This is a genomic window from Halalkalibacter akibai JCM 9157, from assembly GCF_000513135.1.
GTDB lineage: Bacteria > Bacillota > Bacilli > Bacillales > Bacillaceae_D > Halalkalibacter > Halalkalibacter akibai.
Window position 1 is genome coordinate 1 of record NZ_BAUV01000007.1, and the last position, 57,671, is coordinate 57,671.

Annotated in this window: 55 protein-coding genes, 1 pseudogene and 2 riboswitches (1 of these 58 running past the window's edge); of the genes and pseudogenes, 42 read left to right on the forward strand and 14 right to left on the reverse strand. The window is 35.8% G+C overall.

Features of this window, described 5'->3' with window-relative positions:
- Positions 1 to 125: 125 nt before the first annotated feature.
- Positions 126 to 1,547, reverse strand: coding sequence for a hypothetical protein (locus JCM9157_RS05980; protein WP_035663053.1), 1,422 nt, complete (start codon positions 1,545 to 1,547; stop codon positions 126 to 128).
- A 181-nt stretch (positions 1,548 to 1,728) separates the two neighbouring features.
- Between JCM9157_RS05980 and JCM9157_RS05985 the strand changes: the two genes are divergently transcribed.
- The 16 genes and pseudogenes from JCM9157_RS05985 to JCM9157_RS25035 all read left to right on the forward strand — a co-directional run bounded on the left by JCM9157_RS05985 (position 1,729) and on the right by JCM9157_RS25035 (position 18,937).
- A complete protein-coding gene (locus JCM9157_RS05985; protein WP_035663054.1) occupies positions 1,729 to 2,157 on the forward strand; it encodes a MarR family winged helix-turn-helix transcriptional regulator in 429 nt (142 codons plus the stop codon).
- A gap of 16 nt (positions 2,158 to 2,173) precedes the next feature.
- A complete protein-coding gene (locus tag JCM9157_RS05990) occupies positions 2,174 to 3,568 on the forward strand; it encodes an MATE family efflux transporter (RefSeq protein WP_035663056.1) in 1,395 nt (464 codons plus the stop codon).
- 98 nt (positions 3,569 to 3,666) lie between these two features.
- Positions 3,667 to 4,785, forward strand: a pseudogene (locus tag JCM9157_RS05995) (DEAD/DEAH box helicase); the annotation flags it as partial.
- A gap of 64 nt (positions 4,786 to 4,849) precedes the next feature.
- Positions 4,850 to 4,950: riboswitch (purine riboswitch) on the forward strand.
- A gap of 50 nt (positions 4,951 to 5,000) precedes the next feature.
- Positions 5,001 to 6,338 (forward strand): 5'-deoxyadenosine deaminase, encoded by a 1,338-nt coding sequence (locus JCM9157_RS06000; protein ID WP_035663057.1) that lies wholly within the window; start codon positions 5,001 to 5,003, stop codon positions 6,336 to 6,338.
- Positions 6,331 to 6,720: a gamma-glutamylcyclotransferase family protein gene (locus JCM9157_RS06005; RefSeq protein ID WP_035663058.1), complete on the forward strand. Its 390-nt coding sequence runs from the start codon at positions 6,331 to 6,333 to the stop codon at positions 6,718 to 6,720. The genes JCM9157_RS06000 and JCM9157_RS06005 overlap by 8 nt, the downstream gene beginning before the upstream one ends.
- Positions 6,721 to 6,870: 150 nt before the next feature.
- Entirely contained in the window at positions 6,871 to 8,370 is a 1,500-nt protein-coding gene (locus JCM9157_RS06010; protein WP_052012971.1) for a spore germination protein, read from the forward strand.
- A 6-nt stretch (positions 8,371 to 8,376) separates the two neighbouring features.
- Positions 8,377 to 8,679 carry a GerAB/ArcD/ProY family transporter gene (locus JCM9157_RS25655; RefSeq protein WP_052012972.1) on the forward strand — a complete coding sequence of 101 codons (303 nt, stop codon included), beginning with the start codon at positions 8,377 to 8,379 and terminating at the stop codon, positions 8,677 to 8,679.
- A 23-nt stretch (positions 8,680 to 8,702) separates the two neighbouring features.
- On the forward strand, positions 8,703 to 9,491 hold the full coding sequence (locus tag JCM9157_RS06015) for a GerAB/ArcD/ProY family transporter (protein WP_052012973.1): 789 nt from the start codon (positions 8,703 to 8,705) through the stop codon (positions 9,489 to 9,491).
- Entirely contained in the window at positions 9,488 to 10,597 is a 1,110-nt protein-coding gene (locus JCM9157_RS06020; protein WP_052012974.1) for a Ger(x)C family spore germination protein, read from the forward strand. Before JCM9157_RS06015 ends, JCM9157_RS06020 begins: the two co-directional genes overlap by 4 nt.
- 142 nt (positions 10,598 to 10,739) lie before the next feature.
- On the forward strand, positions 10,740 to 10,976 hold the full coding sequence (locus JCM9157_RS06025; RefSeq protein WP_035663060.1) for a hypothetical protein: 237 nt from the start codon (positions 10,740 to 10,742) through the stop codon (positions 10,974 to 10,976).
- A 4-nt stretch (positions 10,977 to 10,980) separates the two neighbouring features.
- Positions 10,981 to 12,114: a GerAB/ArcD/ProY family transporter gene (locus tag JCM9157_RS06030; RefSeq protein ID WP_035663062.1), complete on the forward strand. Its 1,134-nt coding sequence runs from the start codon at positions 10,981 to 10,983 to the stop codon at positions 12,112 to 12,114.
- The gene (locus tag JCM9157_RS06035) at positions 12,111 to 13,706 is read left to right on the forward strand and encodes a spore germination protein (RefSeq protein WP_148296816.1); all 1,596 of its coding nucleotides are present in this window, start codon (positions 12,111 to 12,113) and stop codon (positions 13,704 to 13,706) included. Before JCM9157_RS06030 ends, JCM9157_RS06035 begins: the two co-directional genes overlap by 4 nt.
- Positions 13,703 to 14,884, forward strand: a complete 1,182-nt coding sequence (locus JCM9157_RS06040; protein WP_035663064.1) for a Ger(x)C family spore germination protein — start codon at positions 13,703 to 13,705, stop codon at positions 14,882 to 14,884. The genes JCM9157_RS06035 and JCM9157_RS06040 overlap by 4 nt, the downstream gene beginning before the upstream one ends.
- Positions 14,885 to 14,933: 49 nt before the next feature.
- Positions 14,934 to 15,023, forward strand: a riboswitch (cyclic di-GMP riboswitch).
- 43 nt (positions 15,024 to 15,066) lie between these two features.
- Positions 15,067 to 15,948 (forward strand): hypothetical protein, encoded by an 882-nt coding sequence (locus JCM9157_RS06045; protein WP_035663067.1) that lies wholly within the window; start codon positions 15,067 to 15,069, stop codon positions 15,946 to 15,948.
- A gap of 390 nt (positions 15,949 to 16,338) precedes the next feature.
- On the forward strand, positions 16,339 to 16,671 hold the full coding sequence (locus tag JCM9157_RS06050; RefSeq protein ID WP_035663069.1) for an STAS domain-containing protein: 333 nt from the start codon (positions 16,339 to 16,341) through the stop codon (positions 16,669 to 16,671).
- 241 nt (positions 16,672 to 16,912) lie between these two features.
- Positions 16,913 to 18,937, forward strand: a complete 2,025-nt coding sequence (locus JCM9157_RS25035; RefSeq protein ID WP_201768893.1) for a response regulator transcription factor — start codon at positions 16,913 to 16,915, stop codon at positions 18,935 to 18,937.
- Between the two features lie 87 nt (positions 18,938 to 19,024).
- On the opposite strand, the gene JCM9157_RS06060 is transcribed toward JCM9157_RS25035, so the two are convergent.
- Positions 19,025 to 19,744, reverse strand: coding sequence for a 3-ketoacyl-ACP reductase (locus JCM9157_RS06060; protein ID WP_035663071.1), 720 nt, complete (start codon positions 19,742 to 19,744; stop codon positions 19,025 to 19,027).
- Between the two features lie 377 nt (positions 19,745 to 20,121).
- Here JCM9157_RS06060 and JCM9157_RS06065 point away from each other — a divergent pair, with 377 nt between their 5' ends.
- Both JCM9157_RS06065 and JCM9157_RS06070 read left to right on the forward strand, forming a co-directional pair.
- The gene (locus JCM9157_RS06065; protein ID WP_035663073.1) at positions 20,122 to 20,613 is read left to right on the forward strand and encodes a hypothetical protein; all 492 of its coding nucleotides are present in this window, start codon (positions 20,122 to 20,124) and stop codon (positions 20,611 to 20,613) included.
- Positions 20,614 to 20,757: 144 nt separating this feature from the next.
- The gene (locus JCM9157_RS06070; RefSeq protein ID WP_035663075.1) at positions 20,758 to 21,831 is read left to right on the forward strand and encodes a branched-chain amino acid aminotransferase; all 1,074 of its coding nucleotides are present in this window, start codon (positions 20,758 to 20,760) and stop codon (positions 21,829 to 21,831) included.
- Positions 21,832 to 21,928: 97 nt separating this feature from the next.
- Here the strand turns inward: JCM9157_RS06070 and JCM9157_RS06075 are convergent, their stop codons facing one another.
- From JCM9157_RS06075 to JCM9157_RS06090, 4 genes are all read right to left on the reverse strand, one after another.
- Positions 21,929 to 23,023: an acyltransferase family protein gene (locus tag JCM9157_RS06075; protein ID WP_035663077.1), complete on the reverse strand. Its 1,095-nt coding sequence runs from the start codon at positions 23,021 to 23,023 to the stop codon at positions 21,929 to 21,931.
- Positions 23,020 to 23,991, reverse strand: a complete 972-nt coding sequence (locus JCM9157_RS06080; RefSeq protein ID WP_035663078.1) for a phosphatase PAP2 family protein — start codon at positions 23,989 to 23,991, stop codon at positions 23,020 to 23,022. The genes JCM9157_RS06075 and JCM9157_RS06080 overlap by 4 nt, the downstream gene beginning before the upstream one ends.
- 196 nt (positions 23,992 to 24,187) lie before the next feature.
- A complete protein-coding gene (locus tag JCM9157_RS06085; RefSeq protein WP_052012976.1) occupies positions 24,188 to 25,648 on the reverse strand; it encodes a sensor histidine kinase in 1,461 nt (486 codons plus the stop codon).
- On the reverse strand, positions 25,641 to 26,327 hold the full coding sequence (locus tag JCM9157_RS06090; protein WP_035663080.1) for a response regulator transcription factor: 687 nt from the start codon (positions 26,325 to 26,327) through the stop codon (positions 25,641 to 25,643). Before JCM9157_RS06090 ends, JCM9157_RS06085 begins: the two co-directional genes overlap by 8 nt.
- Before the next feature lie 272 nt (positions 26,328 to 26,599).
- Here JCM9157_RS06090 and JCM9157_RS06095 point away from each other — a divergent pair, with 272 nt between their 5' ends.
- The 12 genes from JCM9157_RS06095 (at position 26,600) to JCM9157_RS25885 (ending at position 39,943) form a co-directional block, all read left to right on the forward strand.
- Positions 26,600 to 27,967, forward strand: coding sequence for an MFS transporter (locus JCM9157_RS06095; protein ID WP_035663081.1), 1,368 nt, complete (start codon positions 26,600 to 26,602; stop codon positions 27,965 to 27,967).
- Positions 27,968 to 28,056: 89 nt separating this feature from the next.
- Positions 28,057 to 28,311, forward strand: coding sequence for a sigma-G-dependent sporulation-specific acid-soluble spore protein CsgA (locus JCM9157_RS06100; RefSeq protein ID WP_035663082.1), 255 nt, complete (start codon positions 28,057 to 28,059; stop codon positions 28,309 to 28,311).
- 167 nt (positions 28,312 to 28,478) lie between these two features.
- On the forward strand, positions 28,479 to 28,895 hold the full coding sequence (locus JCM9157_RS06105) for a CBS domain-containing protein (protein ID WP_035663084.1): 417 nt from the start codon (positions 28,479 to 28,481) through the stop codon (positions 28,893 to 28,895).
- Between the two features lie 14 nt (positions 28,896 to 28,909).
- A complete protein-coding gene (locus tag JCM9157_RS06110; protein ID WP_035663086.1) occupies positions 28,910 to 29,167 on the forward strand; it encodes a YciI family protein in 258 nt (85 codons plus the stop codon).
- Positions 29,168 to 29,278: 111 nt separating this feature from the next.
- Positions 29,279 to 31,225 (forward strand): ATP-dependent DNA helicase, encoded by a 1,947-nt coding sequence (locus JCM9157_RS06115; RefSeq protein ID WP_035663088.1) that lies wholly within the window; start codon positions 29,279 to 29,281, stop codon positions 31,223 to 31,225.
- Positions 31,226 to 31,302: 77 nt separating this feature from the next.
- Complete coding sequence (locus JCM9157_RS06120; protein ID WP_035663089.1) at positions 31,303 to 32,091, forward strand: HAD family hydrolase; 789 nt, start codon at positions 31,303 to 31,305, stop codon at positions 32,089 to 32,091.
- A 181-nt stretch (positions 32,092 to 32,272) separates the two neighbouring features.
- A complete protein-coding gene (locus JCM9157_RS06125) occupies positions 32,273 to 32,686 on the forward strand; it encodes a MarR family winged helix-turn-helix transcriptional regulator (protein ID WP_035663091.1) in 414 nt (137 codons plus the stop codon).
- Positions 32,687 to 32,707: 21 nt separating this feature from the next.
- Positions 32,708 to 33,679: a ring-cleaving dioxygenase gene (locus JCM9157_RS06130; RefSeq protein ID WP_035663092.1), complete on the forward strand. Its 972-nt coding sequence runs from the start codon at positions 32,708 to 32,710 to the stop codon at positions 33,677 to 33,679.
- A 2-nt stretch (positions 33,680 to 33,681) separates the two neighbouring features.
- Positions 33,682 to 34,296: an alpha/beta hydrolase gene (locus JCM9157_RS06135; protein ID WP_035663094.1), complete on the forward strand. Its 615-nt coding sequence runs from the start codon at positions 33,682 to 33,684 to the stop codon at positions 34,294 to 34,296.
- A gap of 475 nt (positions 34,297 to 34,771) precedes the next feature.
- A complete protein-coding gene (locus tag JCM9157_RS06140) occupies positions 34,772 to 35,170 on the forward strand; it encodes an ArsR/SmtB family transcription factor (RefSeq protein ID WP_035663095.1) in 399 nt (132 codons plus the stop codon).
- Positions 35,148 to 37,307, forward strand: coding sequence for a heavy metal translocating P-type ATPase (locus JCM9157_RS06145; protein WP_035663097.1), 2,160 nt, complete (start codon positions 35,148 to 35,150; stop codon positions 37,305 to 37,307). Before JCM9157_RS06140 ends, JCM9157_RS06145 begins: the two co-directional genes overlap by 23 nt.
- A gap of 356 nt (positions 37,308 to 37,663) precedes the next feature.
- Complete coding sequence (locus JCM9157_RS25885) at positions 37,664 to 39,943, forward strand: M14 family zinc carboxypeptidase (RefSeq protein WP_052012977.1); 2,280 nt, start codon at positions 37,664 to 37,666, stop codon at positions 39,941 to 39,943.
- Positions 39,944 to 40,003: 60 nt separating this feature from the next.
- Here the strand turns inward: JCM9157_RS25885 and JCM9157_RS06155 are convergent, their stop codons facing one another.
- Positions 40,004 to 40,267, reverse strand: a complete 264-nt coding sequence (locus JCM9157_RS06155; RefSeq protein WP_035663099.1) for a DUF2524 family protein — start codon at positions 40,265 to 40,267, stop codon at positions 40,004 to 40,006.
- Between the two features lie 152 nt (positions 40,268 to 40,419).
- Between JCM9157_RS06155 and helD the strand changes: the two genes are divergently transcribed.
- From helD to JCM9157_RS06170, 3 genes are all read left to right on the forward strand, one after another.
- Entirely contained in the window at positions 40,420 to 42,738 is a 2,319-nt protein-coding gene (gene helD / locus JCM9157_RS06160) for an RNA polymerase recycling motor HelD (RefSeq protein ID WP_035663101.1), read from the forward strand.
- Between the two features lie 169 nt (positions 42,739 to 42,907).
- Positions 42,908 to 43,543, forward strand: a complete 636-nt coding sequence (locus tag JCM9157_RS06165) for a CAP domain-containing protein (protein ID WP_035663103.1) — start codon at positions 42,908 to 42,910, stop codon at positions 43,541 to 43,543.
- A 129-nt stretch (positions 43,544 to 43,672) separates the two neighbouring features.
- On the forward strand, positions 43,673 to 44,368 hold the full coding sequence (locus tag JCM9157_RS06170) for an MgtC/SapB family protein (protein WP_035663104.1): 696 nt from the start codon (positions 43,673 to 43,675) through the stop codon (positions 44,366 to 44,368).
- A gap of 35 nt (positions 44,369 to 44,403) precedes the next feature.
- Here JCM9157_RS06170 and JCM9157_RS06175 read toward each other — a convergent pair whose 3' ends face one another.
- Positions 44,404 to 44,679, reverse strand: coding sequence for a Clp protease/crotonase-like domain-containing protein (locus JCM9157_RS06175; RefSeq protein ID WP_035663105.1), 276 nt, complete (start codon positions 44,677 to 44,679; stop codon positions 44,404 to 44,406).
- 198 nt (positions 44,680 to 44,877) lie between these two features.
- Between JCM9157_RS06175 and JCM9157_RS23860 the strand changes: the two genes are divergently transcribed.
- Positions 44,878 to 45,021 (forward strand): YjcZ family sporulation protein, encoded by a 144-nt coding sequence (locus tag JCM9157_RS23860; RefSeq protein ID WP_081734071.1) that lies wholly within the window; start codon positions 44,878 to 44,880, stop codon positions 45,019 to 45,021.
- Between the two features lie 75 nt (positions 45,022 to 45,096).
- Here the strand turns inward: JCM9157_RS23860 and JCM9157_RS06180 are convergent, their stop codons facing one another.
- The gene (locus JCM9157_RS06180) at positions 45,097 to 45,357 is read right to left on the reverse strand and encodes a hypothetical protein (RefSeq protein WP_035663107.1); all 261 of its coding nucleotides are present in this window, start codon (positions 45,355 to 45,357) and stop codon (positions 45,097 to 45,099) included.
- Between the two features lie 168 nt (positions 45,358 to 45,525).
- Here JCM9157_RS06180 and JCM9157_RS06185 point away from each other — a divergent pair, with 168 nt between their 5' ends.
- Positions 45,526 to 46,230 (forward strand): class I SAM-dependent methyltransferase, encoded by a 705-nt coding sequence (locus tag JCM9157_RS06185; RefSeq protein ID WP_035663108.1) that lies wholly within the window; start codon positions 45,526 to 45,528, stop codon positions 46,228 to 46,230.
- 60 nt (positions 46,231 to 46,290) lie between these two features.
- On the opposite strand, the gene JCM9157_RS06190 is transcribed toward JCM9157_RS06185, so the two are convergent.
- A complete protein-coding gene (locus JCM9157_RS06190) occupies positions 46,291 to 47,730 on the reverse strand; it encodes an LVIVD repeat-containing protein (protein WP_035663109.1) in 1,440 nt (479 codons plus the stop codon).
- A 786-nt stretch (positions 47,731 to 48,516) separates the two neighbouring features.
- Between JCM9157_RS06190 and zwf the strand changes: the two genes are divergently transcribed.
- The 3 genes from zwf (at position 48,517) to JCM9157_RS06205 (ending at position 51,201) form a co-directional block, all read left to right on the forward strand.
- Entirely contained in the window at positions 48,517 to 50,001 is a 1,485-nt protein-coding gene (gene zwf / locus JCM9157_RS06195) for a glucose-6-phosphate dehydrogenase (protein ID WP_035663111.1), read from the forward strand.
- Between the two features lie 65 nt (positions 50,002 to 50,066).
- Positions 50,067 to 50,933: a 5'-3' exonuclease gene (locus tag JCM9157_RS06200; protein WP_035663112.1), complete on the forward strand. Its 867-nt coding sequence runs from the start codon at positions 50,067 to 50,069 to the stop codon at positions 50,931 to 50,933.
- Positions 50,934 to 51,000: 67 nt separating this feature from the next.
- The gene (locus JCM9157_RS06205; RefSeq protein ID WP_035663114.1) at positions 51,001 to 51,201 is read left to right on the forward strand and encodes an alpha/beta-type small acid-soluble spore protein; all 201 of its coding nucleotides are present in this window, start codon (positions 51,001 to 51,003) and stop codon (positions 51,199 to 51,201) included.
- Between the two features lie 52 nt (positions 51,202 to 51,253).
- On the opposite strand, the gene JCM9157_RS06210 is transcribed toward JCM9157_RS06205, so the two are convergent.
- Complete coding sequence (locus JCM9157_RS06210; RefSeq protein ID WP_035663115.1) at positions 51,254 to 52,480, reverse strand: MFS transporter; 1,227 nt, start codon at positions 52,478 to 52,480, stop codon at positions 51,254 to 51,256.
- Positions 52,481 to 52,567: 87 nt separating this feature from the next.
- Positions 52,568 to 52,972 (reverse strand): DUF4395 domain-containing protein, encoded by a 405-nt coding sequence (locus JCM9157_RS06215; protein ID WP_035663117.1) that lies wholly within the window; start codon positions 52,970 to 52,972, stop codon positions 52,568 to 52,570.
- Between the two features lie 222 nt (positions 52,973 to 53,194).
- Between JCM9157_RS06215 and JCM9157_RS24880 the strand changes: the two genes are divergently transcribed.
- Together JCM9157_RS24880 and JCM9157_RS06220 are read left to right on the forward strand one after the other, a co-directional pair.
- Positions 53,195 to 53,344, forward strand: coding sequence for a hypothetical protein (locus JCM9157_RS24880; RefSeq protein ID WP_162831754.1), 150 nt, complete (start codon positions 53,195 to 53,197; stop codon positions 53,342 to 53,344).
- A 176-nt stretch (positions 53,345 to 53,520) separates the two neighbouring features.
- Positions 53,521 to 53,721 carry an alpha/beta-type small acid-soluble spore protein gene (locus tag JCM9157_RS06220; protein WP_035663118.1) on the forward strand — a complete coding sequence of 67 codons (201 nt, stop codon included), beginning with the start codon at positions 53,521 to 53,523 and terminating at the stop codon, positions 53,719 to 53,721.
- An 81-nt stretch (positions 53,722 to 53,802) separates the two neighbouring features.
- On the opposite strand, the gene JCM9157_RS06225 is transcribed toward JCM9157_RS06220, so the two are convergent.
- Positions 53,803 to 54,234: a CBS domain-containing protein gene (locus JCM9157_RS06225; RefSeq protein WP_035663120.1), complete on the reverse strand. Its 432-nt coding sequence runs from the start codon at positions 54,232 to 54,234 to the stop codon at positions 53,803 to 53,805.
- Positions 54,235 to 54,344: 110 nt separating this feature from the next.
- Between JCM9157_RS06225 and JCM9157_RS06230 the strand changes: the two genes are divergently transcribed.
- The gene (locus tag JCM9157_RS06230) at positions 54,345 to 55,538 is read left to right on the forward strand and encodes a serine-tRNA(Ala) deacylase AlaX (RefSeq protein WP_035663122.1); all 1,194 of its coding nucleotides are present in this window, start codon (positions 54,345 to 54,347) and stop codon (positions 55,536 to 55,538) included.
- A gap of 88 nt (positions 55,539 to 55,626) precedes the next feature.
- Positions 55,627 to 56,307, forward strand: coding sequence for a CDP-diacylglycerol--serine O-phosphatidyltransferase (pssA, locus tag JCM9157_RS06235; RefSeq protein ID WP_035663123.1), 681 nt, complete (start codon positions 55,627 to 55,629; stop codon positions 56,305 to 56,307).
- A gap of 188 nt (positions 56,308 to 56,495) precedes the next feature.
- Here pssA and JCM9157_RS06240 read toward each other — a convergent pair whose 3' ends face one another.
- A protein-coding gene (locus tag JCM9157_RS06240; protein WP_369384703.1) for a hypothetical protein crosses the window boundary here: on the reverse strand, positions 56,496 to 57,671 show its 3' portion. The gene runs 105 nt beyond the window's last position; the window shows 1,176 of its 1,281 coding nt (coding positions 106-1,281); its start codon lies off the right edge, out of view; the stop codon is at positions 56,496 to 56,498.

Here is a 57,671-nt window from a genome sequence, read left to right on the forward strand (position 1 = left end):
TGGAACAAACCAAGAGTATAAATGAATAGAATTAACTTAAGTAAGAACGACTCAAGAAACGTAAACGTACTCTTTTAGTGGTCTTTATATATTATACTTTCGGGTTTCTCTGTTTAAGAATTAACTTAAAAGATAAGCATGGCTGCTATAGTTGAGATCACTAGCCCGAGCATAACGGGAATAAAGCTTTTACGAACGAGTTCCATAACTGGAACTTTGGCAAATCCAGCAACAGCAACGAGTGAGGACCAAGCGATTAAAGTTCCTCCTCCAACCCAAATAGAGCCCATTTGCCCAATAGCAGCTAAGGTAGCTACATCAACTCCGACAGAGTCTCCTAAAGCACCAGATAAAGCCCCTACTAATGGAAGACCAGAGAAACCTGAGCCATCAAGACCTGTTATCATACCGATGATCAGAATTCCAAAAGCAGCTAAAAAGGCACTTTCAGGAATCACTTGCTGACCTGCTTGAACGAGATCGAATAAAAAGGTAGGAGCAGAGTCTGATTCACCTCCGAAAATTTTAGCGGAAAATTCTCCACTACCGATAAAGAAAAATCCCGCTATTGGAATGACTGGTCCCATAGCTTTAAAGGCGAAAATGAATCCTTTGACTAGATAATCACTTACATTTGTTAACGACTTTCGAACGTTATAGAAACATGTTGCAATTACGAGAAGAACAACGGCTGTTCCACCTATTAGCGAGGCGCCAGCGCCGCCCTCCATGGCTGGGATGTTATCTGTAAACATGGAAAGCACCATGTAGATGACAATCACTAGAAAAGAGATTGGAACGAGTAAAGCGAAGAAGATTCGATGTTTTTTAGAATGTTTCGTTACCACTTGATCGTCCTCAAGGTCCATGCCCTCGCTTTTTTCCCATTTTAATAAATGATCTCTTGATGGTTTCTGAATAGATTTACGAATGGAGAAATAGGCACAAGTTAAAGCTACGCTCCCTGTAATTAGTGATAACACTAAAGCTCGGTTAGCAACAGCATCAACAGCAATTCCTGCAGATGTAGCATTTAACATGGGAGCGATTTTAATCATGTAATCAGCAGATAACGCCATTCCTTGACCCGCTAAAGAAATAGCTATAGCGGCCCCAATTGGAGGTAATCCGGCTCGTATGGCAACTGGGATTAATAAAGCTCCTATTAGTGGAACGGCAGGTGTTGGCCAGAAAAAGATGGAAATAGCATAGGTTACGCCGACAATCACCCAAAACGAAATATGACCATTTTTCATAACACGTTGGAACGGAGTAATCATTTGTTCGTCAGCTCCGAGTGCCTTTAGTGAATGAAGAAGAGCAGTCATAATGGCGATAATTAAGAAGATATTGAACAGTTCGCCAGCTGCAATTAAACTAGCTTGGAAAATAGTTTGTAACCCACTTGAAAATGAACCTGTATATACCCAACCTACAATAAAAGTCATTAGCACGGCTGGAACAACAACATTTTGTCTAAATAACATCGTTAAAATGATGATAAGCGTACCAAGTAAATAGATCCAGTGTGGAGCAGTTAAAATCATATTGTCACTTCCTTTCATCCGCCTTCAAAATTTGGCTTACGATACTATATGAAAAACAATGGGCAAGGGTGTAAGAGTGGGAACGTTATTGAAAGGAAATATGTTTAGGTATTCGAAATAAAATGGTTGATTAGAAGAAAGTTTAGGTGTATTATTACATATTAGTTAGGGGGCTAAGTTTTTGAGAAGAGTTATAGAAGAACTAGTAGGGTACCAAGTTGGGGTAGTGGCTCATTTAATGCGAAATCAATTTAATGACAAACTATCTGAATTTGGAATCACTCAGGCTCAATTTAAAGTTTTTTATGAATTAATCGAGCATGAAGAGATGACGCAATCTGAACTTCAGACGAAGCTCTATATTAAAGCTTCAACGATGAATGGCATTATTGAATCAATGCTAAAAAACGAGTTGATTGAAAAGAAGGATAGCTTAATAGATAAACGTTCGAAACGAATCAAATTGACGGAAAAAGGAAAATTGTTAGAAAAAAAGATTTGGCTTGAAGTTGAAAAACTAGAAGAAGAAACACTGAACTTATTTAATGAAGAGGAGAAGCAAGTTTTCTTTTCGTGCTTACAAAAAATGATGGTTCATTATCAAAAATAGAAGGTTGGTAAAAAGGATGAAACAAAAAATACAAAGTGAGAGGTTAGGAACTGAACCGATTCCAAAGCTATTGAAAAACTTATCTGTACCAGCTGTGATTGGTATGTTTGTTATGGCTTTATACAATGTCGTAGATACGATCTTTATTTCGTACGGGGTTGGTATTGAAGGAGTCGCAGGGGTGACCGTGGCTTTTCCGATTATGATGATTATGATGGCTGTTTCGGCTGCAATGGGTATTGGTGGAGCGTCTGTGATTTCTAGAAGGCTTGGTGCGAGGCGTGAACAGGATGCAAATCATGTTTTCGGAAATGTTATTTCAGTTATTTTTATTATTAGTTTAGCGGGAGTTATCGCAGCATTCACGGTACTAGAACCAATGCTGAGGTTATTTGGGGCAACGGAAGCAATACTTGGTCATGCTTCTAGTTATATGTTTCCAATTTTACTAGGAACTTTCTTCTTTTCCTTTGCATTCGCAACGAATAATATCGTTCGTTCAGAAGGTAATGCAAAATTTGCGATGATGACGATGATTATCCCAGCAGTTATTAATATTATCTTAGACCCTATCTTTATTTTTGGATTAAATATGGGAGTTCAAGGGGCGGCAATTGCAACTGTTATTTCTCAAGCCTCTGTTACAATCGTTCTTTTAAGATATTTCTTAACCGGAAAAAGTTCATTAAAGCTAAGTGTAGCAGACTTGAAATTAAAATGGAGCATTTTAAAAGAGGTTATTGCAGTAGGTTTGCCAGCCTTTGCTCAGCAAGCGGCAGGAAGCATTATGATGATTGCTATTAATACGATGCTTATCCGCTTTGGTGGAGACTTGCATGTTGGTGTGTTTGGGATTATCCAACGTATTATCATGTTTACGGTTATGCCGATGATGGGAATTATGCAAGGTATGCAGCCGATTGTTGGTTATAATTACGGCGCGAAAAATTTTGAAAGACTACGAGAAACGGTTATTCTTGGATTAAAAGTGACGATTTTAATGTCTTTCCTAACTTTTGGATTGGTGATGACTGTACCACACTGGTTAATGATGATCTTTACATCAGATCCAGTTGTAATCGATGCTGGTGTTGAATACTTAAGAATTATGTTCGCAGCTGTATTCTTAGTTGGGGTTCAGGTTGTCGGAAGTGGTTTATATCAAGCTTTAGGCAAACCAAAACAAGCCTTAATTCTCTCTTTGTCAAGGCAATTAATCTTTTTGATTCCACTAGTTTTAATTCTCCCACATTTCATAGGTGTGTACGGAGTTTGGTTAGCCTTTCCTATTTCTGATTTCTTTGCCTGTCTTTTAGCAAGCACATTGTTGTACCGAGATCGTGCCATCTTCTTTGGGAAAGGTACACAAGAACAAGAAACAGCTACGATCCCTGCATCTAGTGGATCTTGACTATTTGAACGAATAGAATAGAAGTTGTAAAATAAAGCATCATAAACTGAAAGATCGGTTTTTTGTCTCAGACATGAAACCGATTTTTTTTAGAGAGGTTGTTTATATTGATCACTTTTAAGGAACTTGGCATCAGTACACGTTTAGCTCAAATAGTAAATGAAATCGGCTTCAGTCATCCGACCACTATTCAAGAAAAAGCGATTCCGGTTCTTTTAGGAAAAAACGATATTATCGCTGAATCAGAAACGGGCAGTGGCAAGACGCTTGCGTTTTTGCTTCCTATTATTGACTCAATAGATCCTGAGAAACATGTTGTTCAAGCACTAATTGTTGCACCTACAAGAGAACTTGCTCTTCAAATTACTTCAGAAGCTGAGAAATTACTTACATCATTACCAGAATTAAAGGTACTTGCTGTTTACGGAGGACAAGATGTATTACAGCAATTGAAAAGGCTAGAAGGAGCTAACCATATTGTGATAGCGACTCCTGGAAGATTATTAGACCATGTACGACGTGAAACGATTTTGTTGAATCAAGTTTCAACACTTGTTTTAGATGAGGCTGACCAAATGTTACATATGGGCTTTTTACAAGAAGTGGAACAGGTTATTAAAGAAACACCAGCAGAACGACAGACTGTCCTCTTTTCTGCAACAATGCCAGAGGACATTCGCAAGTTAGCGACAACTTATATGAACACTCCTATTAGTGTAAATGTAAAACAAAGAAACGTCACACTTGATGAAATAGAGCAAATCGTCATTTCGACGACAGACCGCTCCAAACAAGAAGCTTTAAAAAAAGTGATTAAAAGTGAACAACCTTTTCTTGGAATCATCTTTTGTCGGACAAAGAGACGAGTGAATAAATTGCACGAGGCACTTAAAGAAAAAGGTTATCTTGTCGATGCCCTACACGGTGATTTATCACAGGCCAAAAGGGAAGAAGTCATGGCCACTTTTCGAGAAGCAAAAATCCAGTATTTGATTGCTACAGATGTGGCTGCTAGAGGACTAGATGTTGAAGGAGTGACTCATGTCTTTAATTATGATATTCCTCAGGATCTTGATAGTTATATTCATCGAATTGGGCGAACAGGCAGAGCTGGTGGAACGGGAAGAGCATTTACCTTCGTTGCTCCAAAAGACCGTAATTACTTAGCGATGCTTGAAAAAGGGATTAATCAACAGCTTGAAAGACGTATTGTTAAATAGTGTTGTTTAGATTATTTGGAAGGTTTCCTGACTAAGTTGTAGTTTTACAATTGGTTTTTACTTATTGTAAAAGTACTACTTTCGTATAACCTCAATGATATGGTTTGAGGGTATCTACTTAGGAACCGTAAATTCCTGGCTACGAAAAATGTGCAAATAGCCCATTTTTCGTAGCTTTTTTTTGTCTATTCATTAGAAAGAGGTGTACAGAGATGACGAAAATTTTAATCAAGCAAGCTGAGATTGTGACGATGAATAAAAACAATGATATTTTGGTTGGGGATTTGTATATAGTAGATGATAGAATAGCGGCTATCGGTCCCGAATTAACCATTCCAGAGGTTGATAAAATTATTGATGGAAAAGGCAAGGTTGTTTTACCTGGTTTCGTTCAAACTCACATCCACTTATGTCAAACCGTATTTCGAGGTCGAGCAGATGATCTCGAACTTATGGACTGGTTAAAGAAGCGTATCTGGCCACTTGAGGCAGCACATGATGAGGATTCTCTTTATTATTCGGCTTTGTTAGGAATAGGAGAGTTAATCCAAAGCGGTACAACAGCGATTGTTGATATGGAAACTGTCCATCATACAGATTTTGCTTTTCAAGCACTAGCTTCTAGTGGCATTCGAGCTTTATCAGGTAAAGTTATGATGGATAAAGGAAATGAAGTTCCATTAGTCCTCCAGGAAAATACAACTCAATCTATCCAAGAAAGTGTTGATTTACTTGAAAAATGGCATAACTACGATAATGGAAGAATTAAATACGCTTTTTCTCCTAGATTCGTTGTTTCTTGTACGGATACTTTGTTAAAAGAAGTGGCTTATTTATCCGGTGCATATGGAGTGAATGTACACACACATGCCTCCGAAAACCGAGGTGAGATTGAAATTGTTGAAGAAGAAACTGGGATGAGAAACATTGAATATTTAGATCATATAGGACTCGCCAACGACAGACTGATTTTAGCTCATTGTGTCTGGCTAAACGAAGAAGAAAAACGGATTATTAAAAATAAAGGAATACACGTTAGTCACTGTCCTGGCTCTAATTTGAAATTAGCCTCTGGAATAGCTGAGATACCTAGTTTACTTGAACATGACATATCAGTAAGTTTAGGAGCAGACGGGGCACCTTGTAACAATAACCTAGATATGTTTAACGAGATGCGTCTTGCAGCCTTAATTCAAAAGCCTACCCACGGACCAACGTCGATGAATGCAGAAACAGTATTGAAAATGGCTACGATTGGTGGAGCCAAGGCGATCGGATTGGAACATGAAATTGGCTCACTTGAAGTAGGGAAAAAAGCTGATCTAATTCTATTAGATTTAAATGACTTTCACACCTACCCTTCTTTTGATGTTGATATTGTTTCTAGGATTGTTTATTCTGCCACTAGAGCAGACGTTATTACGTCCATTATTAATGGTGAAATCGTAATGGAGAACAGAATCATGAAAACGATTGACAAACCAATTGTTTTGGCAGAGGCAAATTTAGCGATAAAAAGGATGACACAAAGGATGGTTTCAATTGTATAATCTATTTGTTTACGGGACGCTAAGGCATGAAGGATCGAATCATCACTTTTTAAAAGGTGCTAGACGACTTTCAAAGAGTGGTTATGTACCGGGTGAATTACATGATACTGGTTTAGGTTATCCTGTATTAAAAGAGGGTCGTGCTGGTAAAGTGTGGGGTGAGCTGTACCAAATTAACAAAGAGCAGTTAGAGAATATAGACAGGTCAGAAGGATATTCTCCTGCTAATTACTCAAATGAGTATATTAGAGTTGTTCGTGAAGTTCGTACGGAAAACCGAACAATTGAAGCTTTTGTCTATATAGTAGGTGACCAATTAGCAGGGTGTGTGAATCGAATCAAAAGTGGAGATTGGCTAATGCATATTCAAAATAAACATTAGGAGAGGGTTTGCCTCAACAAGTCTATACAGACCAGTTGAGGTAAACCTTTTTTTGTCTTTTATTGGAGTGTTCATTAAATGTTGGCACATATTTCAATTGATTACCGGGAACATTTTATTTATGGGATTATTTGAAAAGGAGGTTTTTTAATGAGTCGGAAAAAGAAAGGGTTTAAATTCAAAAAGCTATTTCCTCCGCAACCACATGATGATAACAAAGCCAATCCGGGCATTAAAGAACCTATTTCGATAAAAGCTATTAAACAAAGCTTAAGTAATATAGATGACCTTGTTATGAAAGAAATAAAAATAGCAAACACGATGGTTACGATTATCTATTTAGGTACATTGGTGGAAACAACGATTCTCGATGAATTAGTTTATAACCCGCTCAATCAATCAACCTCAGCTAAGCCAGATGAGATTTTCAAAAATTATGAAGTTGTAAAAAATGATGAGTTACCTAAGTTGATTCATGATATTTGTAGTGGTTTTACGGTTATTATGTTTGAAGATACGATTATTCAAATAAGCACCTTTAGCGCACCAGACCGCGCTATCGCTACACCTGATAATGAAACAACCGTAATGGGGCCTCAGGATGCCTTTGTTGAAAGTGTGCAAACCAATATTTCGATGGTAAAAAAGAGGCTACGTTCCCCTCAACTAAAGTCGAAATCTATGTTGCTTGGAACAGAAACTAAAAACACTGTTGTCATGTTGTATATGGAAAACCTAGCAAACGAAGAAAATATAAGCCGCGTGCAAAGAAGGCTTGAAAATGTTGAGTTTCATGGTTTTATTGGAATGCCCGTATTAAAACAAATGCTTGAAGATAAACCGTTTTCTCCCTTTCCTCAATTCGGGATAACAGTTAGAACTGATAATACGGTCGATGCCCTTTTAAATGGAAAAATAATAGTGATGATGAATGGAAGTCCAGAAGCAGCGATTTTACCTGCATCGTTTTTAGAAATGTTTTTATCACCGGAAGATTACTATAACCGCTGGACAACTGCATCCATGTTACGTTCATTACGATTAGCAGGTTTCTTTATCTCGATATTCTTAACGTCAACCTATGTGTCAGTGCTTACGTTTCATCCTGAAATGTTACCGCCGCAACTTTTAAGGCTATTAGCTGAATCGAGATCGCAAGTCCCGTTCCCTCCGGTTATTGAGGCATTAATTATTGAGCTTGTCATTGAGGTATTACGAGAAGCCGGGGCTCGAATGCCGACAAAAATTGGTCAAACCATTGGTATTGTTGGAGGGATTGTTATCGGGACGGCAGCTGTTGAAGCAGGTCTTGCTAGTAATATTTTAATTGTATTAGTCGCTGTAACAGCTCTACTTTCATTTATACCACCTAACTATTTGATGAGTAATGCCATTCGTTTCATTCGCTACACGTACATTATTATAGCTGGAACGTTAGGAATGTTTGGACAAATGATTATTTTGGCTTGGATGTTTAATCATTTGATGAATTTAACATCGTTAAGCACTCCTTATATGGCTCCTATTATTCCACGGAAATGGAGCGACATTTTCAATTCAATCTTAAGAGCTCCTGGTAATTTTGTTATCCAAAGAGCAGGTATTGCAAGAGCGAAGAAAGATCTTGTAAGGCCGTTAGATGAGGAGTAGGTTTAAATGGATACAGGTAATTTGAAGAAATTGAATAAGTTCCATGTTGTTTTTTTAAGTCAGAACGTTATTATTGGAATCGGTTTATTTACTTTATCTAATGAGATTAGCATGGTAGGTTATAATCAGTGGCTTATTCCAATCATGTTAGGCGTTTTAGCAAACATCACTTTGATCCCAATTGTGCTTCTATGTAAGAAGTTCCCTGATGATTCTTTATTTAAAATAAATGAAAAAATTTTAGGGAAGCTACTAGGGAAAATGGCGAATGGTGTTCTATTCCTATATGGGTTAATGGGCGCAGCATAATTATAAGAGGCTATAGTCGAATTGTGCAGTCTGTTGTGTTACCAGGATTTCAAGTGTTACCTTTAACGGTGAGCTTATTTTTTGTAATGAGTTGTATTGTTGCAGGTGGAATTAAATCTGTTGCCAGGTTTTGCATTTTCTCGTTTTTTATGACTGGATGGATGGTTATCTTTTTGCAATGGCCACTTCAAGCGGGAAACTGGCTTCATGCTGTTCCTACCTTTGAAGTTAGTTATACTGATTGGCTTGAGGCATTACATGAAGGAGCACTCTCAATGTTTGGTTACGGCTTATTGATGTTTTATTATCCTTACATTCAGAATCAAAAGAAGGTGTTTCTTCATACATCAATTGGGATTTGGTTAGCTGTTTTATTTTATTTAATCGTTTCAATAGCAGCAGTCGTCTATTTTTCTGCATGGCAACTAGATAATTTGTTGTTTCCAGTCTTAAATCTTTTCCAAGCAATTAAATTGACGTTTGTGGAGCGAATCGAAAATTTCGGAACCACTCTTTGGGTATTTCTCGTTTTGTCTACCTCTTCTGCTTATTTATGGGTTGCGAAAAAGGGGATGGACGCTTTAACAAACAAGCATAAAGATAGAGTATGGCATATCTCTGTTGTTGCATTTTTATCATGGCTACTTGTATCAGGTCCGATTCCAATGGATATTCAAGTTATTATTTTCGATGAGTGGAGCGTCTTTTATGGATACGGGTTGTTACTCTATCCTATTTTCTTACTAGTTATTAATTATATTAAAAGAAAGTTGACCAAAAAGGAACCGAAGGAACAGGAGGTTTCTACATGAAATTGCTCCTTTTACCTGTGATTGTAGCAGTCTTTATGTTAACTGGCTGTAATGATCCAAACATTGAACATCCCGTTATAGAGGATTTGGGAATGGTAGGGGTAATGGGCTTTGATTATGAAAATGAAAATGAAATGAAAATAAGTGTCACATTGCCACAACCTTCTAAAGATGCTCAAGAACAAGTTCAGCAGTTTTCATCCATTGTTAAATTACCCCATCAAGCGATGATGGATATTTCAACGTTAACGGAAAAGACACTAACTCCGGCCCAGTTGCGAGTTTTGTTATTTAGTGAAGAATTTGCTAGGAAACAAGGGATCTTTAAAGTATTAGAAAATTTATATAGAGACCCCCAAATAGGTTCTAATATTTTCATTGCGGTAGTAAAGGGAAATGCTGAGGATATTCTATCAGCAACCTATAAAGATAAACCTGAAATTAATATTTATTTAACAGAACTTTTAACACCTAGGAATATAACTGCCTTTTCTCCGTTTACGACTTTACATCAATTTATAAACAGGGAAACAGATGAGGTATCAGATCCATCTACTCCTTATTTAGAAAAGGTTGATGAAGATTCTATCAAGATTACAAAAGTAGCATTATTCAAAGAGGACAAAATGGTAGACGTGATTACACCGGAAGAAGCAAAGGTCGTTGAAGCTATGAGAGGAAAAAAGAAGTTACCTGATATCTCTATCACTATTCCTGGGGCGGAGGGAGATGAAGAGCATCTTGTCATGAAATTTGTAGATAGTAAATTTCATGCGAAAGTGAACGGTGACTTAGATAAACCAGAAATATTTCTCTATTTATATGTTCGTGGAAGTGTCGTTGATTACGATGGGGTCAGATTGTTGTCTAGTAACGATAATCGAATAATAGTGGAAACAGAAACTGGTAAGCATATAGAGGACAAAGTAATGAGAGCTGTAAGTTTATTTCAAGAACTAGGTGTCGAACCAATTGGTCTTGGTGAATATTTTCGCTTGAGAAATGCACCCGGATGGACAAAGGAAAAATGGCTTGAAGCTTTTAAACAAGCAGACATTACAACACATGTTGAAGTTCGGATTGTATCAACAGGAACTGTTCGTTAGAATGTTTTCGTGCTTAAGAACTTAAAAGGGTTATTGCAAAGATTTGCAATAACCCTTTTAAGTTCTTTTGGTAAAACTACATATTTTTACGTTACCAGGAAATCCTATAAACAAGATTCTTTAAGAGCTAAGTGGTGAGCAAATGATTACATTCGTCTATTTCCTTTTACTTATACTTATGATTTTATTAATGAGTTTATTTGATTCCATCGTGTTTGAGAGAAATTTTCTGTATTCTCTTCAAGTCATTTACCCGTTTGAATTAGGGACACGAAGAACGATAGTTTCTACTTGGGCCATTATTGGTCTATTTACGGCAGTTTATCTTGACTATCGAAAGATGAAAGATGCTAAGAAGCAACAATCAACGAACAGGTGATGCTATGAACACGGTTGGGAACAATAAAATTTCTTTATGGCAGTTGTTTGTTTTAATCACTATTTTTGCAATTGGGACAGCAGTTGTAGTCGGAGCAGGAGAAGAAGCTAAACAAGATATATGGATTGCGGAAATCATTGCTACTGTAATTGGTGTAGGTATTATTTTCAGCTATCATAAGCTACTTACATTTGCTGGTCAAAGAAATTTGTATGAGATATTGGAATTTTCGATGGGAAAGATAATAGGTAAGGCGTTATGCCTGGGTTACTGTCTTTACTTTCTTTATATTGCTTCTCGTAATATCCGGGATTTTGGTGAATTGATGAAAGTTACCATTTTGCCGTTTACACCACTTGAAGTAATTGCGATTGCAATGATGGTCGTTGTGATGTACACCGTATATTTAGGATTTGAGACGTTAGCAAGAGTTACTGAAATTATTTCACCCTATATTGTGGTCATCCTATTGTTAATAGGAGTTTTGCTGTTTATTAGTGGTGAGCTAAGGATGGATCATTTATTACCAGTGTTAGGAGATGGTTTTGGTCCAATCTTACAAGCTCTCTTTCCTACATTAATTACGTTTCCTTACGGGGAAGTCATTGTGTTTACTGTTTTTATGACATCCACATCGAACTTTTCTTACGCAGGAAAAGTAGGAGCGATTGCCATCATGCTAGCTGGTATATTGATCACATATTCAAATATTATTCAAATTACAGGACTTGGTGTCGATTTGAAAATTCGCACCTTATTCCCTTTAATGACGGCAGCTAGAGAAATAAAACTAATGGATTTCTTTGAGCGAGTGGATATTTTAGTTGTTTTTATTTTAATGTGCGGCATTTTCATTAAAGTTAGTGTATTTTTCTATGCTGGATTAAAAGGGTTAGAATATGTTTTTAACATTCCATACCGATCTTTGATCATTCCAGTAACAGCACTTATTCCTTTTTTTGCTGTTATAAATTCAAATAATGTTGTTGAACATTTTGAAGAAGGATTAGTAATTGTTCCATATATTTTACACTTACCGTTACAGTTTGGAATACCTTTTGTCTTATTTGTGATTCTGTTTATTAAAAAGAAGAAAGGAAAAGTGAGTAAATCAAGGCCAGAGGAGGTTCAATCGTGAAAGTATTTAAAAAGATTATCTCTTCGATGAAAGTAGATTCTACAAATAATAAGACGACACCAGAAGATTTTATTGATGAACAAGGGAAAAAGGCTCTTTCTAAATCTCTTAGCAAAAATGAAGATCAATTCAAGCAAATCTTCGCTAATAGTTTTGATTTTTATTTGGAAAGAGTGTACGTTGGCGAGACAGAAGGCCTGATTTTATATTTAAAATCGATGGTTGATTTGTCAAAAATCTCAGATTCTGTTCAAACGACGTTAACGAAAGCTCATAGTAAACAATATAAGATTTCCAATTCTGCAGATTTAACAGAGTTTCAGAAAGAATACTTTTCAAGTTATGATATTGATCCAGTAAAGTATGAACATGATGTTGTTTGGCATGTGTTATCAGGTTATTCAGTTATTCTTATTGGGGGTATTTCAGAAGGAATTGCTCTCCATACATCGACTTCAGAAGCGCGTTCAATTGAGCAATCTCAAACGCAAACGATCATTAGGGGGCCGCAAGAAAGTTTCACGGAGTCAAAAGGTACAAACCTAAGCTTAATTAGAAGACGAATTAAGAATTCTCACTTAAAAACAGAGAAATTTAAAGTAGGCAAGGATACGCAAACGGCTGTTTGTATTATTTATTTAGACAATGTTGCAAGTAAGGATATTGTAGACGAGGTACGGAGTCGGATCAATCAAATTAAAGCGAATGCCATTATTGATTCTGGGAATCTAGAAGAATTAATTAGTGATAAAGTGTTAACTCCGTTTCCGATGATGTATCATTCTGACCGGCCGGATGCGGTTTCAGCTGATATTATTGAGGGAAAAGTAGCTGTTTTAGTGGATGGAAGTCCTTTTGCTCTTGTCGCGCCTGTAGTTTTCACAGATTTTTTTCAGGTGAGCGAGGATTATTATCAAGGATTCATGATGGCAACGATGCTTAGAATGCTTCGTTTCCTGGCCTTTCTTTTAGCTCTGCTACTTCCATCTATGTATATTGGGTTAACTACTTTTCATCAACAGTTGATACCGACGGATTTAGTGGTTAGTATACAAGCGCAACGCGAAGGCGTTCCATTTCCAGCCGTAGTTGAACTTCTGCTCATGGAGGTTACCTTTGAGATTTTACGCGAAGCAGGAGTTCGCATGCCTAGAGTAGTAGGGCAAACGGTTTCGATTGTTGGAGCACTTGTTATAGGACAAGCAGCGGTTGAAGCAGGTGTTGTTTCTCATTTTCTCGTCATTGTGGTTGCTTTAACAGCTATGGCAGGCTTTGTGTCTCCAGTTTATGCATTTGCTAATGCAACAAGACTATTAAGGTTTGTACTTATAATAATAACAGCAATGTTAGGGTTATTTGGGACTTTGTTAGGGTTTTTAATGATCATTGCCCACTTAACGCATTTACGGTCATTTGGTGTGCCTTATTTAGCACCGATGGGTCCTATCATCTTAGAAGATCAAAAAGATGTTATGGTAAGACTTCCAATTCAATTAATGAATAAAAGACCTAACTATTTACATGCACAAAAAGACTTGAAGCAAGCTTCATCTGATCAGTTGCCAAGACAGAAGAAGGAGGAGAGTTCATGAGAAAAGTCTTCTTCATTCTTCTTGCTATATTAGTACTAACAGGTTGTTGGGATCGAAGAGAGATTAACGAATTAACCCTTGTTTCTGGTTTGGCCATTGAAAAAGGGGAAGGCGATTTTTTTAATTTAACAATTGAAGCGATTAATGCTAGTGAATTAGATCCGAGTTTATCTGAGGGGCTAGCGCCAACGGTTACCTTTACTTTGACTGGTTTAACAATGGGAGAACTTTTAAGTAAAATGAATCTTGGTTTAACGAGAGAGTTAAATTTCTCTCATGCAAGAACGTTAGTCATTGATGAGAAGCTCGCTCGAGAAGATGGAGTAAGTCGATTTTTAAAGTTTTTGGAAAAAAGTGGTCAGTTCAGAAATGACTTCCAAATTATTGTCTCTAAAGGAGTCAAGGCTAAAGATATTATTACGACAACTTATCCCGTACAAAAAGTCCCTTCATTTAAAATTTTTAGACAGTTTGAGACTCTAAAAGATCAATGGGGAGGATTCCCTGAAACAACTTTAACCGATTTTGTTTTTAGTTTAACTTCACCAGGGAGGGATCCGATGGTAGCAGCTATCTCAATTGAAGGAGATCCTTCTAAGGGAAGTTCGGTTAATGATAATATGGAACTAGATATGCCTGCTATTGCCGTTTATGATGGCATAGCAGTATTTGAAAAAGACAAATTAATTGGTTATTTAAGTGTTGAAGAAGCTAGAAATGTAATGTGGATAAAAGACTTAGAAACAACTACCACATCTGTTCCATGTGGTGAAAATGGTTATTACTCGGTTAGAGTATTTAACAACCATTCAACTGTTGATACGGAATATGAAAACAATAAAGCAAAAATCAAGGTGAAGCTTGTCATAGAGGGAGAAATTTATGACAACCAATGCGCAAGAGGGTTAGATGATATTAATACGTATGAGGATTATCAAAGCGCATTAAAGGAACATTTAGAAACTAAATTAAGGAAAACGATCAAAAAAGTGCAAGAGGATTTTAAAGTGGATATTTTTGGATTTGGCGAAAAGATGAGTAAACAACATTATCAGAAATTTAAACAAATAAACGACTGGAACGAAGAATTTATTAATGCAGATGTTGAAGTAGAGGCAAGTGTTTATATAAGAAGAGATGGAATGAGAACGAAGAGTTTTCTTGAACAAGTAGATTAAAAAAGGAAGACAAAAGTCTCCTTTTCGATTATGATAAAAGTATTAAAATAATTGAAAAAGGCAAACTTATCGAAAGGTAAGGACGCAAAGCCATGGGCCTAAAGTGATGTGTATATCATATGGTTGCCAGGTTGCCAATGTCTTCTATATGAGGCTTTGGGTTTCATAAAGGAGACTTGAAAATGAAAAACATCATTTATTCTACTGTATTGGCTTTTCTCGTTCTATTCACTTCAATGACACCCTCATCAGCTGCAACAGAGACGAAAACAATATCTACGTGGCTATGGAATCCCTATGAAATAGTTGATAACTCAATAGAAGTTCTCTTGTTTTTAGAACAAAATGGAGTTACCGATCTTTATTTGCAAGTTGATCGTGACATTGCGATTCGTCATTATCAAACTTTCATCGCACAAGCATCTCAACGAAAGATAAATGTACATGCCTTAGACGGTGCTCCTTCATGGGCAACGAAACAGGGAAAAAGGCAGTACGATCCAGTGATCTCCTGGTTAAGAAATTATCAAGCTCAGTCTACAAGTGAGCAACGATTCAAAGGGATACACCTTGATGTTGAGCCTTACTTAGTGCAAGAGTGGAACAGCAATCGTCAAAAAACGATAGAGTACTACCAACAAGCCCTTATTAGTTTTCAAACGCTAGCAAAAGAACTAAAACTCGTTTACTCAAATGATATTCCTTTTTGGTTTGATGAGATCTCGTTTAATAATAAACCTTACGGAAAAGGGAATCTATCTGAATGGTTAATCAACCAATCTGATTTTATTACGATTATGGCTTATCGCAATATGGCGGATGGTCCCAATGGCATAATTGAGTTAGTAAAAAATGAGATTAACTATGCTTTGAAGCAACATAAGAAAGTTGTAATTGGTGTTGAGACGATGAAGTCGTTAGAAGGTTCACATATTAGTTTTGCTGATAAAGGACAATCCTATATGGAGAAAGAATTACTAAAAGTTGAAGTCGCATATCAATCTACAGTTAGTTTTTCAGGATTTGCTTATCACCATTATGCTAGTTGGAAACAATTAAAATAAAAATGTAATCGAGGATCATTATTTGATCCTCTTTTTTTTTGTTACTAGGAATCTCTGACTACTTACGAGTTTGTACTAGGAAGGTAGGCATAGAAAATGAACTTGTTATTAGTTCTAAAGTAACGGATGAGAAGATGAATACTATCCAAAAAGGTCGTGATTTTAAGCTGTCAGTCATGAGAACCCACACCGTTTGAAGAAAATAGGAACAGAAGACAATATATTATGTTTGTCAGATAACCGATAATAGTATTAAGAGCATTCTCTTTCTGTTGAATTCTAGTTATAGTGTATCTATAATTTAGTAGGTAGAGAGCGGGTTGGATTGGTGAAGTATTTGTTCGGTCAAAGACATAATTCATTATATAAGAAGGAATATAGGTGATAACTATGAGATACGAGCAAGATCATCAGATTGGGATTTTATTTATCGAAGAAGATATTACGATAAAAAATGTAAATCAGTTTAAAGAAAGAATGGAGACATTTATACACCAATCAGAACAGCAGTTTATTTTAGATTTGACAAAAGTTAAATACTTGAACAGTTCAGCTTTAGGAGTAATTGCCAATACAGTTATGCAGGCAAAAGAGCAAGAAAAAGAATTTATACTCTCGGGAGTGACCCCTCCTATAGATGAAATTTTTGATATTGTAAAGTTTTCAAGCTTTGTAAAAATGTATACAACGATTGCTGAAGCTCGTAACTACTATAATCCATAGAAATTTGACGGAGGAATAATCTACGCATTCGTTTGAAATCGTGCTTGAAAACATCTCATCGTGGCAGCAATTAGCAGAGTGAAAAACCGAACTTGCCACTTAAGAATCCGAAAAACTCCTTTTTATTAAGGGGTTTTTCTTTGATAAAAAGTGATTAAATAAAATGAACAATTGTGCTGTAAAAAAAATGGTTTTAACCGATATTAATAAAAGATTAGATAATATCGTGTGGGGTTATGAAATGGAAAAAACAACAAAAATGATTTATCAATTATTAAAAACATACAGTTCTTTGCTGCAAATTCCCATTTATTTATTAGATGAATGGGGAAATCTCTGCAACTGTGATGATCATAAAGATGAAGTCTATACTGAGCTGAGCAAGGAATGTTTCAAGATAAGTAAATCTATTCAAAAGCCTATCATTATGAATCCTAATAATGAAGATAAGACAGTAATTCTATGTCCGGTTTTTATTTTTAATAATCAAGATTATCTGTTAGTAACAGATTACTTTTCTTCTGTAACGGAGACTTCTGCTGTTGACTTTAAGAATGGAATGAAAAGTTTTACAAGAGAACAGCAAGTCAGTATATTACACGAACTAGAACAACTTATGGTTATGATTGGATTTATGATTGAAAACACACGGAAAGTAGATATTCAAAAAAATTACTTAACAATGATTAATAGCTTCTCAGAAAATACGCGCACGGAAGAAAAGAAAATAAAAGAATTACTTGGGCAAGTTAAACTGACAACGAGGAATTTAGATTTTATTGGGTACGCAGTGGAAACACAGAACAATTTGTTTGAAATTCAAGATGGTGTTGGATTTGAGAACAGTCAGTTGATGGGTAGTTCCTTTTATTTAGGAGAAGGTTTGTTAGGCCAAAGTGTAGCATTAGAACAAAACATAGAGCATTGTAATGTGAGTGATACGCATAGAGGCCGTTTTTTTGCTGAACGTGAATTGAATCCAAATCAAGTGTTTGCTTTTCCGATTAAATCAAATAATAAAGTGAATGCTTTATTATTTGGTGGAACGTTAACTAGTAACTTAATCCCGAAAGAATTCATTGATTCGTTACAGTTATTCAGTAATTATTTAGGAAGTGTTCTTTCTCTTAAAGAGGCTTCTAAAGAAGTCGAAGAGAACAAATTAGTAAAACATTTATTATTGGAACTCTTAGAAATTTACACTCATACATCTACCCCTTCTCATGTGATGTTTAAGATTCTCGACTTTTGTTCATCCATCAATCAAGGTGATGATGTTAGGATAAAGCTTGTGAATGGTGAATCTTTCAAAAGAGGTAGCTCTTTGTCAGATTTAGACAGGCTTCATGAGCATGCATTTCAAACACACTTTTCTACTAAATCTGTTTCTGCTGAATGTGATGTAGAGTTGATTGGTGACTCTCTTATTTATCATATTCCAATGATTACGAAAAAGACATTTAGCGGTTTACTGTCATTTAAGGTAAAACAAGATTATAACCTAGCTGAAATGGAACAAGTTCTAAGAATTGTGTGCGATCTTGGGGGTATGAGTTACAATATCGTTGAAAAAAGCGAAGATACCGAGGCTAAATCCTCAAAAACGTCTATTACAATGCTTTATCAGCAACTAGAATACTGGAACAAGGAGCTTTTCAATTTAACAAATAATGCAGTAGAGTTGGCTAAATCATTCAGTATGTATATAAATGAATCAGTTAATCTTTCTTTGGTACAACAGGCTTGTCAGGTGTCTACCTACCAGCTTTCTTTTTTACAAAAACAGGGCATTGAATTGGATGTATTATCATGTTTAGAAGAAGTGTTTGCACCGAAGAATACAATGAATCAAGCTCCTAGCAAAGAAGCTCAAATACTAGGTCTAATCGCTAATCATTTGAAAATGACAGGTTCAGTGTGTCAATTAACTTTTGAGCAGTCATTAACAAAACAATTCAATATGTTTTTGGAAAAGTTCAACTATCTAGAAGATGTTAACTTAACGAAAGCGAACGAATTAGACATTCGAAAAATTGAAGAGTTAGAGGATTTAACAAAAGAAATCGATCTACTACCATTAACCGCCCGAGAAAAAGAAATTCTCTTTTTTATTTTAGAAGGATTAAATAATCAAGAGGTTGCTGACCAGTTAAACATCAGTAGCCATACTGTAAAAAATCACTTAACAAATATATTCCGTAAATTGGATGTCACGGACCGGGTTCAAGCAATGGCAAAGATCTATCGAATTAAATACGGGATTTAATAGTGAAAAAGAGGATGTCTCAATTGTGTTTGAGACATCCTCTTACAAAACTAAATCAATAGCTTGAAATAAAGCCGACCAAACAACCTATGGATTTGTTGACCATAAGCCTGCAGATTTAATGAAAATGCGAGGGTGAAGCTTTAATTGTGCAATCATATATTCAGCAAGATCTTCAGGTTGCATTACTTTTTCTGGATTGCCATCTGTTAGATTTTCTCTAAATGCTAGTTCTGTCGCAACGGTGCTAGGTGTTAGAGCTGAAACACGAATATTATGTTTACGAACTTCAAGAGCTAGTGATTCAGTGAGTCCTAATAAGCCAAATTTAGAAGCGCTATAAGCACTTGTTACTGGAGCTCCTTTTTGACCTGCCGTTGATGAGATGTTAATAATGTCACCACCATTTTTCTCAATTAATTGCGGCAACACAGCTCGTGTAACGTAATAAACTCCCATTAAGTTAATATCAATCATTCTTTTCCACTCATCAGGATCTAGTTCTAAAAATGAGCCAAATTTACCGGTACCGGCATTATTGATGAGTATATCAGCTGAACCTAATTCTTCAGTTAGTTTACTAATAGCTTGATCGACTTGTTCAAGAGAGGAAACATCAGCTGTAGCATAAGCTGCTTTAACTCCTAGTGTTTCAATTTCATTTGCCACTTCAATTAGATCTGTTTCAGTACGAGCGAGTAGACCGACAAGAGCTCCTTCTTTTGCAAGAGCTATGGCAGTAGCTTTTCCTATACCTTTTCCTGCACCTGTTACAAATGCAACTTTCCCTTTTAGTGACTGTGCCAAGAAAATCTCTCCTTTCAATATGTAAGATAGGATTGTATTTTACATAATAAGCAAAATGAAGTCAAAATAAATGCACAATCATGACATTGAGATAAATGAGATTTTTTCTGTGCATTAGTTTCATACGCTGGAGGGGGAAAAGTTGAAAAATCGACCTTTTTTTCTCTCTATACAATTTACGACAGTTTTTTTATGGTTTTACCTGTATACTATTCTTATAGAGAAGTGAGAGATCTTTCTATTAATAATGTATTACGCTAGAAAATGTTTTAATATTAAACAAAAGAAGCATTTTTTTTGGTACTATAGTAAGAGAGAAAATCTAACATTACTTCTCATTTTACTATGACATCATAAGACAGTAAGGGGTTTTTGAATTGCTAAAACGTACATATGGGTTTAAAAATGACCATTGGAAAAAAACTCTTGACCAAAGTGGAATGGAATTAAGAGAGTTTACTGCAATGAGTCTAGAAAAAGTAAAAGTAAAGTCAAAAAAGAAACGTATTAGACAAAAAGCATTAAAAAGAGCTTTAAGTCAAAAGGAAGTTGCAAAAGAAATTTTATTGATGGTTCAAAAAGAAAAACAGGATAGTCCACAAACTATTAAACAAGAACAGTCTGTAACACTAAATTCAGTTTCTGTTCGAGGTTTACCGGTAACATTTCTTTTGAAACTAGGAAAAAAGTATTTTAAAGAAGCAGATGTTGTCAGGTTTTACTACAATGCAGATAAAGAAGTTTTTTATAAAAATAAAGAACTTTTAGTAGACGTTGTTGAGACAGAATCAAAAAATTTACAAGACGATCAATATGATTTGTTCCTAAAAGATGTGCAAGCTGAATTAGAGAAAAGAGCGGCAAAATAAAACAAGGTAGCAAAGGGTTAACGCGAAAGGTCGAAATATAGACTTTCGTGATAACCCTTTTTTACTTTAGTAGATTAAGAAATCTTTAAGCTTGTATTCAGCTAGTTATATATTTACAATAATGACATATTGAAACAAGATGGGGTGGATGCATTGAATATTGAAATTGATCTTACTCAGAATTTAAAGTCAAAACCAAATGCTGATCAAATTGCTTTCGGAACAATCTTTACAGATCATATGTTTGTTATGGATTATTCGACTGAAAAAGGTTGGTATGATCCTAGAATTGTACCGTATCAACCAATTGCCCTTGATCCAGCTGCTATGATCTTTCATTATGGACAAACTATTTTTGAAGGTCTGAAAGCATATACTACACCAGATGATCGCATCCTTCTGTTTAGACCAGAAAAGAACTTTCGTAGATTGAATTTATCCGCTGATCGTATGAGTATTCCAGCTATAGATGAACAGTTCGCGTTAGCAGGCTTACAGAAATTAATTGAAGTAGAAAAAGAATGGGTTCCTAAAGCAGTAGGTAATTCTTTATACATAAGACCATTCATTATTGGGACTGAACCTAATTTAAGCTTAGCCCCATCAAAAACGTACCAATTTATCATCATTCTTTCACCTGTTGGCTCTTATTATAAAGATGGAATTCAACCTATTAAAATACATGTGGAATATGAGTATACAAGAGCCGTCCGGGGAGGAACGGGATTTGCTAAGACGGCTGGAAATTACGCCGCAGCTTATAAGGCTCAGGAAAAAGCTACTACAGAAGGATACTCACAAGTGCTTTGGTTAGATGGAATTGAAAAAAAGTATATTGAAGAAGTTGGAAGTATGAATGTATTTTTTAAAATAAATGGTGAGGTCATCACACCGGAGTTAAATGGTAGTATTCTAGAAGGTATAACCCGGATGTCGATCATTGAACTATTAAAGGGCTGGGGAATTACTGTAATAGAGAGAAGAATTTCCTTAGAAGAATTGTATAATGCTGCTAATTGTGGAGAGCTTGAAGAGGCTTTCGGGACTGGAACTGCAGCGGTTATTTCCCCAATCGGAGAACTAAATTGGGGAAATCGAAACATCGTTATTAATAAGAGTGAAATTGGAAGCCTCTCTCAAAAGTTATACGATACACTAACAGGAATTCAGACAGGGAAATTAGAGGATTTAAATGGTTGGACTGTTGAAGTGAAGTAAAGGTTCTTTCAGCAAAAGGCAATTTAATTTGAATTATTGTTTATAAGCGCTTGGACGTGATACTACTTACCAAGCGCTTTTTGCTTTGAACTCACTATTAGTTTGAAGAGACTTTCTTCAAAGAGTGAGTGTATTTGGAAGACATATGTGAATTTTTCACTACTTTACCAACTATAAATGCACCATATTTCCATTTTAAAATCAGGTTTGCAGTTACGATCGAACTTACTGTGCTAGCTACGAATAAAACAATGATATAAATTGCACCAAGCTTTAAATTTAGATGATCAACTAGAAAATCGATTGCAGATAAATAAAACATATGAAGAAGGTATATTGAGAATGAATAGGAATTAATTACTTTTAAAGGTGGTGGTATAGACTTTAACTTCTGTGACATGTAAAAGAACAAAAAGCACATTGCCGTTGTATGGAAAAGCATATCTACCCGTTTTGAACTGTGGGTGGAAATGATGTCAAAATGATAATGAAAAAGGAGTACAGTAGTAGAGAGAATAGGTGCAGTTAACACAATCCATTTATATCTGTTTAATAGCTTAATAAATGTTTTATAGTATAGTCCACAATAAAATCCGAGCGTAAAATAAAATATCCAACCTATAAAAGGGACCCAGTAATATCGGTCCCATACATAATTGTGAAACGGAATTGTTTCTGGTGCTGAAATAAAGTTAAATATTACCAAGTATGTTGTATTGATTACGAATGAAATGATGAGTGGATAAGTGGGCTTAATTTTTTGTAAGAGACGATGAAAGAAAAAATGTAAAATGTAAAATTGGAAAATGATTAAAATAAAATAACCATGAAAATCTCCAATAAATACATTCAGAAAAAACTTAGATAACCAATCGTGAAAAGAAGATGCGTATGGAAGAGAATAAAAGATCGCCATGCTACAGAATGGTAGAAAAATATACATCACTCGTTTTCTTAAGAAATGAGAAGGTAGCTGTCTATTTTTATAACTATATGACAGTATAAATTCGGATATAAAAATAAACATTGGTGTACCAAAATATAGAATTACGTGTAGGCAATCTAATAAGAATTTTGCCATGTCATTAGTGTAAATAGTAGTCATTCCAATACCAATAGAGTGAAGTAAAACGATTGACAAACAAGCTATGCTTCTTAGAAAAATAATTTCATTTACCGTATTTCGTTTCATTGTTTATCATCCCACCATAAAAACCTAATAAAGCGATTTGGTGAAGTTAGTTGATCTTTTTCAAGAAGGATCAGACATTTCTCCTCTAGGTGATCCCACTTTTGCTGCCAATCTATTGACATAATTTTATCCGCAAGTTTTAAAGTGAGAAAGCCAAATAATGCACCACCAACTAAGTCAATAACCCAATGTATACCTAAGTAAACAGTTGAGAAAATGATCCCAATATTCAAGAACGTATAAAAGTATTTAATTGGTTTTGAAGATTCTCTAAGGGCTAATAAAATCGTGACTGTCGCAATTGATGTATGCATGCTAGGAAAAACATGATTTAAACTCGGGATAACGGGTTCAGACACAGTCCGATACCCTAATAATGGATCAGTATAATTAGTACCGTGCCACAGATTCTGAATCCACCATACTTGATGACCATCTACCCAAAAATGAAAGGGCAAAATCAGTAAGTATTGAAGGAAGTGACCAGCAAACATAGCTAATAGTATTTTGCGCGGTTGCCCTGTAACTAAATAATATAAACATAAACCTAATATACAAAAAACAAATCCATGAATATAAATGTAAACAAAGAAACGATCTAATAAAGGTGTGGATAACTGCCACAACCAAACTCCATCATTATAAGGTATCATACTCAATAATGGATCAATGTAAAATTTAAAACCGAATAATCCATTTTGATTACTAAGTTCCCATTGGAGTTGGAGAACATGAATCACAAATGTAAAGAGGCTAAAGAAAATATATAAGCCTAAATATCGAATCGAGGTTTTTAATTGTTCACGATCAAGATTAAAATATTTGATTGAAAAGATGATCGGAAGTAGTAAAAGAAGTAAAAACTGTAATCGTTCCCACTCAGAAGGTACTAGTAAAAGACATAAAAGCAAGCCTACTAATAAATATAATACTGTACGGTTAGCTTGTTTCTTATAATTAGTTAACATAGTCCTCACCTTAAGTTTAGTCTTAGATGCTAAATAAAGTGTACCGAAACAATTTAACCAATCTATAATCAAACTTTTAAAAAAATATTAAAAACCAACTTGGGCGAATTTCCCAAGTTGGTTGAAGTGGAGATTTATCTCCACAGGGGTTTAATTACAACTTGGGCGAATTTCCCAAGTTGGTTGAAGTGGAGATTTACGAGTTATATAATGTATCGTAATTATATATCGGAAATGAAATGGTAAAAGTACTTCCTTGTCCAAGTTTACTTTCGACATGAATGTTACCTTTATGGAGCTTAACTAACTCTTTTACAATGGCCAATCCAAGTCCTGTACCTCGTCCATTTTTTGTACGATCACGGTCCACTTTGAAAAAACGGTCCCAAATTCGATCCAAGTCATGAGAAGGAATTCCAATACCTGTATCAGTTACAATTACACATAAACAATCGTTTTGAACTTTTGTTTTTACGGTAATGGTACCATTGGATGTGAATTTATTTGCGTTATGAATAATATTTGTTAATATTTGTTCAATTCGTAATGAGTCACCAATAATATACGGGAGGGGCTCCAGAGTAAAACTTTGCAACTTATTATTTCTTTTAATAAATGTTGGATTTAACTGAAGAGAAACGACTTTTATAATTTCAGCGATATCAACTTTTTTTAGATGCATAGAAATCTCTTTTTGTTCCAGTTTAATTAGGTCCATTAGATCGTCTACTAATTGGTTAAGGTATTCTGTTTCACGAAACATAATGTTGTAATACTTTTGCTGTAATTTAGGGTCTTTTACGAAACCTTCTTGCAACACTTCTAAAAAGCCTTTCATTGCAGTTAGGGGTGTTCTTAATTCATGTGAGATATTTGCGATAAAGTCTTTACGACGTTGTTCGGTTGAGTCTCTTTGTTTTTCTATTTCATTTAATTTGGCAGCCATCCGATTAAAGGATTGTACAAGTGCGCCAACTTCATCTGGAAGATGGTGGTTCACCCGTTTACTATAATTTCCTAATGCGATCTCATTCGCTGCTTCTTCTACTTTTCTTAAAGGTTTTGAAATGGTCCAAGATAGGTAGGAAACTAGAATACTAACAATGAGGAGACCTCCAAGAATTGACCAAAGTACGATCTCACGGATGTTACGGACCGTGGACTTTATGCCTGCAATCGGTGAATGCAATATAATTCCTCCATGAATAATTCCTTCAGAAGTCCATGGAACCGCTACAGATAGCATTGGTCTTTCTTCTTCATCTATCTCCATTATTTGGATGCTGTTTCGACCATTTAATAGATCTTCCATGAGCGAATCGCTCATGATTTCACCAACGAATTCATCCTGCATTGTTGAAGCAGCTACAATTCTTCCCCCAGTATCTATCAACCAAATGTTGTACGAAGAAAATGAACCTAATTTTTCAATGGTTTGTAACAATTCACTCGTAACTTCTGAATTTTCTATAATCGAAGAGTTAATATTTCGAGCTTGTCGTAACATATCATGTCTTTGTTGAGTAGTAAGATAATCGGTAGTAGAAATAGATATTTGAAGGCCAATTAAGCCGATTCCTAAAATGAATATAGTTAAAAAGCTAATCATCAATCGACGAAACAAACTATGATTAAGCCACGCAATGATCTTATTCAATATAGAACTGATAGCCTACACCCCAAACTGTTTTAATACATTGAAAATTAAATGGTTCAAATTCACTGCGTATCCGTTTAATATGAACATCAACGGTCCGAATATCTCCAATGAAGTCATAGCCCCACACATGTTCAAGAAGTTGTTCTCTAGTAACAACAATATGTTTATGTCGAATTAGATAAACAAGTAAGTCAAATTCTTTCGGTCTGAAAAATAAAACGGTTTCATTTAGTTTTACTTCTCTTTTCTTTACATGGATTAGTAAATCATGATACTTGAATGTTTCTTCTTTCTCTTCTTGACCTTGATTGGAGGTTCTTCTAAAAACAGCTTTTATACGAGCAAGAACTTCACGTGGACTAAATGGTTTTGTAACGTAATCATCTGCACCCATCTCTAATCCTAAAATACGATCTAATTCTTCTGCTTTAGCTGACAACATGATAATAGGAACTTCTGTTTTTTTTCGAATTTGCCTACAAACATCAAAGCCATCCAAGCCTGGCATCATTACATCCAATAAGATAATATCAGGCTTTTCTGTTTCAAATAATGATAAGGCCTGTTCACCATCCGAAGCTTCAATCACATTAAAATGATTTTCTTGTAAGTAAATTCGAATTATTTCACATACGTTTGGATCATCGTCTGCAATAAGAACTTTTGCGTGAACCAAATACTCACCCCCTTGTTCATTCTTATGTGAATTTCTATAAATGTAGAAGACGCAGAGAAAGACAGTCAATTAAAGCATAGTGAAAAAGCCAGCTCACATATCGTATGAAAGGCTTCAAAGTATGAATTTTTAACAAAAGTGGTAATAAATCAACATCCAAACCATGACATTTTAAAAGTTGTTTTCGTTTGAGAAAAAAAGGCCAATTGATAGAGAAAACAACATATAATATAGAAGGAAATAAAAATTAAAGAGAAATCTGGTGTGAAATTATGTCTTCCCTCTCTGCTACTATTTCGTTAAAAGACAAAGAACCAATACTTGAACATGAAAGAAAAATTGTGTTGTTGTGGAGTGTAACGGTGTGGCTTGTCGTTATGAATACGACGATGTTTAATGTCGCTCTTCCAACTGTATCTAATGAGTTAGTCTTAACATCTGCGACAGCATCTTGGATTGTATCAGGCTATTCCATTGTTTTCGCTATATCAACTATTACATACAGTCGACTATCCGATTATATCCCGATAAAAAAATTGTTGTTTGTTGGACTTTCTATACTAGGAACAGCATCAATCATCGGTTTGATCGCTACAGAATACAGCTGGCTTATTGTGGCAAGAGTGTTACAAGCTTTAGGTGCCGGGGCTGTACCCGGTTTAGCGATGGTTTTGGCCGGCCGTTATATACCAGTATCTAGACGGGGGAAAGCGATGGCCTTCATATCGTCGGCTGCATCTTTAGGGTTTGGGATAGGTCCAGTGATGGGAGGAATTATTACTCAATACTTAGGTTGGAATTACCTCTTTTTAATTACAGGTCTTGTCCTTTTCTTAACACCGTTCTTTATTAAATGGCTTCCGGTAGATGAAATTAAAAGAGTAAGATTTGACTTTCTTGGTGCTTTCTTAACGGGGGGAAGCGTTACAGGATTATTGCTGTTTCTCTCTACATTATCCTTTTATTATTTATTAGCAAGCTTAATTGGACTAATTTGGTTATGGATCCACATTAATAAAATATCGGTTCCTTTTATGCAACCTAGTCTTATAAAAAATAAGGCATATAGAGCACTTATATTTGTCGCTTTTACGGCATTTATTATACATTTCTCTTCTCTTTTCTTAATGCCAATCATCTTATCAACTGTTTATAATAAAGAACCAGCAGCTATTGGTATGATTATTTTTCCGGGAGCGATATTGTCAGCTATCGCAGCTCAGTTTATAGGACGTCTAATTGATCGACTTGGCAATAAGCCCGTTATTACTTTGGGTCATGTTTTTTTAATCGTTGCTACTTTGTTGTTTGCCTTTTTCTCTAGTGTGACGCCCTATGCGATAATGGGAACTTATATGTTTATGAGTGTGGGTTTCTCAGCTCTTACTTCAAGCACATCTAATCAAGTTACAAGGCTCTTACCAAAAGAAGAAGTAGGTGCTGGAATGGGTTTGATACAACTCATGCAGTTTTTTGGCGGAGCGTTAGGAGTAGCGTTATCAGGACTTTTACTCGTTTGGCAAACAGAATTATCACCAGCAGAAAGCTATCGCAACATCTTTTTAGGTTTTAGTTTACTCTTAGTTCTTTCTGCTGTAATGTTCGTAATGAATCAAAATAGAAGCGAAAAAGCTTCTTAAATCAAGTTAAGACGAAACGTACATGAATTATTTTCAAGAAATACCACATCCTAAAAAGGTCTTAATAACTTTGAGAAGGATGTGGTATTTTGGATTCAAATTTAGCTTTTTTACGCGAGTCTCTGTCGAACCACACTGATAATCATAAAATATGTCAACGTATTTATCAGAAGCTAGAACAGAACCATTATGCAAATGAAGAGGAATTTGTGAAGGATTTAGAAGAAAATGAAGCGACTATTTTAAATCTGGTGCTTCAATATGAGTTAGATTATGCAAGGAATGAACAGGATGATGTAAGAGTACAGCAGTTAAACGGTGTATATGAGCTTTTACTTATCTAGGCATAATTATAATTTAGGCATGCTAAGAGTCTTGACTTTTAGCATGCTTTCTTATTTGCTTCTTGCTTTATAGTTAATCTTAGTTTTTCAACAGTTTTTGGTAAAATTTCTTGTTTTCGAGTATAATAGAATAGGAGATGAAACTGTTGTGAAAGGGAAGATTGTCTATGAATATCTCATTTTTCTTATTGCCCAAAGCAGAGGTTGCCTTTTTAGATCTTGAATCAACGATGAGACAAGCGTTAGAAAAAATGGAATATCACAAATATTCAGCTGTCCCAATTATTGATCGACATGGCAAATATATTGGCACTCTTACTGAGGGAGATCTGCTTTGGCAAATAAAGAATACTCATTCTTTCTCCCTTGATTTAGCTGAACAAATTCAGTTGAAAGATATAAAGAGAAGAATAAAAAATATGCCTGTTCGAATTGACTCTGAGATGAAAGGCTTACTGACGCTCGCTATTTCTCAAAATTTTATCCCTGTCGTTGATGATCATGGAATCTTTATTGGTATTATTAGAAGAAGAGAAATTATTGAATACTATGCTAACTCAATGGATAAGGGACATGTTAGTTAAAAGGAGAAGATGAAATGGCTTTATTTACTGCAATATTATACATGGAAAATGAAGAATTAAATGCTACATATCGTCCTGCACACTTAGAGTATCTAGAAGGTCTTGAGAAAGAAGGCAAGATTTTCGCAAAAGGCCCTTTCTTAGATGGAGCAGGAGGGATGGTTATTTATGAAGTTGATTCACTTGAAGAAGCTAGAAAACTAGCCGAAGCCGATCCTTATGTTGTAAAAGGTGTAAGAAAATTAGAGCTTCATGAATGGGGAAAAATGTAATCATTTTAAGGGATAATTCGATTCAGTCGAATTATCCCTTGTTTCTTTGACAAATAGCTGTTTTTCTTAGATAATTATCTATTAATGAATTAAAAATACGGGGGCTTTTTTTTGAATACATATAGTCGTTTACCTTTTGCATTTAACCCAAAGGAATCTTTTTTTGAACAGTTAGGAGACTGGATTGGTGATGTCTTCTACGACATATTGCCGGAGGCTGGTCTCGAACTTCGTGATGAGCAAATTTTCATGGCGTTCCAAACGGAAAAAGCATTTATTGATAAGAAAATTATGTTTGCTGAAGCAGGAGTAGGGACAGGGAAGACACTTGTTTATTTACTGTATGCGATTAGTTATGCAAGGTACATGAGGAAGCCAGCTATTATTGCTTGTGCGGACGAGTCTTTAATCGAGCAATTAGTAAAAGAAGGCGGAGATATTGATAAGTTATCTAAAATCTTAAATATAAATATTGACGCCAGATTAGCCAAATCAAAAGATCAGTATTTATGTTTACAGAAATTAGATACAGAACGATCGAAAGAGGACTATGAGGACGTTTTTGATGATATTCATGTTGATTTACCAGCTTTTGTTCATGGCAATCAAACGATGCAATCCTTTTATCCATATGGTGATCGGAAAGAGTATTCACATTTAAGTGATCCAACATGGACTAAAATTGGTTGGGACTCTTTTCAAGATTGTTTTGTTTGTGATCAGCGCCATCGCTGTGGACAAACACTTTCGCGCGATCACTACCGTAAATCAACTGATTTATTAATTTGTTCTCATGATTTTTACATGGAGCATGTTTGGACATATGATTCACGTATTCGAGAAGGGCAACTTCCGCTTCTACCGGAACCGAGTACAGTCATATTTGATGAAGGCCATTTGTTAGAAATTGCAGCGCAAAAAGCACTAACGTATCAATTGCGTCATGATGTCATCGAAGATCTGTTAACGAGATTATTGGAAAATGATGTACGAGAAGAATTTGCTGTTTTGGTCGATGAATTAATTTCACATAGTATGCATTTTTCTTTTGAATTAAAACAACATGCAAAAACAGTCAAAGGCTCAAATCGAAAAGAGCTTGAACTAACATCTAATTTGACTCATTCAGCAAAAGAATTTGTTCAATTAATTTCAAGACTTGAAGACGAAATTGTTTTCGAAAGCGAAATGTACACAATTGATCAATATCAGTTGAAAATTGTGGAAGAGCATCTAGATATGATTCACCATGCTTTGAAAATTTTTGTGGAACAAGACAATTTAATTACGTGGGTCGAGGAAGATGATTCAGGAATTAAGTTAGTTATTATGCCAAGACTAGTCAAAGAAGTTTTAAAAGAAAAAGTTTTCTCTAAAAAGTTACCTTTCGTCTTTACATCGGCTACATTATCAACGAATGAATCTTTTACTTACTTAGCTGAGAGTTTAGGGATAGAAGATTACTTATCGTTTTCGGTTGCTTCTCCATTTGATTACGCTGAAAAAATGCGAGTCGTTGCAGCCACAACGACAGATGATGTGGAAAAGCTTGAAGTTACGAAAAATCTGTTAGAACAAACAGAAGGAAAAGCTCTTCTGTTATTTACAAGTGAAGAAGAATTGCAAACCTTTAAAAAAGGTGTACAAGATGATGCGTCTTTCGCTAAATGGAACATTCTATTTGAAGGAGATCAAGAAATAAGTCAGTTAATATCTGTTTTTCAACATGATGTAAATTCGGTTTTAGCGGCTGTAAGTTTATGGGAGGGTCTAGATATTCCAGGAGAATCTCTTTCAAATGTGATTATTTGGTCGTTGCCATTCCCGCCTAATGATCCTGTTTTTGCGGCAAAAAGAAAAGCATCCACTGATCCCTATTCAGAAATTGATCTTCCACATATGATTTTAAGATTGCGACAGGGTATGGGTAGATTAATTAGAACTCACGAGGACCAAGGTGTCGTTACTATATTAGATGCAAGGGTTTGTAAAGATGACCGTTTAAGAACACTGGTTGAAGGAGTACTTCCTGAAGGTGTTGAATTAGTGAAACAATGATTTCAATAGTTTACTTCTTTATATTAAAGCGGTAATCTAGTAGAGTGGGAAAATTGTCGTAGGGGAGAGTTTTGTTGATGATTAAAGCAATCTTTTTTGATTTGGACGATACACTTCTATGGGATCAAAGAAGTGTAGAAAAGGCATTTGAAGCGACATGCCAGGTTGCGGCCGAAAAATATGAAGTGGATCCTGCTGCTTTAGAAGAAGCAGTTCGAAATGAAGCGAGAGAACTATACTCAACCTATGAGACTTTCGAATTTACTCAAATGATTGGAATTAATCCTTTTGAAGGTTTATGGGGAAACTTCCTTGATGACGATGTGAATTTTCGTAAGATGAAAGAAATGGTTCCGGGCTATCGAAAAGATGCTTGGACGAAAGGGTTAAAAGCTTTGGGTATTGACGACCCTCAGTTTGGGGAAGAGTTAGCAGAAAGATTCCCAAGCGAGCGTCGTAAGCATCCATTTGTATATGAGGAGTCTTTTCAAGTCCTCGATCAACTTAAAGACAATTATCAACTTTTACTTTTAACAAATGGTTCACCAGATTTGCAAAATACAAAGTTGGACATTACTCCTGAACTAGTTCCATACTTTGATCATATTGTTATTTCAGGTGCTTTTGGAAGAGGCAAACCTGACCCAAGCATCTTCCAGCATGCACTTGATAAAATGGGGCTTGGCAAAGATGAAGCGATTATGGTTGGGGATAATTTAATGACTGACATACTAGGTGCTTCTAGAATTGGTATGAAATCTGTATGGATTAATCGTCATAATAAAGAGCGTAATGAAGTTTTGCCTGATTACGAGATTAAACACTTAGAAGAATTGTTTCCGATTTTAAGTAACTTAAATAAATAAGGATAATAAGATGAGCTATGTTAGCTCATCTTATTTAGTTAGAAGCAGTCTTTTTTAGGGTATATTAAAAATAGATCGACAAATATACTTTAAAAAAGTAAGTGAAATTAGTTTACAATTTATCAGTTTAGATATAAACTGATAAAAGAAGAAAGGGTGATTTCCATTGTCCAGTTTTAATATGGGAAAATCACAGGATTTAAAATTAGGTCTGCTATTATGGTTTCGACTTGCACAATTTTATAACCGAAGTAATCAGTTGTCTAATCAGCATTTGAAGAAGTGGAACTTGAGTATTGCCCAATTTGATTTACTTGTGCAAGTAGGGGTACATCAACCAATTTCACAACAAGGTCTTGCCGAAAAACTTCTTGTGACCAAAGGGAATATAACGCAAATGGTTGTGAAAATGGAAAGCGCAGGGTTAATTCAGAGAACACAAGAATGGCGCACGAAACACATAACATTAACGAACAAAGGAAAAGAGTTATATGAAGAAGTGGTTCCGCAACAAGAACTCTTTCAAGTTAGTCAGTTTCAAGCCTTAACTAAAGATGAACAAAAACAGTTACTAGCATTATTGAAAAAATTGTAAGGAATTAACGGAGGTAACGAGATGGATTTAAAACCTTTATTAGGTCAACACCATGTTTCAGCCATTACGGCGAACGCGAAAGAAAATTATCGTTTTTATACGAAAGTTCTAGGACTTAGACTTGTGAAAAAATCAATCAATCAAGATGATCCATCTGTTTATCACTTGTTTTATGCAGATGAACGCGGAAATCCAGGAACGGATTTAACCTTTTTTGAAATCCCACGAGCAGGGCAAACGTATCTTGGTACGAATAGTATCTCATTAACTTCACTAAGAGTGGCTTCAGATGCTTCACTTGACTATTGGAAAAATCGTTTAGAAGAGTATCAAGTAGATCACGATGAGATACAAACAAAGTATGGAAGAAAAACACTAGCTTTTCGAGATTTTGAAGGGCAAAGATTGGAACTTGTTTCTGACCAATTAAACGAAGGGGTAGCGGGTGGAAAACCATGGGATAAAAGTCCAGTTCCTGTGGAACATGGAATTACAGGCTTAGGTCCTGTGAAGCTAACAGTTCCCAATTTAGAACTTACCGCCAATGTACTCGTCGAAGCAATGGGATACCGTCAGAAAGCTTCTTTTCTTGAGGGGGAGCATAATGTTAGCATCTTTGAAACTGGTGAAGGTGGTACGGGGGCTGAGGTTATTGTTGAAGAAAGAGCTGATTTACAGCGAGAAAGACCAGGGCGTGGAAGTGTGCATCATGTAGCTTTCCGTGTTGAGAGTGAAGAAGAATTACGAAAGTGGATTAATCACCTTAAGAAACTTCGCCTTCCAAACTCAGGTTTTGTAGAAAGGTATTATTTCCGGTCGCTTTATTTCCGAGATCCAAATGGCATATTGTTTGAATTAGCAACAGATGGTCCGGGTTTTGAAGGGGACGAATCGTTTGAACATTTAGGTGAAAACCTTTCATTGCCACCTTATTTTGAAGATCAAAGAGCTGAAATAGAAGCAAAGCTAAAACCGTTAGATACTAAGGAGTGAATATGATGAAACATGTTTATTTTGAAGGAAAGAAAAAGGGTGCACCTACTCTTGTTTTGCTACATGGAACAGGTGGGAATGAACACGACCTGTTATCATTAGCTGAGATGATTGCACCAGATGCAGCGGTATTAAGTGTAAGAGGAAATGTACTAGAAAATGGCATGCCACGTTTCTTCAGACGACTTGCAGAGGGAGTATTTGATGAACAAGACCTTCTTTTTAGAACAAAAGAATTAACAGAGTTTATAAGTGAGAAAGCGAAAGAATACCAATTTGACAGAAATAAAGTGGTGGCAATTGGATATTCAAATGGAGCTAATATTGCAGCTAGTATGATGTATCATCATGAACAGTCTTTGAATGGAGCGATTCTGTTTCATGCAATGGTACCACGTCGAGGCGTGAATATACCTGACTTAACAAATACTAAAGTGTTTATTGGGGCAGGGAAACAAGACCCTTTAATTCCTTTGAATGAAACAAAAGAACTCATTGAGGATTTAAAAAAGGCGAATGCATCTGTTACAGAATATTGGGTTAACGGTGGTCACCAGCTAGTAAGAGAAGAAGTTGAAGAAGCGAAAAAGTGGTATGATCAGCATTATAATAAATAGCAAGTAATTCGCTTATAATTAGCAGAATAAATGTTTAGTAAAATAGCGATTAAAGACAATGCTTGGAGCAGCCTCTGAGTGTTGTCTTTTTTTGTGTCGTGTTAGTTAGTAAGCGGTCACCATTGCTCTTATATACTAAAAAGTCTTGTTATTTTATTGTTAGGAGGACTATAGATTCCCTATTCAGTATAAAAGAAGTGAAATTTTTAAAAAAAAGTGTCAATAAGTACTTATATGTCCGCTAACCTTGCAAAAATGAAGTTTTTTTATCAAATAAGAAACCTGGTGTCCGTAACCTCTCTGTCAAAAAGTAAAATCAGTCCGTATAATACAAGTAAACATTAATTAATCAAATGATCATTTGATTATTAGGTTGACATACATTCAAACAGAAATTAGAATGAAAATATATAATCAAACCAATATTAGAATGAAAGCATCACCAAAACGAATTTTTGATTGAGGAGTGGATATTATGAGCGAAAAAGTTAAACACTCAGCAGATACTTGTGAAATTTTCTGCTATGACGAAGAAAAAGTTAACCGGGTTAGTTCAATTGTAGATCAAGAGACTCTTGCTCCTGTCGCAAATATATTTAAAGCTTTATCGGATGAAACTAGACTTAAAATAGCCTACGCTTTATTACAAGAAGATGAATTATGTGTGTGCGATGTAGCTAATATTATTCAAGCAACAATGGCTACAACCTCTCATCATTTGCGTCATCTGCGTAACTTAGGAATTGCTAAGAGTAGAAAAAAGGGGAAATTAGTTTTTTATTCTTTAGATGATGATCACGTTAAAATGCTAATTACAACAGCGGTCGAACACGGAAAGGAGGTTAGAGAACGTGGGGGAGAAAAAATTAACTGAAGCTAACCGACATGTATACCGGGTCGAAGGATTCACTTGTGCTAATTGTGCTGGTAAATTCGAAAAAAATGTTAAGAAGCTTCCTGGGGTAGAAGAAGCCAAAGTGAATTTTGGGGCATCTAAGTTATCTGTAATTGGTACTGCTTCAGTAGAGGAATTAGAAAAAGCGGGGGCTTTTGAGAATCTTAAAGTGGTACCTGAAAGAGTGAGAGAATCATCTCAACAATCTGTTGAAAGCTCTGTTCAAGTTGAAAAAAGACCGTTTTATAAAAAGTACAATACATTGCTATATTCTGCTTCGTTTCTTTTGATTGGTTTTCTATCGTATTTTGTAAATGGTGAGGGAAACATCGTTACTACTATGTTATTTTTAGCTTCTATGGTAGTCGGTGGTCTTTCTCTTTTTAAAGTAGGCTTCTCTAATCTACTACGTTTGGAGTTTGATATGAAAACGTTAATGACCGTGGCGGTTATTGGTGGAGCCATTATAGGAGAATGGGGAGAAGTGGCCGTTGTCGTTATTCTGTTTGCTATAAGCGAAGAGCTTGAACGATTTTCAATGGATAGAGCAAGAAATTCAATACGTTCTTTAATGGATATCGCTCCAAAGAAAGCTACGGTTAAACGAAATGGTGAAGAATTAGAAGTGCATGTAAATGATATTACAGTTGGTGATATCATGATTGTAAAGCCAGGGCAGAAGATTGCGATGGATGGTGTAGTAGTTAGCGGGTATTCTTCTGTGAACCAGGCAGCTATTACTGGTGAATCTGTACCAGTAGAGAAGAAATTGGATGATGAAGTATTTGCTGGTACGTTAAATGAAGAAGGTTTGTTAAAAATTAAAATTACTAAATTAGTTGAAGATACAACCATTGCAAAAATCATACATCTTGTTGAGGAAGCACAAGGAGAACGTGCTCCGTCACAAGCATTTATTGATAAGTTTGCAAAGTATTATACGCCAATTATTATGGTTGTTGCAGCTTTAGTTGCCGTTTTACCGCCTTTATTTTTTGACGGGAGCTGGGAAACATGGGTGTACCAAGGGTTGGCAGTTTTAGTTGTTGGATGCCCATGTGCATTAGTTATCTCAACTCCCATTTCAATAGTTTCGGCAATAGGAAATGCAGCAAAAAAAGGAGTATTAGTAAAAGGCGGAGTCTATTTAGAAGAAATAGGCTCACTAAAGGCGATTGCCTTTGATAAAACTGGAACTTTAACAAAAGGGGTTCCTGTTGTAACCGATTATCATGTTCTTCATCCACATACAGACGATAAAGAATTATTTACAATCATTACGGTTTTAGAATCTCGTTCGCAGCACCCTCTTGCATCAGCAATTAAGAAAAAGGCTAGTGCAGAGAACCTTAGTTACTCTGACGTTCATGTGGATGATTTCACATCTATCACTGGAAAGGGAATTAGAGGAAAAGTTAACGGAAACACTTACTTTATTGGTAGTCCAAACCTATTTAAAGAATTTACAACAATTGATAGTGAGTTAGAAGAAAGAATTCAATCTCTACAAAATCAAGGCAAAACAGTAATGGTAGTTGGAACTGCAACCGAGATCTTAGCTGTGGTTGCCGTTGCGGATGAAGTACGAGAATCTAGCAAACTAGTAATTGAAAAGCTGCACAAAATGGGAGTAAAAGAGACGATCATGCTTACAGGTGATAATCAAGGGACAGCACATGCTATTGGTCAATATGTAGGCGTATCAAGTATCCAAGCAGAACTTATGCCGGAGGACAAATTAAATTTCATTAAACAATTGAAGGCAAGTTACGGTAAAGTTGCTATGGTGGGAGACGGTGTAAATGACGCTCCTGCGCTAGCAGCCTCAACGGTAGGGATTGCTATGGGAGGAGCAGGGACTGATACAGCATTAGAAACAGCAGACGTTGCTTTGATGGGAGACGATCTAAAGAAACTCCCGTTTACCTTAAAGCTAAGCCGAAAAACGCTTAATATCATTAAGGTAAACATCATATTTGCAATTGCTATAAAATTCATTGCCTTAATGTTGGTCGTACCTGGGTGGTTAACACTGTGGATTGCGATCGTTTCGGATATGGGGGCCACTCTTCTAGTAGCACTAAATAGCATGCGACTTATGCGTGTTAAAGAATAAACAAGAGGGAGTCAAAAATGGACTCCCTCTTTCTTTCGTTTAGAATGTTTTTTATTTTAGTATAATTATATAGGGGTGAAGCTATTCTAGATTGTTATACCTATAGTTAGTAAAAAATCTAACAGGGGATATATCACTATTGTTATAAAATAAACAGGTATAATTCCTTACCAGATTACAAAGTGATTTAGGAAGAATTAACCTTTTATTGGAAAACATTGTAAAAGGAATGTTCGAATGTGGAACAAGATGGTAAACTACTGTTGATTTAACCGCTTGCAAAACTAGCGATAAGGAGGAATCTAGAAAAAACTTGTTTTCCAGAAGCTTGCTTAAAAATTAGAAGAGGTGATCTGATGAAGAAATGGATTATTTACCTGATGGCAGTAACATTAATCGTAACAAGCTTCTTACCAGTCAGTCAGCAAGTTGCTTCAGCCCGCCAAGAGCCAGTCCCCCTTGTTGTTGTTTCTGTAGAAAGTGAATCAGACATACAGGAACTAATTAATGCAGGATTAGATATTGCTGATATTGATCCTGTCAATTTGGAAGTTACCATTGTACTTGGAAACTTTGAAAAACAGTTTTTAGATTCAAACGATTATTCTTTCGATATTTTAGTAGAGGATTTAAACGTACCAGCAGAATCTGATATTGAGAAACCTCTAAGTATTTTTTCTGTGTTGAAATCTACCGAAAGAACGGATTACCGAAACATTGATGAATTTTATGAGGAAATAGCCGAGATTGCTGAGAAATACCCTGAACTTGTTCGCGTAGAAGAAATTGGTAGATCAGTTGAAGGAAGACCAATTCATGCGATTGAAATCAGTTCAACACCTGGTCAGAAAGATGGAAAACCTGAAAGTGTTCATATGGCGAGTCATCATGCACGTGAATGGCCAACAGGAGAGCTGGCAATGGATTTAGCATGGTATTTGGTTGATAATTATGGATCTGATACACAAGTAGATCACATTGTCGATAATGTACGAACGTGGATTATTCCGATGGTTAATCCTGATGGGTTTGTATGGTCTCAAGAAAGTTTTAGAATGTGGCGTAAAAACAGAAAAAATAATGAAAATGGTACATTTGGGGTCGATCCAAATCGAAATTATTCATACTTGTGGGGTGGAAATGGATCCTCAGGTGTGGGAAGTTCTGAGACCTATCGTGGGATTGCGCCATTTAGTGAACCAGAGACTGCTGCTATTCGAGACTTTTATTTAGATCGAAACATTGTGACGACTATAACTGGTCACACATATGGACAGCTCATTTTATATCCTTGGGGTAATACAACAGATCCTATGAGAGCAAGTGATCAATTTATCGCAGAAATGGGTGCGGAAATGGCTAAGTGGAATAATTACACAGATCAGCCTGCGATGCAATTATACGCTACTCATGGCGATACAGTGGATTGGATTTATGGAGCCATGCGTGGGATCGCATTTACGTATGAATATGGAAAAGAATTCATCCCACCATATGAAGGGTACCGCTCTACTGTTATTGATGCAGGTGGACATGGTGAATTTGACTTTAATACTTTCACTTTTTCTGTTGATTATACAGGTACTAGTGGGAAAATTATTCATGCAGGTAAAGGCCTGAGTGCGGCAGATTTTCCTGCAGAAGTAGCAGGTAATATTGCTTTGATTGAGCGAGGCGATATTTCGTTTAGAGACAAAGCACTCAATGCAGCTGCAGCAGGGGCTTCAGGAGTGATTATTTACAATAACACAACTGGAACGGTTTCTGGTACGTTATCAAGTTCAGGAGTTCCAATTCCAGTAGTAGGGATTACAAGAGCAGATGGCGTTAGTCTTGTGAATAAATTAAATGCAGGTGAAGAAGTTACTGCATCATTACAAGTGAGTAACACGCCTAGAGATAGTTACAAACAACTATGGGAAATGAGTCTACCCCCGTTTCTATACAATATTGAAAAAGCGGCAGAACACGCAAGTACATTAGAAGGTCAAGTAGTAGATAAAACAACAGGTGAAGAAGTGAAAGCTACTCTAGAACTTGATTTGGACTTCTTTGTTCCTCAAACAGGAGTCAGATCAGGACAGTCTGTAACAGAATCGCAACATGTAACATTAGACACAGATGGTTCTTTTGTTTGGAATGTTTTACCGAGTGAACAACCTGATTACGACACACCACCTTATTTGATCACTGCTAAGGCTGCAGGATATTACGATGCGGCAACGGAAGTAGAGGTTAAAGAGTTTGGTGAGAAACATAACATCGACTTCCATTTACAACCAGTCGCAAAGGTAATTGGTGCTAGTGCTAGTAAAGAGAGCTGGAATCCAAACGCCACGATTCCATTTAAATTTGAAACATTTGATCATACAGGTGAAACAAAGGCAATGAAAGACGTAAAAGTCAAAGTGTTAAATGGGGACAAGGTTGTGGCTACTTATTCGGAAGGGAAAGGAGCTAGTGCGATTAGATCAGATGTTGCAGGTGAATATATCATAAATATTCAGCCGCGTTCTCTGGGTTTACAATCTGGAACTTACTCAATTATTATTGAATTCACAAATCAAGATACGATTGAAACGCTGGTTGTTCCAATTGAGGTAGGTCAGTCTAACTCAAAAGGAAAAGCAGCATAAAAACATAACGATTAAGGGTTATCCGAAAGTCGAAAAGACTACTTGGATAACCCTTTAACTTTATATGCCTTTGATCATAACTTCTTGAATTTCATTTAAACGTCTTTTGGCTTCTGTTAATTTAGAGTGTTCAGAGCTAGTACCGATATCTTGAATAAGGGAATCTAATTCCGTTTCAAGCTCGTATAACTCATTTTGAAGAAATGCGAATTCGGTTGGATCATTTTCACGGATGATTTTAACTTCAATTAATTCTGTTAGAGCTTGATCAACAGTTGATTGTATACGTGTTAGAAATTCTTCTATTTGATCGTCAGTTGGCATAAATAGTAGACTCCTTTTTCTTTTATCATGTGCGTGTCAGTTGCTTTTATTCATAAAAAACTTATTAATAAGAGGGATTATGCATATCCTTATTGAAAACTGTATATACCACAAAGAAGTAAAAAGCATTCCATAAATGAAGGAGTGGACGAATGAGTAAGCATCCAGAATGGCGAGATGAACAACAGAGAGTTGATTTTGTTGTTAGTGAAATAGAAATAAGAGAAAAGACCTTAAAAGCAAAGCTCGGGAATATAAAGGGAGATGTAATTGAGATTCGAAAGAACTTCTGGGACGATGTTACGGTTAACCTTGATAATGCAGAGGAAGCTGCAGAGACGTTTGCTAGTATAAAACAACAAGCTGAGTTGATGTCTGAACGAGAAAGAAGTCATCGTCATGATGTAAGACAATTAAAAAATCTACATAAATTAAAGAATTCACCTTATTTTGGTCGAATAGATTTTGTGGAATCTGGTGAAAGTCAAACCGAATCTATTTATATAGGAACCGCCTCTTTTGTTGATCAAGAAGGAATTGATTTTTACGTATATGACTGGCGTGCTCCGATTTCAAGTTTGTATTATGATTACGGTCCCGGTCAAGGAAGTTATGCCACACCTTCTGGTTTAATTTCTGGTGAAATTACATTGAAAAAGCAATTTATTATTCGAAATGGAGAAATTAAACATTTGTTTCACACAGGAATTACAATTGGTGATGAACTTCTTCAAGAAGTACTTGGTAACGCTTCTGACTCACAAATGAAGAGCATTGTTGCGACCATACAAAAAGAACAAAATCAAATTATTCGAAATGAAAAAGGACGACTACTCATCGTACAAGGAGTCGCAGGAAGTGGGAAGACTTCAGCTGCCTTGCAAAGAATTGCTTATTTATTGTATCGCTATAGGGATACACTTTTGGCCGATGAAATTGTTTTGTTTTCTCCAAATCCTTTGTTTAACAGTTACATTTCTACGGTTTTACCTGAGCTTGGTGAAGAGAATATGCAACAAACGACATTTCAAGATTATTTAGAACATCGTTTAGGAGAAAAATGGACGTTAGAAGATCCATTTAGTCAAATGGAGTACGTTCTAACTTCAAAGGAAGATCCCGCTTATGCGGCTCGTATAGAATCAATAAAAGTGAAGTCATCACTCGAGTGGATTGTCTATCTTGATCAGTTTATTTCCTCACTAGAACAAGAAGGTTTGATGTTTAATGACATTACTTTTAGAGGTCGTATCTTGTTTCAGAAAGAAACGATTTATCAATATTTTTACGAATTAGATGCTGACATTTCTATTCCTAATCGGATGAACATGTTAGTCGAACGATTACTAAGAGAAGTAAGAGAGTTCGAGTTAAAAGAAAAGTATGAAGAGTGGGTTGAACAAGAAGTTGAACTATTAGACAGTGAAACACTATTAAAAGTTCATCAAAAAGTTGAAAAAGAGAAACAGAAAGACTCTGATGATTTCTATGAATTTGATCGCGAACAGGAACTGTTACAATCACTTGTCATCAAGCGAAAATTAAAAATCGTTAGAAAAACGATTGAAAATTATTCTTTCCTAGATGTGAAGGCTATTTATTTGAAATTATTTCAAACAAAGACTAATGAAGTGTTTAATAATGTTCTTTGGCCAGAAATTTGCTTTATGACTATTGATCAAATTCAACAAGGACATTTCCTTTATGAAGATGCAACTCCATATCTTTATTTAAAAGGTAAATTAGAAGGATTTCATGTGAATACAACGATTAAACATGTTTTTATTGATGAGGCACAGGATTATTCTCCTTTTCAATTTGCCTTTATTAAAAATATGTTTCCGCGAGCAAAATGGTCGGTACTTGGAGACTTTAATCAATCCATATACGTTCATTCTAAAAGAAGTAGCTTTACTGCATTAGAATCATTGTTTGAACCACAAAATATTCAGAAAAATACATTGACGCAAAGTTACCGTTCAACAAGGCAAATTATTGATTTTGCTAAACATATTCTTGATGCGGAAATTGATCCTTTTAATCGGAGTGGTGACAAGCCAACCATTATAAAGGCAAAGAATGAGCAAGATTTAAACCAGTTGCTTCTTAATCGAATTAATGACATTAGCAAGAAGCATAAAACCATTGCCGTCATTTGTAAAACAGCTAGAGAAAGCGAACTGTTATATAAGCAGATTCAAAACAAAGTGGATGTTCGCTTAATTACAAAGAACTCTACTGGTTATGAATCAGGAATTGTCATTATTCCTTCATATCTAGCAAAAGGGGTAGAATTTGATGCCGTTATCGTGTTCAACGTGTCAGAGACTATCTATAATCAAAATAGTGAACCAAAGCTTTTGTATACCGTTTGTACTAGAGCCATGCACTCGTTAGATTTGTTGTACAGGGATAAATTAAGCCCGTTGTTGACTAGTGTTAAAAGAGAAACGTATCATTTTCAAGGTTAGAATTCTTGATTCTACCCATGGATGTCTTAAAAGATGAAGAATCTTTTAAGACATCCTTTTTTGTTGAGTTTCAAATAGCCTTCTTTTTGAGAACTTTAAAATTTTGTGTATCGTTTTTATAAAGAAAGAGAAAATAACCTTGAAACTAAACAATATTTGGAGGTAAATAATGAAACGTGTACATGGAATTTTAGTCGCTGTCGTTCTAATGATGTCAATTTTCTCTGTTCAACCGAGTGCGGATGCCGCTATTCAAATGTTCAAAGAGCCGCCATTCTCTCATTACAAAGTATCTAGAGGAGATTCTTTTTGGTTTATTGCTAAGCGCTATGGCCTTGATTATCAGGAGCTAATGCGTTTAAATCCCGATGTTGTTCCGACGAATATGCATGTCGGTGAAGTAATCAGATTGAAGCCAGAAGCTTCTCATCATAGTGCTTTTGAAGACCAAGTAGTTGCACTAGTCAATCAAGAAAGACGTCAGCGTGGTTTAAATCCACTTCAACACAGAGCTGATGTGAAAAATGTTGCTCATAAGAAGGCACAGGACTTAATTAATGCAAATTACTTTGCTCATAACAGTCCGAACTATGGGTCGCCGTTTGACATGTTAAGAACGTTTGGAATTAGTTACCGGACTGCAGGCGAGAATATCGCCAAAGGACAAACAACTCCTGAACAAGTCATGAGAGACTGGATGAATTCTCCTGGTCACAGAGCGAATATTCTTAAACCGGAATATGACACAATTGGTGTTGGTTTTTACCATGGAGCTTGGGTACAAATGTTTATTCAAGCTAGATAACCACATTAAGTCCCGCTCAGAATAGAGTGGGACTTTTTTTTGAATGAAGATTGATTTAAGAAGATAATTGCTTTAAAAAGAGGGAAATAGTGATTAAACGGAGAATTAGATAAAAATTGGAGGCGTCAAATGTTTATTGAAATTGAACCGAACAGTTTTTTATTTAAACTTACGATTGCTACATTTCTCTGTATTATTATTGGTCTAGAAAGGGAATTAAAAAGAAAACCACTAGGTTTAAAAACGTGTTTAGTCATTGGTATAATGAGCTGTTTGCTCACCCATGTATCTATAATTGCGGCAGAACATTACGCAATTGCCTATACGAAACCAATGGATCCGCTTCGTCTTGCAGCGCAAATCGTTTCTGGTATAGGTTTTTTAGGAGCAGGCGTTATATTAAGAAGAAACAATGATATGATTTCTGGGCTTACAACGGCAGCAATGATTTGGGGTGCTGGTGGGATTGGCATTGCATGTGGGGCTGGATTTTGGATTGAAGCAATAGTAGCGACTGTTTTACTTTTAATCAGCGTCGAATTTTTACCGTTCTTATTTAAATTTATTGGACCCAAAGCTCTTCGAGAAAAGGAATTAAAAGTTAAAATTACCGTACATGCAGGAGATCAGTTAACCGAGATCTTAAAAGATATGAAAAGTCAGAACATGAAGGCGAAAAAAGTAAGAGTAAAGGATTTAAAAGATACAACAATAAGGCAAATGGATTTAATCATTTTAGTCGATGAAAAAACGTACACAACAGATATTTATTATAACTTAAAAAAAATGGATTACATTGAGAGTGTGGAAATTGAGTCATTGTGAGATGCATCTAAGGGTGCATCTTTTTTGTCATCAAATTACATGACAAAAATTCGAATAATACTAATGCATACCGCCACTACGCTAATTCCTGTTCCAACAGACCATTTTATTAACTGAAGTTGTTGTTTACTCAATTTGCTTTCTACTTCTTGTTCTAACGCGAATTCTTTTTCGTTTAAAATTTGATCAATCAGTATCTGGACTTCATTTTGTTTTAGGTGTTGCTCATTCGCCATCTTTAAAGTCTCAATTTTAGATTCTAACTCTTTAATTTTGAGTTCAAGTTCTCTTAGCTCTTGATCTTCTGACATCGTATTTTCATCCTTTCATGTCAAATAGTTTTGGTTATGTCTATAGCTATTTATTTGATTGTATCGTTCCCTTTCTCCTTCTAAAATGAAAAGAAAACCTTTTGGGATAGTGGGGAGGTGCCCAAACATATTTAAACGTATTGCATAGGCTAACAAGTGTGAAGGGCAGTTTCACTAAGAAAAAAAGGAGTGTTATAAATGACAACCGTAACAGGGTACTCAGGTGGATTTCCATTAATTGTTGTTTTATTTATTTTATTAGTTATTGTTGGTGCAAGTTGGGCTGGAACTGGGTATGGTGCAGATTATGCACCAACGTATGGCTATGGATACGGTTATTAAGTTACAAGCAGCACGTCGTTAATTTGACGTGCTGCTTGTTATATTGCAATTAGATAACAGTTGCTCCTTAATCCTTTAGATCCACCATAAAGCAGAGCCTAAGGCTAAACCACCAATTGCAGCTAAAGCAATTGGGAACCCTAATCCAAAGCCAGGGCGACCCCAGCCCCAGCCCCAACCGTAGCCGAAACCGCCGAATTGACTAGTTCCAGTTGGTTGCAAGTAAACATGAGTATCTGTAACATGTGTAATTGTTCCTGTATATCTCTTCCCATCAAGACAAGAAATTGTTACAACTTTTCCACGATAGCGACAACAAAGATCGTAATAAGACAAGACATCTCTCTCCCTTCGTTAATAAACGTTCACTTTTATACTATTTTAAGAACCGATATTTGTTTGTGAATAGGCCTAATTCCGAAGCAAAATCAGCATTTGTCTTGGAAGAACCTGTTTAAAACATCTACATAGAATAGTAGAGAAGACAGAAGTGGGAGTGAATCAATGAAAAAATATAGTTATATCGATTTCTTGGCGGAATTTGGAGTGAGAGGTGCACATCCTGGTGGTATGGAGGCAACAAAATATATCATGCAAAAAACAAACTTAAAAAAAGGGGCAGCGGTTCTTGATGTAGGGTGTGGAACGGGAGAAACGGCTTGCTACTTATCTAATCAACACCATTTTAAAGTTTGTGCACTAGAAAAACATCCTATCATGTTAAAGAAAGCAAAAGAGCGATTTGAAAAAGAGTCACCAACAATTCAGTTAGTTGCTGGTTCAATTGAAAACATGCCTTTTGAGCAAAATAGGTTTGATCTGATTTTAGTAGAATCGGTTCTTTCTTTCGTAGAGGCTCGAAAAGCACTGGTAGAATGTTTTCGAGTTTTGAAAAAAAATGGAACTTTAATTATAAATGAAATGACGTTATTGGACGTGTTATCTCAAGAAGAAGTGGCGAAAATAAAACAATTTTATCAACTGACCGGCTGTTTCAATGAGCAAGAATGGAAACAATTACTGGTAGAAGCAGGGTTTAAACAGATAGAAAAATGCCAAGTTAGTTTAACTGACAATGATAAAGTTAATGAATTAGAACTTAGCCCTAATATGGACCTTGAGCTATTTGATATTCTAGATGAGCATGATAGTCTCTTAGAAGAATTCAAGGGAAGAATGGGGAATGTTGTGTTATTTTCTAGAAAATAACATAATCACTATGAAGAAGGTTTACTTAATCCTAGGACTAAGTAAACCTTTGCTAGTTAGTTATTTTTTTTCAGCAGCATTGCCATTACTGTTTCCGATTCCATTTCCGTTATTTCCTCTTGTTAATACTTTAAGACCTTGTCCCATATCGGAAGCTAATACGTAATTGCGATCTACAAAGACGCCCCAAACATCAGCGTTTTCAGGAGTGTATTGACCAATTTGCTCTGGGTTACTTGGATCCGTAATATCAACCATTACAACCCCACCCGAGTAATAAGATAGATAAAGAGTGTTTCCGTGAACTTTAGGATCATGTACTGTTTTTGCGAAAGTGGTTCTACCAGCTGAAGTAGGAGGGATATCATACGTTAAATCAGTGGTAAATTCGCTTAATAATTTTGGATTAGTTTTATCTTTAATATCAAAGATACGTGTATAACCGTAAGCACTTTCATAACCTGCACCTACTGGATTAGAAACTTCACGAGTTTCAATTAACACAGTACCACCTTTTGCTAGTGCAGCCGAGTGAGCAGAGCCCTTTTGATTGTCTCTATATTCTGTACGACCAAGAAACACAGGATTTTCTGGATCTTTAATATCAAAGATGACTGTTCCTAAGTCCCACATAGATACATAGGCATGTTGAGCATTGTTGTCTGTAATAACACTGTGATTGAAGGCAGGTCTTGTTTTTCCATCTGGAGCAGCCCAGTGGTAACCATTGAAGTCACTAGCCACTTCAGGAAGATCACGTGGATCCCATTGCCATAATTTCTTAGGTTCTGCAGGATTCGTTACATCAATAATCTGGAAATCCTTTTCGACTCCGTGCGTGTAATAATCAGCATAAGGATTTGATAAAAGCACAAGAGCGCGATTTCCTTGAGTTGTTAAGTATAATTCATGAGTACCTGTAATAGTACGAGGTAAGTCATAAAACCCTAATTTTATTGGATTTGTAGGATCGGTAACATCATATAGCAACATGCCACCTTTACTATTAGGACGATTCACATTATTTCTAGAAGTTTGTTGAACACTCACTGCAGCTAAATCGCCTTTAAAGTGCGGAGTGTTTACAGATTTAACGATTACTTTTTCTTGCCATGTTTGAGGGATATCATCTGCGAACGTAGCTACTTCTACTGGGTTTGAAGGATCTTTTAGATCAAATACACGAACCCCACCATTGGCGCCGTTAGCCGTATGAGTCCCTAAGTATGCATATCCTTTATGAGCATATACATCTGCAGTGTTATTTTGAATACCATTTTTTAAACTAAGTTGCACCGCAGCAGCTTCTTTAAAATTACCAACATTCTTTGATCCCGATAAACTCGCGCTTAAATTCTGAACTTGTAAATCAGTATAAACTTGTCTTTCTCCTTTTGATACATCGTGCTCAAGGGCATCATGTGCATAAGCTGGCGCAAGTCCGCCAAGTGTAATTGTACCAATTAAAGCAGTTGTCACTAGAAAATTTTTCTTCTTCAAAAAAACCCCTCCAATATTTAATTTGGTTACAAGAGAAGTATAAAATGAAGTGAGAATTTTGCCTATAGAGGTCGTTATACTAAAATAATATCGACTTATGCTTTCTCAGTAATAATACCTATTTTGATATAAAAAAAACTTGTAGTTAACGGGATATTTTGGTTTTATTGTAAGAAAATCTTTCTGTAAACGGGTCTTAAACCCTTGTTGTAAGAGTCTTATGCTAGGTTATTTGAAGTGTTTTCATATAGAAGGATACACAATTTATTTAGGAACACTAATTTTATCAGACTTTAGTAAATAAGAAGGATGATGACCAAAAAAATCATCCAAAAGACTTATCCAATAAGGATTTTCACTCATTATTTTCAAGAAATTAAAATTTATCTTGTTTTTTGTCTAAAAATTGTGATAATTGTATAAAGGAATTAATTAAGCAATCGAAAAAGTAATACTTATTACTTATTAATTTCCGAAATAACTAGGTATATTCTCTCTGCTTTAAACATCTTAACAGTAGTTAGGTTAAATAAGTTTAAAGTGATGTTTTAAATATTTTAGTATAGTACAGAGGGAATTTCTTTCCATTTAATTAGTGTTTTTATGATAGTAGCTTTATTTCTTAACGAAATAACTCTTTAAAGAATTAAGCAAGAAACTTGAAACCGAGAGAAAATAACTTTAAAGTAAGATAAGAATTGAATGTTGACTTCTATGATTAGATTAGGTTACTTTTTAATAATAACGAAAACAAGGAATTATAAGTAAAGAGAGGCCGGAAATATAATGAAAAACCTAGAAAATCCTAAAACTTCTTTAGTTATTTTTGGTGTAACGGGGGATTTAGCCAAAAGAAAGTTATTCCCGTCCATCTTTAAATTATTTAAAAATGGTAAATTATCTGAAGAATTTACTGTTGTAGGCGTAGCTAGAAGAGATTGGACAAATGAAGTTCTTCGTGAAGCAGTTGCCAACTCATTACCATCTGGTGAAGAAGCTGCACTTGTTGATAAATTTTGTTCTCATTTTCATTACTTGCCATTTGATGTTACCAACAAAGAATCTTATCGTGATCTAGATTCATTATTAGGTCAATTGGAGAATGATTATAACATTCCTGGAAATCGAATTTTTTATATGGCTATGTCTCCAGAGTATTTTGGTACAATTGCTTTGAACTTGAAGACCGAGAGGGTAACAGAGACTAATGGTTGGACGAGATTGATTATTGAAAAACCTTTTGGACGAGATTTACCGTCAGCCGAGAAATTAAATAATGAAATTCGAGAAGCTTTTTCTGAGGATGAGATCTACCGTATTGATCACTATCTCGGAAAAGATATGGTTCAAAACATCGAAGTCATAAGGTTCGCGAATGCAATATTTGAGCCGTTATGGAATAACCAATACATATCTAACATTCAAATAACCTCAAGTGAAACGCTTGGAGTTGAGGATCGAGGCGGGTATTATGAAACGTCAGGTGCTCTAAGAGATATGGTTCAGAATCATATGTTACAAATGGTTTCATTGTTAGCGATGGAACCACCAATTAGATTGACGACAGATGAAATTAGAAGCGAGAAAATAAAAGTTCTTCGTGCTCTAAGAGATTTTACACCTGAGCAAGCACCTTCTTATTTTGTAAGAGGTCAGTATGAATCAGGTTTAATAGGCAATGATTCAGTCATTGGTTATCGTGAAGAGAAGAATGTAGATCCTGAGTCGATTACGGAGACTTACGTAGCAGGTAAGTTGTTAATTGATAATCATCGTTGGGCAGGTGTTCCTTTTTACATTCGAACAGGTAAACGATTAAAGGAGAAGTCCACAAAGATAGTGATCCAGTTCAAGGAAAGACCAATGAATTTATATTATAGTGAAAATGCAAAAATGAATTCCAATTTACTGATTATTTCAATTCAACCAGATGAAGGAATTACTCTTCATTTAAATGGCAAAAAAGTTGGAACATCTGGTGAAACAACACCTGTAGAATTAGATTATTGCCATGATTGTGTTGATACGTCCAACACACCAGAGGCTTATGAGCGTTTAATATATGATTGTATCCAAGGTGACGCAACTAATTTTGCTCACTGGGATGAAGTAGACTTATCTTGGACGTTTATTGACGCTATTTCAAAGGCTTGGGAGAGTAGAGAGGTTCCTGTGGCTAAATATGAAGCTGGTACAATGGGTCCAAAAGAAGCAGACGATTTGCTAGAGGCAGATGGATTTCATTGGTGGCCAATCATTACGCGTCACTAAATGGATAAACAATACGATTGAGACATGTGAAACCTCACATGTCTTTTTGTAAGGGGATATGCACAATGGAGAAAAATAAAATATTAATTGTCGACGGGATGGCATTATTGTTTCGAGCTTTTTTTGCAACGGCTATGAGTGGATATTATATGGTTAATAGTAAAGGTGTACCAACCAATGCTATACACGGATTTGTGAAGCATTTATTTACGGCTGTTAATACGCATCAACCAACACATGTCATTTGCTGTTGGGATATGGGAAGTGTAACTTACAGAAATGAAATATTCTCTGATTATAAGGCGAATAGAGGGGAACCACCAGTAGAACTAATCCCGCAATTTGATCTTGTAAAAGAAGTCGTTGACGAACTTAATATTCCGAATATAGGTCTTGCTGGATATGAAGCAGATGATTGTATAGGCACTTTAACGAAGGAGCTTAGTCTAGAATCGGAAGTAATGATTTTAACAGGCGATCAGGATATTCTTCAGTTATTAGATAAGAATGTTACGGTAGCTCTTTTAAAAAAGGGTTATGGAAATTATGCAATATACGATGAAAGTGTATTCTTTGAAGAAAAAGGAATCCGTCCTAAGCAGATGGTCGACTTAAAAGCATTAATGGGTGATACGAGTGATAATTATCCAGGAGTTAAAGGGATTGGGGAAAAAACAGCTTTGCGCTTACTGCAAACTCATGAAACCATTGAGGGCATTTTAGATAATCTCCCGGTGTTAACAAAAGGTCAGCGACAGAAAATAGAGAGTGATCTTGAAATGCTACATTTAAGTAGAAAACTAGCAGCTATTCATTGTGAAGTCGATGTTTGTTGTTCGTTAGAGGATGCTATCCTTAATATTAATCAAGAGAGAATGCTTGCCAAATTTAAAGAATTAGAACTTAGAAACTTAGATAACATTCTTAAATAATTTTTGTATATTTTAAGAGTAACATCACATAATAGTTATTGAAAATAAAAAAGCGAGGTGAAAGAGAATGGCAAACAGCAATAACAACCTTCTAGTACCAGGAGTTGAACAAGCACTTGATCAAATGAAGTATGAGATTGCACAAGAGTTTGGTGTTCATCTTGGTGCCGATGCAACAGCACGTGCTAACGGCTCTGTTGGTGGCGAAATCACTAAGCGATTAGTTCAACAAGCTGAACAACAGCTTGGTGGATCACAACTTCAATAACATGTAACTGTAAAAAACAGCTTGAACTTCTTAAAAGAAGTTCAAGTTGTTTTTAAGTTGCGTTGTTTTCCTCAATCCATTGATCTGAAGGTAAAAAAAACGTTAATATTCCAAGTAATGGTAAAGAGAAAGTGAAGAGAATCGTCTTAGTTAAGCCAAAACTATCTGCCATTATCCCCAAGGCTACAGAACCAACAGCACCCATCCCAAAAGCTAACCCCACAATTAAACCAGATACCATTCCAATTCGCCCTGGCACAAGTTCTTGAGCGTAGACAACAGAAACGGAAAAGCTTGATAAGATAATAAATCCAATAATAAAAACGAGGGGGTAGGCAAGTATTGGACCAACATGGGGAAGCAATAATGTTAATGGCGCAGAACCTAACATTGATAACATGATAATGTTCTTTTTCCCGTATCGGTCGGCCAATGGCCCACCTGCAAATGTACCTAATGCACCTGCTGCTAAGAAAATAAATAAATATATTTGTGCTTGAGCAATCGTCACTTCGTATTGGTTAATGACATAAAAGCTATAAAAGCTTGTCATTCCTGCATGGAACCATGATCTAGCAAAAACTAAGAAGACAAGCAAACAAATGGCATAAACAACTGTTCGATGGATGTTCTTAGATTGTTTTTTCTTTTTTTTATTTGATGGGGCAAAAGTGTTGATGGAGATTTGTATTGTGTACCATCGAGCTATATAAATTAACAGACCTATCGCTACTGCTGCTACGAGCGTGAACCAGATTGAACCAAACTGTCCAAACGGAACAAGAATTAGCGCTGTAATCAAAGGAGCCAGAGCTTGCCCAGCATTTCCACCTACTTGATAAATGGATTGAGCTAAACCTCGTCGTCCTCCAGCTGCCATATAAGCAACACGAGACCCTTCAGGATGAAAAACCGCTGAACCTAAACCAATAAATAAAACGGAAATGACTACAAATATAAACGAAGGAGCAAAAGCAATCCCTAAAACTCCCAAAAAGGTAAAGCACAAGCCAAAAGGAAGAGCATATGGACTAGGCTTTTTATCGGTATAGGCGCCGACAACTGGTTGTATTAAGGAGGATGTAAGATTTAAGGTGAATGCTATCAATCCTAATTGCGTGAAAGTAAGTCCCATTGATTGTTCTAAAATAGGGAACATGGCAGGAACTAGTGATTGTATTGCATCATTTAGTAAATGAACCAATCCAATAATATATAAAATCGGGTAAGCGGTTTGTTGAACAGATTCTTCAACGTGTCGTACTTGTTGGGTTTGCATGCAGAACCTTCTTTCTGTAATCGAAATGATTAATTAAAAAAAGACGCAATTTCTAAAAACAAAAAATCTTATAATTGTTTATTCAATTTAACTAGTTCTTTTATGCTTCCACATTAAATATCGAAATCGAATAGTACACCCGATACAAAATCCAAGAAGAGCTACACCGGCTGCAACAATAACCATTATACTAAATAGATAACCTAAAACTTCAAAACCAAAAACAAAGCTAAGAATAGATATTCCTAAGCAGATTGTTGCAATCCATTGATTAAATTGTTGTTGTGCTTTGTCTTCTTGAATGTACAGATTTTTAGGTTTTCTTAAAAGTCCTTTCCCTAAGATCATGATTATGTTCTTGTTTGTAGCCAATGCTAGAGCGCCAATGATAAATGGAAGAAATAAAATATATTTTGTTAAAATTAATCCCATTATAGTAGTTACGACGATAAAAAGTTGATTAATTTGGACTAAAGGTTTTGGTATTCCCATGTGATCTCTCCTTTTTGTTAAATTATAAATGAAGTCCCGTGATTATTCACGTAATTTCGTACGGTAACTAGAGGAATACGAATATTATTTTGTTGCTTATCCCTAATTGTATGGATAATTACTCTTCTGAAACACTTCATTAAGATTAAAAAACTAAATCAAATACTCGAATGGATTCATAAGAGTTCGGTAATAATAAGTTTGGAAAAGGAGGTGGATAAAATGGCTAAACGTAATAAGAACAATAACAACAACAATAATAACAACAACAATAATGAAGTAGAAAATGCAAATGTGGAATTTGCGAGTGAGAATGACGCACAAGATCTTAACAACAACAATAATCGCAAAAACCGTAAAAACAACAGATAACATAGGTTACTAATAGCTGTACACATAACTAACAAGACCTTAGTGTTTTTTAAACTCTAAGGTCTTTTCGTATTTAAATTAGGAAATTACTAACTTGGTTGCCAAGCTTTTCTTGTCATAAGTACTCTCCTATTGCACACGATAAAAGTAGAATAAGAAAAGAGAGGTGAAACAAATTGGCAAACAACAATAGTAGCAATAAATTGCTAGTACCTGGAATCGAACAAGCTCTTGATCAAATGAAGTATGAAATTGCACAAGAATTTGGGGTTCGCTTAGGTTCTGATGAAACTGCTCGCTCAAACGGATCAGTTGGTGGCGAAATTACGAAACGTCTAGTTCAACAAGCGGAACAACAATTTAATGGCTTAAAATAATATAAACATGGAATATGGCTTGAGCCCAACTGGGCTCAAGCTGTTTTAATGACTAAAAACCCCCGTTTAAGGGGGGTTCGATTATAGTTGGTCGTGGTCTTTTTCTGAAATCTCCGATAGTGCTTCGCCGGCTTCATTCTCATATATGTTTTCAACAGCTAAATCGCCAATTGCAACCATTCCGACGATTTGCCCGTTATCAACAACAGGTAGTCTGCGAATTTGATGTTGAGCCATTAAATTAGCCGCCTCATGGGGATCTGTTGATAATGAAGCTACAGTAAGGTTAGTTGACATACACTCTTCGACAGCAACGTGTGTGTCTTGTCCACTCGCAGTTGAACGAAGTGTAATATCCCGGTCAGTAATAATTCCTACTAACTCACCATTTTTTACAACAGGGATAGAACCAATATCATGATTCTTCATAAGTGTAGCTGCTTCTTGAATAGATTGATCGGAATTGATAGTAATTACGTCTTTTGACATGATGTCGCTAATGTTTTGTGTCATATAGAACACTCCTTTCATAAAGAGTATTTCTTAACAGTCTTTATTTATTCATGAAGCAATAAATGCTACTATAGAGTAGAGAATTCTAATGTAGATCGGGGTATGGTTTAGTGACTAAGAAGTTATATTATGAAGATCCATATATTAAGACATTTTCAGCTATTATACTTAAGCAAGAACAAACAAATGAAGGCAACTGGTTTGTCATATTGAATCAGACTGCTTTTTATCCAACTGGAGGAGGACAACCTTATGATACTGGTACTTTGGCAGGCGTTCATGTAGTGGATGTCCAACAAGAAGAAGGTATCATCCGTCATTTTTTGAAAAGTCGTATTGATGTTGATGATCATACAGAAGTGGAAGGTGTTATTAATTGGAGTAGACGATTTGATCATATGCAGCAACACGCAGGTCAGCACCTTTTATCTGCTGCTTTTGCCGATCTTTTCGATTATGAAACGGTGAGCTTTCATTTAGGAAAAGAAACGTTAACTATTGATTTAGAAACTAAACAACTTACACAGGTAGAAGTAACTCAGGCTGAGGAATGGGTTAACGAGAAGATCTTAAAAAATATCTCTATTGAGCCTAAATGGGTGAACCTAGAAGAAGCTCTTTCTTACTCACTTAGAAAGCAGCCTGTTGTGAAAGAGGATATTCGTCTTGTCATAATCCCAAACGTTGATTATAATGCTTGCGGTGGTACACATCCTTCTTCAACAGGGCAAATTAGAGCGGTTAAAATATTGTCTTGGGAGCAACAGAAAAATCGAATTCGAGTACATTTCATTTGTGGAGACCGTGTAATCTCGCTTTTTGAACGTAAACATACTGTATTACAAGAACTTGTGAGCTTAACCAGCTCTTCTGAATCCAATCTTCCCAACGCAGTTCGGAAATTAATTCAAAAAGACAAAGAACTCGAGAAACAAGTTGAATTATGGAATGATAAGCTACTTACATATGAAGCAAAAAAAATGTTAGAGAATAAAATGATTTTCAAGTTTTTTAAGAACAGACCAGTAAAAGAATTGCAAAAACTCGCGCAAATGATTGTCACTGAGTGTAAAGATGCTTGTGTTGTGTTAGTAGTCGAAAACGATAATCGAATTCAATTCGTCGCTTCAAAAGGCGACGGCTTACAGGTTGAAGTGAAAAAAGTTGTATTAGATGCATTACCTTTAATTAATGGTAAAGGTGGTGGAACTGACAAACTCATTCAAGGTGGGGGAGAAACGAAAATGACAGGGAAAGCTTTTTTAGAGTATTTGGAAAAAGAGGTGAGAAAAGCTTATAATTAATAGTATGAGTGACTGTTATAGATTGAAATCGTCTTAAAATCTACGGGAGCTTTTGTACAACCCGTGTCTTGTGTGGAGTGTGAGGTTTATGAGATTTACGAAGAGCATTCCGAATATGTTTACACTCGGAAATCTTTATTGTGGTTTTTTATCAATTGGATATGCGGCAAATGGACAATATAAAAATGCCGCTATTCTGATTTTAATTGGGATGATGTTAGATAGTATGGACGGACGGCTTGCTAGGATGTTAAAAGCTGATAGCGCCTTAGGGAAAGAATTAGATTCACTTGCAGATATTGTTACGTTTGGGGTAGCTCCCTCTTTTCTCATTTATTATACATACTTTTATCAATTTGGGTTATTAGGATTACTTGTAGCTGGTTTGTTTCCATTATTTGGTGCATATAGACTAGCTCGATTTAATATTAGCTCACCCAAATCGTCGCTCAATTATTTTATTGGAGTTCCCATTACGGCTGCAGGGGGAATCTTAGCTCTAATCACGTTATTTGGAGAATTAGTTCCAAATATCATTACAACGGTTCTCTTTACAGCTTTATGCTTTTTAATGGTTAGTAAGGTGCGAATTCCCAGCTTAAAAGATGTTCCTCTCCCAAAATACGGTACAATTATAACTATTTTCTTAGGGTGTGCCCTTTACATGGTTTATAGAGGAACATATGGAACCTTTCCTTACTTAATTTATATAGCAACCCCACTATATATTGCTTACTTAGCTTATTTGTTTGTTAAAAGGAAAAAATAAGTGAAGGGCTTGAATGAATCAATCATTCAAGCCCTTCATTCATTAAAATAATAATAATCCAACTATCGTTGTCAAAGTTAATGCAATAATTACGGGTAGAAAGCTTTTCCTTACTAAATCAATGACAGATATTTTTGCGAAACCTGCAATAGCTATAATTGGAGACCAAGCGACAAGTGTACCTCCACCTACCAAATAGCACCCATTTGTCCAATTGCAGCAAGGGTAGTGGGGTCAATACCAGCAGAATGAGCCATGGCTTCTGATAGTGAACCGATTAGAGGAAGAGCAGAAAACCCTGATCCATCTAGACCGGATATCATACCTAGAATTAAAATCCCGAAACCAGTAATAAACGCATGGTCTGGAATTGCATGCTGACTAGCTTGAACGAGATCAAATAAAAAGCCAGGAGCTTGATCGGCGTTTTCAATTCCTAGTATCTTGGCCGAAAAACTGTCACTTCCTATAAAGAAAAACCCTGCAATAGGTATAACTAGCCCCATTACCTTAAACGAATAGACGAAACCATTGACCAAGTAGTTACTAACTTCCTTCAACGTTTCACGATAATTTCTTGAAATAGAAATAGCCATTAAGAGCAGAATGGCGGTGCCTCCGATAATGGATGCGCCAGCACCATCTTCAATAGATGGAAGTAGGTTGGAGAAAGTTGAAACAATGACATAAGCAACAATAATTAAAAAAGTCGTAGGAACAAGAATAGCAAATACAGTGCTTGATTTACTTTTCTTGACGACCAGCTCATCTGAACTTATTTTTAAATTATTATTTCCGTTATTTTCCCATTCGGTCACATTCTTTTGAGAAGGCTTAATGATTTTCTTTCGAATTGACATATAAGCAATTGAAAGAGCGATAATACCCGTGATGATTGACAAAACAAGGGCACGATCTGCTAATAGACCAGCATCAATAGACGATGTTGATGCAGTAAGAGCAGGAGCTACCTGAAGAACGTAATCGGAGGACAACGCCATTCCGTGTCCAGCAAGTGAAATAGCTACCGCTGCACCAATCGGTGGCAAACCGGCTTTAATTGCAACTGGAATTAATAATGCCCCAATTAGCGGAACCGAAGGAGCTGGCCAAAAGAACAATGACATGGCGTACGTAATACATACTAAAATCCAAAATGACCAATGTCCGTTTTTCATAACCTTCAAAAAAGGAGACACCATTTGCTCATCTGCTCCTATGGACTTCAACGATTGCAACAGGGCTGTCATAATGGCGATTATTAAGAAAATGTGAAATAATTCTCCTGCTGCAGTTAAACTGGCATTAAAAATAACTTGTATCCCATTTAGAAATGAACCATCGTATGCCCAACCGATTATAAA

Excerpts from the sequence above, each read along its gene's own strand:
- JCM9157_RS06025 (WP_035663060.1), top strand. The coding sequence starts at position 10,740 with ATGATTACATTCGTCTATTTCCTTTTACTTATACTTATGATTTTATTA.
- JCM9157_RS06135 (WP_035663094.1), top strand. The coding sequence starts at position 33,682 with ATGATGAAACATGTTTATTTTGAAGGAAAGAAAAAGGGTGCACCTACT.
- JCM9157_RS05990 (WP_035663056.1), top strand. The coding sequence starts at position 2,174 with ATGAAACAAAAAATACAAAGTGAGAGGTTAGGAACTGAACCGATTCCA.
- JCM9157_RS06120 (WP_035663089.1), top strand. The coding sequence starts at position 31,303 with ATGATTAAAGCAATCTTTTTTGATTTGGACGATACACTTCTATGGGAT.
- JCM9157_RS06140 (WP_035663095.1), top strand. The coding sequence starts at position 34,772 with ATGAGCGAAAAAGTTAAACACTCAGCAGATACTTGTGAAATTTTCTGC.
- JCM9157_RS06175 (WP_035663105.1), bottom strand. The coding sequence starts at position 44,679 with ATGTCAGAAGATCAAGAGCTAAGAGAACTTGAACTCAAAATTAAAGAG.
- JCM9157_RS06040 (WP_035663064.1), top strand. The coding sequence starts at position 13,703 with ATGAGAAAAGTCTTCTTCATTCTTCTTGCTATATTAGTACTAACAGGT.
- zwf (WP_035663111.1), top strand. The coding sequence starts at position 48,517 with ATGAAAAACCTAGAAAATCCTAAAACTTCTTTAGTTATTTTTGGTGTA.
- JCM9157_RS06095 (WP_035663081.1), top strand. The coding sequence starts at position 26,600 with ATGTCTTCCCTCTCTGCTACTATTTCGTTAAAAGACAAAGAACCAATA.
- JCM9157_RS24880 (WP_162831754.1), top strand. The coding sequence starts at position 53,195 with ATGGCTAAACGTAATAAGAACAATAACAACAACAATAATAACAACAAC.
- JCM9157_RS06010 (WP_052012971.1), top strand. The coding sequence starts at position 6,871 with ATGAGTCGGAAAAAGAAAGGGTTTAAATTCAAAAAGCTATTTCCTCCG.
- JCM9157_RS06130 (WP_035663092.1), top strand. The coding sequence starts at position 32,708 with ATGGATTTAAAACCTTTATTAGGTCAACACCATGTTTCAGCCATTACG.
- JCM9157_RS05980 (WP_035663053.1), bottom strand. The coding sequence starts at position 1,547 with ATGATTTTAACTGCTCCACACTGGATCTATTTACTTGGTACGCTTATC.
- pssA (WP_035663123.1), top strand. The coding sequence starts at position 55,627 with ATGAGATTTACGAAGAGCATTCCGAATATGTTTACACTCGGAAATCTT.
- JCM9157_RS06155 (WP_035663099.1), bottom strand. The coding sequence starts at position 40,267 with ATGCCAACTGACGATCAAATAGAAGAATTTCTAACACGTATACAATCA.
- JCM9157_RS25035 (WP_201768893.1), top strand. The coding sequence starts at position 16,913 with ATGGAAAAAACAACAAAAATGATTTATCAATTATTAAAAACATACAGT.
- JCM9157_RS06215 (WP_035663117.1), bottom strand. The coding sequence starts at position 52,972 with ATGGGAATACCAAAACCTTTAGTCCAAATTAATCAACTTTTTATCGTC.
- JCM9157_RS06030 (WP_035663062.1), top strand. The coding sequence starts at position 10,981 with ATGAACACGGTTGGGAACAATAAAATTTCTTTATGGCAGTTGTTTGTT.
- JCM9157_RS06110 (WP_035663086.1), top strand. The coding sequence starts at position 28,910 with ATGGCTTTATTTACTGCAATATTATACATGGAAAATGAAGAATTAAAT.
- helD (WP_035663101.1), top strand. The coding sequence starts at position 40,420 with ATGAGTAAGCATCCAGAATGGCGAGATGAACAACAGAGAGTTGATTTT.
- JCM9157_RS06205 (WP_035663114.1), top strand. The coding sequence starts at position 51,001 with ATGGCAAACAGCAATAACAACCTTCTAGTACCAGGAGTTGAACAAGCA.
- JCM9157_RS25885 (WP_052012977.1), top strand. The coding sequence starts at position 37,664 with ATGAAGAAATGGATTATTTACCTGATGGCAGTAACATTAATCGTAACA.
- JCM9157_RS06050 (WP_035663069.1), top strand. The coding sequence starts at position 16,339 with ATGAGATACGAGCAAGATCATCAGATTGGGATTTTATTTATCGAAGAA.
- JCM9157_RS06125 (WP_035663091.1), top strand. The coding sequence starts at position 32,273 with ATGGGAAAATCACAGGATTTAAAATTAGGTCTGCTATTATGGTTTCGA.
- JCM9157_RS23860 (WP_081734071.1), top strand. The coding sequence starts at position 44,878 with ATGACAACCGTAACAGGGTACTCAGGTGGATTTCCATTAATTGTTGTT.
- JCM9157_RS25655 (WP_052012972.1), top strand. The coding sequence starts at position 8,377 with ATGGATACAGGTAATTTGAAGAAATTGAATAAGTTCCATGTTGTTTTT.
- JCM9157_RS06075 (WP_035663077.1), bottom strand. The coding sequence starts at position 23,023 with ATGAAACGAAATACGGTAAATGAAATTATTTTTCTAAGAAGCATAGCT.
- JCM9157_RS06105 (WP_035663084.1), top strand. The coding sequence starts at position 28,479 with ATGAATATCTCATTTTTCTTATTGCCCAAAGCAGAGGTTGCCTTTTTA.
- JCM9157_RS06200 (WP_035663112.1), top strand. The coding sequence starts at position 50,067 with ATGGAGAAAAATAAAATATTAATTGTCGACGGGATGGCATTATTGTTT.
- JCM9157_RS06210 (WP_035663115.1), bottom strand. The coding sequence starts at position 52,480 with ATGCAAACCCAACAAGTACGACACGTTGAAGAATCTGTTCAACAAACC.
- JCM9157_RS06000 (WP_035663057.1), top strand. The coding sequence starts at position 5,001 with ATGACGAAAATTTTAATCAAGCAAGCTGAGATTGTGACGATGAATAAA.
- JCM9157_RS06170 (WP_035663104.1), top strand. The coding sequence starts at position 43,673 with ATGTTTATTGAAATTGAACCGAACAGTTTTTTATTTAAACTTACGATT.
- JCM9157_RS06045 (WP_035663067.1), top strand. The coding sequence starts at position 15,067 with ATGAAAAACATCATTTATTCTACTGTATTGGCTTTTCTCGTTCTATTC.
- JCM9157_RS06185 (WP_035663108.1), top strand. The coding sequence starts at position 45,526 with ATGAAAAAATATAGTTATATCGATTTCTTGGCGGAATTTGGAGTGAGA.
- JCM9157_RS06080 (WP_035663078.1), bottom strand. The coding sequence starts at position 23,991 with ATGTTAACTAATTATAAGAAACAAGCTAACCGTACAGTATTATATTTA.
- JCM9157_RS06225 (WP_035663120.1), bottom strand. The coding sequence starts at position 54,234 with ATGACACAAAACATTAGCGACATCATGTCAAAAGACGTAATTACTATC.
- JCM9157_RS06165 (WP_035663103.1), top strand. The coding sequence starts at position 42,908 with ATGAAACGTGTACATGGAATTTTAGTCGCTGTCGTTCTAATGATGTCA.
- JCM9157_RS06020 (WP_052012974.1), top strand. The coding sequence starts at position 9,488 with ATGAAATTGCTCCTTTTACCTGTGATTGTAGCAGTCTTTATGTTAACT.